General features: G+C 67.4%; 48 protein-coding genes (1 of these 48 running past the window's edge). 21 read left to right on the plus strand and 27 right to left on the minus strand.

Annotated features, from left to right (window positions below):
• Positions 1-182 precede the first annotated feature (182 nt).
• Entirely contained in the window at positions 183-683 is a 501-nt protein-coding gene (locus VGK20_00190) for a hypothetical protein (GenBank protein HEY2772443.1), read from the plus strand.
• A gap of 73 nt (positions 684-756) precedes the next feature.
• On the opposite strand, the gene VGK20_00195 is transcribed toward VGK20_00190, so the two are convergent.
• From VGK20_00195 to VGK20_00210, 4 genes are all read right to left on the minus strand, one after another.
• A complete protein-coding gene (locus VGK20_00195) occupies positions 757-1,482 on the minus strand; it encodes an alpha/beta hydrolase (GenBank protein ID HEY2772444.1) in 726 nt (241 codons plus the stop codon).
• Between the two features lie 591 nt (positions 1,483-2,073).
• On the minus strand, positions 2,074-2,769 hold the full coding sequence (locus tag VGK20_00200) for a nucleotidyltransferase family protein (protein ID HEY2772445.1): 696 nt from the start codon (positions 2,767-2,769) through the stop codon (positions 2,074-2,076).
• An 89-nt stretch (positions 2,770-2,858) separates the two neighbouring features.
• Positions 2,859-3,623, minus strand: a complete 765-nt coding sequence (locus tag VGK20_00205; GenBank protein HEY2772446.1) for a metallophosphoesterase — start codon at positions 3,621-3,623, stop codon at positions 2,859-2,861.
• Positions 3,620-3,871, minus strand: coding sequence for a BON domain-containing protein (locus VGK20_00210; GenBank protein ID HEY2772447.1), 252 nt, complete (start codon positions 3,869-3,871; stop codon positions 3,620-3,622). The genes VGK20_00205 and VGK20_00210 overlap by 4 nt, the downstream gene beginning before the upstream one ends.
• Positions 3,872-4,032: 161 nt before the next feature.
• Between VGK20_00210 and VGK20_00215 the strand changes: the two genes are divergently transcribed.
• The 5 genes from VGK20_00215 to VGK20_00235 all read left to right on the plus strand — a co-directional run bounded on the left by VGK20_00215 (position 4,033) and on the right by VGK20_00235 (position 7,907).
• The gene (locus VGK20_00215; GenBank protein ID HEY2772448.1) at positions 4,033-4,260 is read left to right on the plus strand and encodes a hypothetical protein; all 228 of its coding nucleotides are present in this window, start codon (positions 4,033-4,035) and stop codon (positions 4,258-4,260) included.
• A 149-nt stretch (positions 4,261-4,409) separates the two neighbouring features.
• Positions 4,410-5,657 carry a hypothetical protein gene (locus tag VGK20_00220; GenBank protein HEY2772449.1) on the plus strand — a complete coding sequence of 416 codons (1,248 nt, stop codon included), beginning with the start codon at positions 4,410-4,412 and terminating at the stop codon, positions 5,655-5,657.
• A gap of 91 nt (positions 5,658-5,748) precedes the next feature.
• The gene (locus VGK20_00225; protein ID HEY2772450.1) at positions 5,749-6,867 is read left to right on the plus strand and encodes a hypothetical protein; all 1,119 of its coding nucleotides are present in this window, start codon (positions 5,749-5,751) and stop codon (positions 6,865-6,867) included.
• Between the two features lie 87 nt (positions 6,868-6,954).
• On the plus strand, positions 6,955-7,431 hold the full coding sequence (locus VGK20_00230; protein HEY2772451.1) for a nitroreductase/quinone reductase family protein: 477 nt from the start codon (positions 6,955-6,957) through the stop codon (positions 7,429-7,431).
• Between the two features lie 80 nt (positions 7,432-7,511).
• Complete coding sequence (locus VGK20_00235; protein HEY2772452.1) at positions 7,512-7,907, plus strand: hypothetical protein; 396 nt, start codon at positions 7,512-7,514, stop codon at positions 7,905-7,907.
• 43 nt (positions 7,908-7,950) lie between these two features.
• Here VGK20_00235 and VGK20_00240 read toward each other — a convergent pair whose 3' ends face one another.
• Positions 7,951-9,213, minus strand: a complete 1,263-nt coding sequence (locus VGK20_00240; GenBank protein ID HEY2772453.1) for an MFS transporter — start codon at positions 9,211-9,213, stop codon at positions 7,951-7,953.
• A gap of 91 nt (positions 9,214-9,304) precedes the next feature.
• Here VGK20_00240 and VGK20_00245 point away from each other — a divergent pair, with 91 nt between their 5' ends.
• The gene (locus tag VGK20_00245; protein HEY2772454.1) at positions 9,305-10,816 is read left to right on the plus strand and encodes a PHB depolymerase family esterase; all 1,512 of its coding nucleotides are present in this window, start codon (positions 9,305-9,307) and stop codon (positions 10,814-10,816) included.
• 54 nt (positions 10,817-10,870) lie between these two features.
• Positions 10,871-11,386 carry a cytochrome c biogenesis protein CcdC gene (locus VGK20_00250; protein HEY2772455.1) on the plus strand — a complete coding sequence of 172 codons (516 nt, stop codon included), beginning with the start codon at positions 10,871-10,873 and terminating at the stop codon, positions 11,384-11,386.
• Positions 11,387-11,414: 28 nt separating this feature from the next.
• On the opposite strand, the gene VGK20_00255 is transcribed toward VGK20_00250, so the two are convergent.
• Complete coding sequence (locus tag VGK20_00255) at positions 11,415-12,860, minus strand: ATP-binding protein (protein HEY2772456.1); 1,446 nt, start codon at positions 12,858-12,860, stop codon at positions 11,415-11,417.
• A 179-nt stretch (positions 12,861-13,039) separates the two neighbouring features.
• On the opposite strand from VGK20_00255, the gene VGK20_00260 reads away from it, so the two are divergent.
• Positions 13,040-17,128: a dockerin type I domain-containing protein gene (locus tag VGK20_00260; GenBank protein HEY2772457.1), complete on the plus strand. Its 4,089-nt coding sequence runs from the start codon at positions 13,040-13,042 to the stop codon at positions 17,126-17,128.
• Positions 17,129-17,267: 139 nt separating this feature from the next.
• Here VGK20_00260 and VGK20_00265 read toward each other — a convergent pair whose 3' ends face one another.
• Both VGK20_00265 and VGK20_00270 read right to left on the minus strand, forming a co-directional pair.
• Positions 17,268-18,284, minus strand: coding sequence for a hypothetical protein (locus VGK20_00265; protein HEY2772458.1), 1,017 nt, complete (start codon positions 18,282-18,284; stop codon positions 17,268-17,270).
• A gap of 1,064 nt (positions 18,285-19,348) precedes the next feature.
• Entirely contained in the window at positions 19,349-19,654 is a 306-nt protein-coding gene (locus VGK20_00270; protein ID HEY2772459.1) for a DUF4236 domain-containing protein, read from the minus strand.
• 184 nt (positions 19,655-19,838) lie between these two features.
• Between VGK20_00270 and VGK20_00275 the strand changes: the two genes are divergently transcribed.
• From VGK20_00275 to VGK20_00285, 3 genes are all read left to right on the plus strand, one after another.
• Positions 19,839-20,579, plus strand: coding sequence for a glutathione S-transferase (locus VGK20_00275; protein HEY2772460.1), 741 nt, complete (start codon positions 19,839-19,841; stop codon positions 20,577-20,579).
• Between the two features lie 139 nt (positions 20,580-20,718).
• Positions 20,719-20,997, plus strand: coding sequence for a hypothetical protein (locus tag VGK20_00280; GenBank protein HEY2772461.1), 279 nt, complete (start codon positions 20,719-20,721; stop codon positions 20,995-20,997).
• Positions 20,998-21,277: 280 nt separating this feature from the next.
• A complete protein-coding gene (locus VGK20_00285; GenBank protein HEY2772462.1) occupies positions 21,278-23,005 on the plus strand; it encodes a glutamine--tRNA ligase/YqeY domain fusion protein in 1,728 nt (575 codons plus the stop codon).
• A gap of 4 nt (positions 23,006-23,009) precedes the next feature.
• Here VGK20_00285 and VGK20_00290 read toward each other — a convergent pair whose 3' ends face one another.
• The gene (locus tag VGK20_00290; protein HEY2772463.1) at positions 23,010-26,168 is read right to left on the minus strand and encodes a discoidin domain-containing protein; all 3,159 of its coding nucleotides are present in this window, start codon (positions 26,166-26,168) and stop codon (positions 23,010-23,012) included.
• Between the two features lie 597 nt (positions 26,169-26,765).
• Between VGK20_00290 and VGK20_00295 the strand changes: the two genes are divergently transcribed.
• From VGK20_00295 to VGK20_00305, 3 genes are all read left to right on the plus strand, one after another.
• Positions 26,766-26,963, plus strand: a complete 198-nt coding sequence (locus VGK20_00295; protein ID HEY2772464.1) for a hypothetical protein — start codon at positions 26,766-26,768, stop codon at positions 26,961-26,963.
• Positions 26,964-27,017: 54 nt separating this feature from the next.
• Positions 27,018-28,739 carry an SbmA/BacA-like family transporter gene (locus tag VGK20_00300; GenBank protein HEY2772465.1) on the plus strand — a complete coding sequence of 574 codons (1,722 nt, stop codon included), beginning with the start codon at positions 27,018-27,020 and terminating at the stop codon, positions 28,737-28,739.
• A gap of 101 nt (positions 28,740-28,840) precedes the next feature.
• Positions 28,841-29,827 (plus strand): DUF4105 domain-containing protein, encoded by a 987-nt coding sequence (locus VGK20_00305; GenBank protein HEY2772466.1) that lies wholly within the window; start codon positions 28,841-28,843, stop codon positions 29,825-29,827.
• Positions 29,828-29,890: 63 nt separating this feature from the next.
• On the opposite strand, the gene VGK20_00310 is transcribed toward VGK20_00305, so the two are convergent.
• From VGK20_00310 to VGK20_00320, 3 genes are all read right to left on the minus strand, one after another.
• Positions 29,891-31,123: a hypothetical protein gene (locus VGK20_00310; protein ID HEY2772467.1), complete on the minus strand. Its 1,233-nt coding sequence runs from the start codon at positions 31,121-31,123 to the stop codon at positions 29,891-29,893.
• Complete coding sequence (locus tag VGK20_00315) at positions 31,120-31,953, minus strand: DUF2092 domain-containing protein (protein HEY2772468.1); 834 nt, start codon at positions 31,951-31,953, stop codon at positions 31,120-31,122. Before VGK20_00315 ends, VGK20_00310 begins: the two co-directional genes overlap by 4 nt.
• 90 nt (positions 31,954-32,043) lie before the next feature.
• Complete coding sequence (locus tag VGK20_00320; GenBank protein HEY2772469.1) at positions 32,044-32,367, minus strand: hypothetical protein; 324 nt, start codon at positions 32,365-32,367, stop codon at positions 32,044-32,046.
• 59 nt (positions 32,368-32,426) lie between these two features.
• Between VGK20_00320 and VGK20_00325 the strand changes: the two genes are divergently transcribed.
• Both VGK20_00325 and VGK20_00330 read left to right on the plus strand, forming a co-directional pair.
• Positions 32,427-34,790, plus strand: a complete 2,364-nt coding sequence (locus VGK20_00325; GenBank protein ID HEY2772470.1) for a tetratricopeptide repeat protein — start codon at positions 32,427-32,429, stop codon at positions 34,788-34,790.
• A 104-nt stretch (positions 34,791-34,894) separates the two neighbouring features.
• Positions 34,895-35,791, plus strand: a complete 897-nt coding sequence (locus VGK20_00330; GenBank protein HEY2772471.1) for a hypothetical protein — start codon at positions 34,895-34,897, stop codon at positions 35,789-35,791.
• Between the two features lie 101 nt (positions 35,792-35,892).
• On the opposite strand, the gene VGK20_00335 is transcribed toward VGK20_00330, so the two are convergent.
• From VGK20_00335 to VGK20_00385, 11 genes are all read right to left on the minus strand, one after another.
• Positions 35,893-36,990, minus strand: coding sequence for a glutathione S-transferase family protein (locus tag VGK20_00335; protein HEY2772472.1), 1,098 nt, complete (start codon positions 36,988-36,990; stop codon positions 35,893-35,895).
• Positions 36,991-37,041: 51 nt separating this feature from the next.
• Positions 37,042-38,130, minus strand: a complete 1,089-nt coding sequence (locus tag VGK20_00340) for a hypothetical protein (GenBank protein ID HEY2772473.1) — start codon at positions 38,128-38,130, stop codon at positions 37,042-37,044.
• Between the two features lie 29 nt (positions 38,131-38,159).
• On the minus strand, positions 38,160-39,293 hold the full coding sequence (locus VGK20_00345) for a ferritin-like domain-containing protein (GenBank protein HEY2772474.1): 1,134 nt from the start codon (positions 39,291-39,293) through the stop codon (positions 38,160-38,162).
• Positions 39,294-39,304: 11 nt separating this feature from the next.
• Positions 39,305-39,757: a hypothetical protein gene (locus VGK20_00350; protein HEY2772475.1), complete on the minus strand. Its 453-nt coding sequence runs from the start codon at positions 39,755-39,757 to the stop codon at positions 39,305-39,307.
• Positions 39,758-39,917: 160 nt separating this feature from the next.
• Positions 39,918-40,319 (minus strand): hypothetical protein, encoded by a 402-nt coding sequence (locus VGK20_00355; protein HEY2772476.1) that lies wholly within the window; start codon positions 40,317-40,319, stop codon positions 39,918-39,920.
• A 198-nt stretch (positions 40,320-40,517) separates the two neighbouring features.
• Positions 40,518-41,801 (minus strand): Glu/Leu/Phe/Val dehydrogenase, encoded by a 1,284-nt coding sequence (locus tag VGK20_00360; GenBank protein HEY2772477.1) that lies wholly within the window; start codon positions 41,799-41,801, stop codon positions 40,518-40,520.
• Positions 41,802-41,960: 159 nt separating this feature from the next.
• Positions 41,961-43,823 (minus strand): hypothetical protein, encoded by a 1,863-nt coding sequence (locus VGK20_00365; protein ID HEY2772478.1) that lies wholly within the window; start codon positions 43,821-43,823, stop codon positions 41,961-41,963.
• 190 nt (positions 43,824-44,013) lie between these two features.
• Complete coding sequence (locus VGK20_00370) at positions 44,014-44,469, minus strand: tRNA (cytidine(34)-2'-O)-methyltransferase (GenBank protein ID HEY2772479.1); 456 nt, start codon at positions 44,467-44,469, stop codon at positions 44,014-44,016.
• A gap of 30 nt (positions 44,470-44,499) precedes the next feature.
• The gene (locus VGK20_00375; protein ID HEY2772480.1) at positions 44,500-44,988 is read right to left on the minus strand and encodes a hypothetical protein; all 489 of its coding nucleotides are present in this window, start codon (positions 44,986-44,988) and stop codon (positions 44,500-44,502) included.
• Positions 44,989-45,024: 36 nt separating this feature from the next.
• Positions 45,025-46,044, minus strand: coding sequence for a class 1 fructose-bisphosphatase (fbp, locus tag VGK20_00380; protein ID HEY2772481.1), 1,020 nt, complete (start codon positions 46,042-46,044; stop codon positions 45,025-45,027).
• A gap of 326 nt (positions 46,045-46,370) precedes the next feature.
• On the minus strand, positions 46,371-47,741 hold the full coding sequence (locus VGK20_00385) for a sialidase family protein (GenBank protein ID HEY2772482.1): 1,371 nt from the start codon (positions 47,739-47,741) through the stop codon (positions 46,371-46,373).
• A gap of 342 nt (positions 47,742-48,083) precedes the next feature.
• Here VGK20_00385 and VGK20_00390 point away from each other — a divergent pair, with 342 nt between their 5' ends.
• From VGK20_00390 to VGK20_00400, 3 genes are all read left to right on the plus strand, one after another.
• Positions 48,084-48,737 carry a TetR/AcrR family transcriptional regulator gene (locus VGK20_00390; GenBank protein HEY2772483.1) on the plus strand — a complete coding sequence of 218 codons (654 nt, stop codon included), beginning with the start codon at positions 48,084-48,086 and terminating at the stop codon, positions 48,735-48,737.
• Between the two features lie 195 nt (positions 48,738-48,932).
• Complete coding sequence (locus tag VGK20_00395; GenBank protein ID HEY2772484.1) at positions 48,933-50,264, plus strand: citrate synthase; 1,332 nt, start codon at positions 48,933-48,935, stop codon at positions 50,262-50,264.
• 7 nt (positions 50,265-50,271) lie between these two features.
• Positions 50,272-51,282, plus strand: coding sequence for a ferrochelatase (locus VGK20_00400; GenBank protein HEY2772485.1), 1,011 nt, complete (start codon positions 50,272-50,274; stop codon positions 51,280-51,282).
• Between the two features lie 18 nt (positions 51,283-51,300).
• On the opposite strand, the gene VGK20_00405 is transcribed toward VGK20_00400, so the two are convergent.
• Entirely contained in the window at positions 51,301-52,221 is a 921-nt protein-coding gene (locus VGK20_00405) for a class I fructose-bisphosphate aldolase (GenBank protein HEY2772486.1), read from the minus strand.
• A gap of 269 nt (positions 52,222-52,490) precedes the next feature.
• Between VGK20_00405 and VGK20_00410 the strand changes: the two genes are divergently transcribed.
• Positions 52,491-53,366 carry an alpha/beta fold hydrolase gene (locus VGK20_00410; GenBank protein HEY2772487.1) on the plus strand — a complete coding sequence of 292 codons (876 nt, stop codon included), beginning with the start codon at positions 52,491-52,493 and terminating at the stop codon, positions 53,364-53,366.
• Positions 53,367-53,388: 22 nt separating this feature from the next.
• Here VGK20_00410 and VGK20_00415 read toward each other — a convergent pair whose 3' ends face one another.
• The 3 genes in view from VGK20_00415 to ptsP are tightly spaced (at most 60 nt apart) and all read right to left on the minus strand, a layout consistent with a single transcriptional unit that may run on beyond the window.
• Positions 53,389-54,633 carry a hypothetical protein gene (locus VGK20_00415; protein HEY2772488.1) on the minus strand — a complete coding sequence of 415 codons (1,245 nt, stop codon included), beginning with the start codon at positions 54,631-54,633 and terminating at the stop codon, positions 53,389-53,391.
• Positions 54,634-54,693: 60 nt separating this feature from the next.
• Positions 54,694-55,890 carry a hypothetical protein gene (locus tag VGK20_00420; GenBank protein HEY2772489.1) on the minus strand — a complete coding sequence of 399 codons (1,197 nt, stop codon included), beginning with the start codon at positions 55,888-55,890 and terminating at the stop codon, positions 54,694-54,696.
• Positions 55,891-55,892: 2 nt separating this feature from the next.
• On the minus strand, positions 55,893-57,671 hold the 3' portion of the coding sequence (ptsP, locus tag VGK20_00425; GenBank protein ID HEY2772490.1) for a phosphoenolpyruvate--protein phosphotransferase. The gene runs 567 nt beyond the window's last position; only the last 1,779 of its 2,346 coding nucleotides appear in the window; its start codon lies beyond the right edge, outside the window; it ends in the stop codon at positions 55,893-55,895.

The raw sequence follows: 57,671 nt of genomic DNA on the forward strand, positions 1-57,671 counted from the left end.
AGGTCGCTGCCTGATCTACTTCGACTCGAACGGGAACACCGTGGGGGTCAGGCCGAGCGCCGAGACGTCGATGACGAGGACGAGGGAGCTTCTCGGCTTCGCGTAGAGGAAAATCTCCGGCCCAAAACCGGCTCGTCCAGAGATCAGAGGTTTTTCGTTCGGACAGCTCGGGAGGTTTGTCGATGAGCGATGTCATTCGCAGGACCCTTCTCACTCTCAAGGACGTCGAGGGCACGCGCGGAAGCTTCGTCCTGAACGGCGATGGCGTCCTGCTCGCGATGGAAATGCCGGCCTTCGCCGACCCGACGATGTTCGCCGACCTCGGTCCGCGAATCGAGCGGCTCGCCGAGAGCTTCACGGCGCTCGGCGAGGAGCTCGAGAGTTGCCTGCTCCGCTTCTCGGACCACCTGTTGAGCATCAAGTGGTTCGCGAAGGGCGGAGCGCTGTGCATCCTGACGGAGAGTTCGGTGAACCTGCCGGCGCTACGAATGGCGATGAACCTTGCGCACCGGCGCCTGGCCGGTGAAATCGCCGCCGCGCCGCCGCTGGTTCCCACTCCTGCACCCGCCCCCGCTGCGGCCGCTGCACCTTCGGTGAATGGCACGGCGCCGGGAGCCAAGCCCGCCGCGGAGCAAGCGGAGCAGAAGACCGTCCGGTTCTACCGCGGCCATCCCGTCGATTGACGTTGTCGAATCCTGACGGCGGAGCGCAGAGGCAGGACGGCGCGAAGCAGCTCGTTGGATCGTGATCCGATCCCTACGCGTGCTTCGCCCAGAACGACTCGAGCGCCGCAGCAACCTCCGCCGGCTTCTGCAGCGGCCAGTGGTGGCCGCAACCATCGAGCAAGACCAGCTCGCCGCGCGTCCGGGCTGCCAGGCGCTGGCCGAAGCGAGAGTCGATGAAAGGATCGTCCTTGGCCCACAGGATGAGCGTCGGCATCGTGATCGCCGCAAGACCGTCCTGCCATTCCTCGCTGACGCGAATCGCCGACCGGTAGAGCGCCAGGATGCAGCTCTTCATCGTGTCGTCGAAGTAGGCGGCAGTAACGAGCGCGTCTTCGCGAGGGGTGCCGGCAGCGATCATTCCCTCGACCGACTCGTCGTGTCCTACGGCCGACATGAGAAGCTCGCCGATCTCGGGCGTCTGCCACTGCTTTGCGATTTCGTGCCAGACGTACTCGCGATCGAGACCTCCGTTGCCGCACGCAAGCGTGCGCACGAGGTCCGGCCGCACCGACGCGACGCGGAGCGCGAACAGACATCCCCAGTCGTGCCCGACGAGATCGACGGGCTCTCCGATGCGCTCGATCTCGGCGACGAGCCAGTCGACGTAGCTCTCCTTGACGGGACGAAATCCGGCAGGAAGCGGCGTGGAGAAGCCCGGAAGCGAAAGCGCGATCACGTTGCGCCTTGCAAGATGGCCTCGCACCTTGTCCCAGAGACGGTGGGTGTCGGGAACGCCGTGAACCAGGAAGGCAGGCATGGCCGTTCCTAGCACCGGCGCTTGCCCGTAAGAAGTACCGCCGGATGTTCCGCACTCGCGAACCGGCAGCCTCGACGGGGCTGCCGATCGATTCGAGAAAATGGCGCAGACGCGATACACCCGGCATCTGCGAATCGGCAGTCGATCCTGCGATGCGATCGGCCGCGCGCGACGTGGGCGCAGTCTCCGACTGCAGCAGGAAACGAGACTTGTCCAACGGTCACGAGCTCATTTACCGGCGCTTCCTGCTCGGTTGCCTGCTGGTCTTCGTCTTCGCCGGATGTGCAACGACGGGCGGCACGCGGCCGCGCGGCCCGGAAGAGGCCGGAGCGTCGCTTCCGGAGACGCGAACGCCCGCGCCGCAAGCGAGGGTCCCTCGAGCCGATCAGTGCGGATCGGCCCTCGATCCCGAGCAGTGGAAGATCCAATGCTCCAGCGGAGACCTCGCCATGATGTGCAGGAAGACGGACCCCACCGACAGACGCTGCGCCTTCCGACGATCGAAAACGTACCGGTGGACGTACGGTTCCTTCTGCAAACGGTCGCTGCCCTGCTCGCGCCGGGCGTGTCGCTAGGGGAACCGCGGCGTCGTCAGAGCGGGCTGAACCACGGGCGGCTGTCGATGCTGCGGATGCGATCGTCGTCCCGTTCCACCGCCTCCGATGGCGGCGGGATCGCGAGCTCGTTCCACACCCAACGCGGGATGCTGCGTGCCCGTCCCGGTGCAAGCCAGCTGAACAGCGACATGACCGACGCAAGCAGTCGTTCCTCACCGCGCAGACGCTCGAGCAGCGCTTTCCAGTCGAGCTGCGAGCCGCAGCAGTAGAGGATGTTCACGATATCGGGGAAGTCGCAGCGCTCGCGTTGCACGACGTGGATCTTGCTCCAGATCAGCTCTTCGGGCGGCACCAGGCGCAGAGTATCGCCATGGATGCTCACCACCGGGCCGAGCGTGAGCCAGGCAGCATCGACTTCGCCTTTCCTGTTCGCCAGCTGCCAGATGATGTCGACGATGACGCCCCGCCCGGTCGCCCGGTAGATCCATCCTCGGTCGTAGGGTTTTTCGTCGTAGAGATCGTGGAACCCGGCATCGCTGGTGACCGCGACGATCGCGTCGCGATCCTGCGCGAGCACACACAGGTCCAGGTCCTTCGTGTTGCGCCAGATGGCAGTGTAGAAAGACGTCGCGAAGCCTCCGCTGGCCGCCAGAGGCAAGCCGCGTTCTCCTGCCAGAGTGATCACCCGGCGCATGCCATCCCACTCGGATTCCGCGACGAAGTCCTCCATGTTCGCAGGCGCGTGCACAGCAACGGGCGGCCGCGCGGCTCGCGCACTGCGACACCCGGAAGCGAGCGGCGAGTCGGTCGAAGGCCCGCTCATGGCGCCGTCCACTCCTGCTCTCCGGCAAGATTCCCACGACTGTCGCAACCGTTGCTCAACGTATAGATCGCATACGGCCGCTTGATCAGCGGCATCGCGACGTTGCGCACGGGAACGCCGCCGGGCGTCAGTCCTTTCTCGGCTCCATGGTGCGCGTGGCCGTGCACCACGAGATCGGCGCCGCCGCGATCGATCGCCTCGCCGAGCTGATAGGCCCCGAGGAAGGGATAGATCTCGAGGCGCTCACCCGCCAGCGTGTCCTTCACTGGAGCATAGTGGACGAGCGCAATCCTGTGGTCGGCTTCCAGTTCGCGCAGATTGCACTCCAGCAGCCGCGCGGCGTCCTCGGTGAGCTGCATGAACGCCTTCATTTCGGGCTCGCCGAACCTGTGCCCGCAGGCACCCGGAAATCCGCCGCCGAATCCTTTCGCGCCGGCAATCCCGATCCTTGTCCCGCCGATCTCGAGCGTGACGGCTTCGCCTTCGAGCACGATGACGCCAACGGCCTCGAGTGCACGTCGCACGGTGTCCGGCGCCTCGGCGTGGTAGTCGTGGTTTCCGAGCACGGCAACGACGGGCAGCGGCAGATCCCGCAGCTCGCCGACGAGCACGTCGGCCTGCGCCTGGTTGCCGAGATTCGTCAGATCGCCGGCAAGCAGCAGGACGTCCGCATGGGCCGCGAGCTTCATCCAGTGCGGCCTCAGGCAGCCTCGGGAATCCTCGGCTACGTGGGTATCCCCTACCGCGGCAATCGTGATCATTCGAGCGACTCGGGCTCACCCGGCTCCGCCAGCTCGATCACCGTAATGTCGTTGCGCACGGCAAGGCCAGGCAGCACTTCCTCGGTGATGCGCTGGACGGCCGCGCGCCGCTCCCGGGTCGTCACCTGTCCGCAGAGGTGCACTCGACCGTTGGCGACGGTGATGCGGATATCGAGCACGTTGACGCGCGCATCGACGGCGAGCGCCTCCTCGAGCCTGGCCACGAGGTACTGGTATTCCTGGTTCATCGCCGGCCTCTCGATACGCGATGCCAAGTTGGACTCGCCGTCATCGGCCGGCAAGAGCCGCAGAAGACGGGATGTTCGAAGAGGACTCGCACGGGGCGTCAGGCAAGCGGGTCGCCGCGTTTGCAGCGCGAATGCGTGACACCCGACGGAGGCTTACCGCGATGAGCGCGATATGGCGACGGCTGAGGCAGGCCGGCGTTGCGGCCCCGATCGACGATCGCCTGTTGCATTACGTGCTGGTCGGCGCGGCGTCCCTCGTCTACGTCAACGCGCCCGAAGCAAGGCTGCTGACAGGCGTCGATCCGTTCTCCCGACGTCGTGTCGAGGAGCACGCAGCCGCACTGGTCGCGCTTCTGCTTCCGAACGCAGCCGCGGTACGGACACGTTGAGCTCGAGCCGCCGGGGCAAGCGGCGGTCTCGATGAGACCGAAAGCCATACGCGTTCCCGAGCCTGCTGCAACGCCCGGCAAAATGTCGACGTCCGGGGCGATGGCAGGCGCATCGACTTCGTCGCGATGCTACGCTGCGCCCCAACGCGATGTGGCGATCCCCTGCTTCCGACTCGCGCAGCGGCATCGGCGCTGCGATCGTGGCCAACGTCACGCTCGGCGGCCTGCTGCTCGCGATGTGGATCCTCGAGGCGCGCTGGCCCGCCGTCTACTACCGGGTGATCCCCGAGGACGCGCCGATCGAATGGGCAACGTTCTGGGCCGAATTTCTCGCGGCTGCGGCGAACGCTCTTCTCGCGTGGCGGACCAGGCGTGGAGGCATTGCGGCATGGTGGTATTGCGCCGGCCTCGCGCTTTTCTGCTTTGGGGTCGCCGGCGAGGAAATCTCGTGGGGCCAGCGCCTGCTCGGGTTCCAGTCACCGAGTTACATGCTGGCCCACAATGTCCAGCTCGAGACCAACATCCACAACCTGTTCCGCCCCGAAGTGTGGAGCAGCGGAATCTATCTGCTGATTGCCGGGTTCGGGTTGCTCGCGCCGTTGCTCCTGCTGCTACCGGGACCGGCGCGGCTCGCGCGGCGGTTCTCGATCTACGTTCCGCCGGCGAGCTGGACTCCGGGCTACGCCGCAGTGCTCGCGGCCTACGTGTTTCGCCCTTACCACCTTTGCGAAGAAGTCGTCGAGCTGGCGATCGGTATCGGATTCGTGCTCGCGGCCGTGAACGAGCTGGGCGCCCGAAGCGAAGATTCCTCTTCATGGGGCGCCCCCGCTTCGCGGATGGCCGGCACTGCCGCGCTGATGCTGGCGCTCGGCATCGCGACGACATGGGCTACGCAGAACCCGCCCGTCGACGAAGCCCCGCGCATCGCGAGCGCGAAAGCCGAGCTCGAAGCGCTGCGCGAGGATCTGGTGGCGATGCGCCAGCAGCGCTCCGGACGATTCGTGACGAACTGCAATCTTCAGGCTCGCCTTCATTCCCTCGACCGTGAGCAGGTGCTTCTGCCCCTTCTCGCCGACGGTGCTTTCGCCAGGCTCGTCGCCACCGAGGATCCCAAGCGCGCGAAATACCTGCTCGACCCGTGGAACATGCCGTACTGGATCAGCGACCAGTGCGATTCGGCGGCGCGTTACATCATGCTGTTCTCGTTCGGGCCGAACCGGCGAAGGGAATCCACCGAGTGGGAGGCCGGGGGCGACGATCTTTCGACTTACGCGTTCCATCTCGGCACCCCGCGGCCGGGCGACTGGCACGCCCTGGCCCGCGAAGAGCGCGCAGGCCGCGCCGGTCACGTCGAAAAGCAGGAGCCGGCGGCCGACGGGGAGACGCCAGGCCATTGACCGGACGATGCCCGCCACAATAGAGTGCATGGGCAAGCGCGCCGGCCTGACCGCCTGCGGCGTGAGCAATCATCGACGGGGGTTCGCAGCCATGAAGAGCCTGTTCGGCCGATCGATCGCGATCGCCATCACGTGCATCGCGGCAGTTCCCGCCGCGGCCCAGTACCGCGACGACCACCTGACCTGCTACAAGGTCCATGATCCCGTCACGGTGAAGGGAACTGCCGACATCGATACTGCGGCATTCGGACTGGCTCCGGGATGCACGGTCTCCAAAGCGGCGCTGCTGTGCTCACCATCGGCGACGTCGAAAGTCGTCACCTCGCCAGTGGCTGCCTCGCTCGGCGGACCGCGTTCGGGCGGCGAGCAGATCTGCTACAAGGTCAAGTGCCCGGCACCGACGACGGACTCCCAGCTCCTCGTCGACGAATTCGGATCACGCACGCTCGACAAGCTGAAGACTTCGCTCGTCTGCGGGCCGGCCGCTGCTGGCGCCGGCGAACTGTTCACGTTCCAGCATTACGCGCGGGGGCTCGCGCAGATCGCGCAGACGAGCACCGCCGACGGGCCGACGCTGCACGTGCGCTCGCTCGACGGCTTCGCACCGGATACGCCCGATGCGGCCAAGTCGGCGCCCGGTGAAAACGGCGGCAGTGGAGTCGTCGTCGTCTTGAACAGCGTCGACGGATTCGGCGTTCGCGTCCGCGACGACCGCGATTCGCGTGCATCGCTCGGAAACACGGCGCGCCGTGCCGGCGCCGCGCTCGACGTGCGTGGACACAACGACGAGAGCGACAGCGAAACCGAGTCGATCTCCGTCGCCGTCGGAAGCAGCGGCGTTTCGACCACGGCGTATTTCCCACGACTGCAGCGCCTTGCGGGCGCCGCAGGCCGCACCGGCATCGTGACCTGCAGCGGAGCCGTCTCGGGCCAGGCAGGCGAATCCGTTCCCGGCGATCCGCGATGGTCGTGGACGAGCCCGGTATGGCCCGACAGCTACAAGACGGGCACCACTGCGATGGCCGACTCGGCGGAATTCCAATGGGAGAACGGCTGCGTCGACATCACGTCGCCCGACGGAACGGTGCTCAGCGGAGACCGCCTCGTGATCAGCCTCGCCAACAGCACCGCCACGCATCTCAAGCGCGTGACCATCACCGGGAGCGGCGGTCTTGCAGCCTTTGCGCTGAAGGACGAGACCTCGAACTGACGGCGGTGCGCGCCAGCATCTGAATCCCGGAGTTCCATGCCGGAAGGTCGCGCCTCTTCGTTCAATCTCAGCCGCGTGTTCACGCGCATGAACGGCGTGATCGTGGCGATCCTGCGTTCCCCGCTGCGGGGCTTGCTCGATGCGCAACTGATGCTGGTGACCGTCACCGGTCGCAGGTCGGGTAAGCGCTACACCATTCCGGTCGGCTACCAGCGCGACGGCAACTCCATCACGGTGCTCGTGTCGCGCGCGCAGACGAAGAAATGGTGGCGCAACTACCGCGAGCCGGGTCCCGTCGAAGTCTACACGCGCGGCCGTTCGCACGACGGCACGGCCCGTGTGATCGCGCCGGAGTCCCCCGAGTTCGCGGCTGCGTTCGAGACGACGTTTCGGCAGCTGCCGTGGCTCGGTCCGCAGTTCGGGATCCAGTACGCGCGAGCGAGCGGGCTGACCGGCGCGCAGCGCGACATCCTGGCAAATGAAGGTGCGGTGGTGCGGATCGACCTCGAAGCGCCTGGGGCCCGCACGAAGGACCCGGCAGTCGGCGGCACCGGCAACCGCTGAAGCTCTCCGTGCCTCCCGACTGGCAATCGCTTCTCTTTGTGAACGGCGTCTATCATGCGCCGCGACCGGAGGGGCACTTCATGTACTCGCCGAGAACCGTCACCGCTGCTGCTTTTTTTGCGATCGTTCCCATCGTCGCCGTTTCGCAGCATGCCGCGATCGCCGCATGCAGCCCGTCGTCGCCGCTTGTGAATCCCGACTTCGACGCCGACATCGTGAGCTGGACTTTACCGGCCGACGCGTCGTGGGCCGCGCCGCAGGACGCGGTGGCCGCGCTGGTGGAGCTTCGCGCGACGAAGTCCAGCGGGAGCGCGAGCTCGACGGTGACCGCGAACTTCGACGACGTGGCGTTCACGCCGGCCGGTGCGGCCCACTGCGCCGACCCGGTCTGCCCATTCAATAAGGTGACGGCTGATGACGCGCTTCTCGTGCTGCGCGCGTCGGTCGGTGCCCGACCCCATTCCTCTGGTGCCTGACCCCATTACATCCATTGTATGATCTCGTTGCAACCGTCGCTCGCTATGCATCGATCTGCACGTGCCGGCCCGGATCGATCGACAGCCACGCGACCGCCGCGACCAGGTAGAAGACCGCGACACTGGCAAGCGGAGCGTTCCAGGACCCCAGGCGGTCCAGCGCAACGCCGACGACGAGAGGACTCAGCGTCCCGCCGAGATTTCCGAACGTGTTCATCACTCCGCTGACGACGCCGGCATGCGCTCCGCCGATCTCGAGGCACACTGCCCATGCCGGCGCGACGCCAAGAGCGGCCAGTCCCGCCGCCGATGCGAGAAGCAGCGCCGAGACGAGCGGCACCGGCGTCACGATCGCAAGGACGACTGCCGCGGTGGCCAGCGGAAATCCGACGAGACCCGGCGTCCGCCGCCCTGCGCGAGCTCCCCACCTTTGCGTCAGGACGTCACTGAGCCATCCGCCGGTGAATACTCCGGCAGCGATTGCCAGCAGCGGGAGCGCTGCGAGCCATCCTGTCTGCGACAGGTCGAACCCGCGCGCACGCATGAGGTAGGTCGGCAGCCACGTCAGGTAGAAATACCAGCCGTAGATCGCGGCACCGTACATGATGCTGAGCGCAACGAGCGTGGGATTGCGCAGCACCAGTCGCCACGGCACCGCCTCGTGGCGCGGCAGCTCGCGGCGTCCTGCGAGAATCGTTGCGAGCTCGACGCGACCGACGCCGGGATGCTCGGCAGGATCGTCGCGAAACCAGCGCCACCACGCCAGCGCCCACAGCACGCCGACGCTTGCGAATAGCGGAAACGCATATCGCCAGCTCATGTGCCGAAGCAGCGCGACCACGAGCGGTTGCGTTGCAGCGCCGCCGAGCGCACCGGTCATGATCAGCAATCCGAACGCGCGCCCGCGCTCGGAGACCGGCAGCCATCGTGCGTACGCACGCGCAGTGGCCGGAAACATCCCGGCTTCCCCAATGCCGAACAGCAGGCGCGCCGCGACCAGGGTGCCGAAGCCGCCGGCCGAACCCGTGACCGCCGTCATCACCGACCACCACACGACGATGCGCGAAAGCGTCAGCCGGGAACCGAACCGGTCGGCGAACCATCCGCTCGGCACCTCGAACAGCGCATAGGCGAACGTGAAGGCGCTGAACACGATCCCCATCTGCGAGTCGCTCAGATGCAGGTCGGCGCTGATGGCCGGCGCGGCCGTCGAGATGCAGATGCGGTCGAGGTAGGCGATCGCGGCCAGCACGAGCGTGAAGCCGACGACGACGTGGCGAGTGCGGGTCGGCGACCGGCGGGGCATGGCAGGCGGCTGATAGCCGAATTCCCGCGGGATTCGAACATGCCGGGCGCCGCGGATGCTGCGCGAGCCGGCTTGTGTCATACCGGAGCGCATGACGGCAGGCAGCGGCCGTTCCTTGCGGCTCGGAGTGTTGCGGCTCACGCTCGGCGCGAGCACCGCGCTGCTGTTCGCCGTTTCGGTCCAGGCGGCCGATCCACCCTGCCCTCCGGCCCCGCGTCCGCTGTGTCGCGAGCTCGGCCAAACCGCACTTTCGATCGATGCCGCAGCGGGACGCTTCGACTGGTCCGGCTCGCGCGGTCCGGCCACCTCGCTCGACGAGCTGGGGCAACCCGTCGACGCAACCGGCTACCAGGTTTGCGCATGGGATGACGGTGGCCTCCTGGTGGCAGCGCAGCTGACCGGACGAGAAAGGTGCGACGGCTCTTCGTGCTGGAGGCTGCGTGCCCACCGTGCTGCGCGCTACACCGATCTGGACGGCGCCAACGGCTTCGTCCACGTTCTCGACCTCGGAGCCAGCGGCGGACCGGCGGCGACCGTGCATGCACTGGCCGTCGTCGACAAGCGCATCGCACTTCCGGTCGCGGGTCACCTCACCGTACAGCTCCTGCGAAAAGGAAGTCCGCTCTGCTTCGAGAGCTCGATTCCGGCGCGCGCGTTCACGATCAACAACAAGGACGGTGCGTCGGCGGCGATCCGGCTCGATGTCGCCGACCCGATCCCGCCTCTGCCGAGCCCGGGCTGCACGATCCAGCCGCCCGGCTATCGCTCCGCGACGACGACGACCGATGGTTTCGGGCGCACGTTCCGCGTTCACGTACCCGCCCTGGCGACAGCGGGCAATCCGCTTCCGGTAGTGTTCCTTCTCCACCCCGGGCTCGGCTCGGGAACGCAGATCGAATCCTCGTCGCGAATGGCGCAGCTCGCCGACGCCGAGGGCTTCGTGCTGGTTGCGCCCGACGGCACCGCCAGTGCCGGCGGGGTGCGATCGTGGAACGCCGGATCCTGCTGCAGGAGCGGCGCATCCGATGACGACGACGTCGCGTTCTTCTCGGCGGTGCTCAACCACGTGGAAGTCGGGACCTGCATCGATCAGCGCCGTGTTTACGCAGTCGGCGAAGGGACCGGTGCAATGATGGCGCACCGCCTGGCGTGCGATCTGGCCGATCGTGTCACCGCGATTGCCGACGTCGCCGGCACTGACATGACCGCTTCGTGCAAGCCCGCGCGGCCGGTGCCGGTACTGATGATCCACGGCGCAGCCGACGCCGTGGTGCCGTTCGGCGGCGGCATCGGCTGCGCGATGCCGGACGTTTTCCTCCGTCCCGTTGCCGATGCCGCCGCAGCGTGGGTCGCTCGCGACGGCTGCGATGCGGCAACTGCCGCGGCGTCGGTTGCCGGCGATGCGCAGTGCGTTTCCTGGTCGGGCTGCGCGAGCCGAAGCGCGGTCAGGCTTTGCCGGATTCCCGACGGTGGCCACCAGTGGCCGGGAGGATTTCCCGCCTCGGCCGTCGGACTGCGGGGCTGTCCGGCCGGTTACCAGAGCCGGAGCTTCGAAGCGTCGCAGTCCATCTGGGGCTTCTTCGCGAGCCACCCGGCAAGCTGAGCGCGGCCCCACCGCCGATTGCAGCCGGCCCGTCACGGCAGCATAACTTCCCGGATGCACCCCGAACTCCTGGTAGGAGGCGTTGCGGCCGTCGTCGGGGCGGTCGTCGTCCTGCTGTGGCGCGTGCAGGAGACGCGCCAGCCGGTGACGGAGCGCAAGATCATCATTCCTCCGCTCGGCATGAGCACCGGACTTGCGATGTTCCTGGTTCCCCAGCTTCGCATTCCGATGAGCTGGGCGCTTTGCGCACTGGCGCTCGGTGCGCTCGTGCTGGCCCATCCTCTCATCGTCACTTCGCGCCTGACCCGCAACGGCGACGTCGTGATGCTGCAGCGAAGCCGCGCGTTCCTGTGGATCCTGCTCGGCCTCGTCGTCGTGCGCCTCGCTGCGCGTGCCTACATCGGACAGATCGTCGATCCGCTTCAGACCGCGTCGATCTTCTTCCTGCTGGCGTTCGGGATGATCGTGCGCTGGCGCGTGACGATGTGGTACCAGTACCGGGCGCTGGTGGTACAGCCGATCCTCGAGCCCGCGGTCGAAGCGGTGTCGGGAAGATCGCCGCAGCGTTGACAGGTCGCGGGAAAACCCCGGATCTTCGCTAAGCCGCGTGCTCGGCGCCGTCGTCGATTGCAGCTGCCGGCGGCGCGTCTGCGGGGAGCGTGAACGCGAACTCTGCTCCCGCGCCCGCGCTGCCTTCGGCGCGGATCCTTCCGCCGTGGCGGACGATCACGCGGTGCACGGTCGCAAGACCGATTCCGGTGCCTTCGAAATCGCCCTGCTCGTGCAGGCGTTCGAAAGGACGGAAAAGCTTGCCGGCAAAGCGCATGTCGAAGCCGGCGCCGTTGTCCCGGACGAAGAACTCGCGGCCTTCGTCGATCTCCCGCGCTCCGATTTCGATGCGCGCGTCGGGGCGGCGCCTCGTGAACTTCCACGCATTCGACAACAGGTTCTCCAGCAGGATGCGCAAAAGCGACGGGTCTCCGGAGGCGACCAGCCCCGGCTCGATCGAAAGCAGCACGCGCCGCTCCGGTTCGGCGTCCGCCAGCAAGGATCCGACTTCGCTCGCGAGCTGGCTCAGGTCGACCGGCTCGACGCGAAGCGCGATCCGCGACACGCGCGCCAGCGACAGCAGCGCGTCGACGAGCTGGCCGATGCGGATCGTCCCTTCGCGGATCTGCACCGCCAGGTGGCGCGCCGCTTCGGGCAGGGACGCCGAGTGGTCTTCGAGCAGCATGTGACTCTGGCCGCCGAGCACGCGCAGGGCACCGCGAAGGTCGTGCGAGACCGAGTACGTGAATCCCTGCAGCTCGGCATTGGCTTTGCCCAGCTCGGCGTTGGCGGTGCGAAGATCGGCGTTGGACGCCCCCAACTCCTCGGTGCGCGCGGCAACGCGCGATTCCAGCTCGGCAGTGAGCGCCGCGATGGCCGCTTCGTCCTCGCGCTGGCGCTGGTCGATCGCGCGGCGGACCCTGTCGAGGGCGGCGACCGTGTACGTCGCGCCGCCGAGACAGACCACCAGTGTCAGGATGACGTGAATGTTGAATGCCGCCCTCAGGCTCCCACCGATCGCCGCGGCGTCGACGATGACGCCCGCCAGGAAGATCGTCGCCAGCACCAGGTGCTGCTTCCAGTTCCACGGGATGATCGCCGCCGATCCGACGCTGATGGCGACAGAGATCATCGCGTTCGACATGAAGTCGCCGCGCACGATGCCGAGCGTGGCCGAGGAGGCGGAAACTACGGCTGCCAGGGCCCACAAGGTCCAGGCGACCTGCATCGGTCGCGGCCACAGCCGCACGGCCGCCAGTGCCACGAGGGACGCTACCGTGCGGCCGGCATAGTGAAGAGCGAACACCCGCGGAGCGGGCGAAGTCGGAGAATCGACCGCGAGGAAGACGACCGATGCCACCAGGATCACCATGATCCCGATGCGCGCGGCCTCGGCCATGCTCAGATGCACGGGCGGACGCCCGCTGCGCGTCGCGGACGACGCGGCCGGCGAGGCCGACGAGGCCGACGAGTCGGAAGGCTCCCGCAATGCCATGAGAAGTGCTGCTAGCACGGCGGCAGGAGCTAATTCCACCAGGATTGGCCGGCAGCCCGCGAGGTGACCTGTCGCCGCGTACCGGAGTTCCTCCGGCCCGCCCGGTTCGCGCAGGCTTCGTCCCGCAAGTACTAAGAAGCGTGCGCCGGGGGTTCCATTCCCGCACCGGATGGAGAGCGATGGCGGGCGTTGTCGCGCTCCTTTCTCCGTTGCTCGCCGGCAGCCCTCAAACTGCCGCCGGCGCCGGCTCGACGACCACCACGACGACCAACCCGACTCCGCCGCCGACAACGACCCTCGCCGTCGGCACCGACGTCACTGGCGGTGGCCGTTTCCACGGCGGTTTCATCGCGACCCAGTTCGACCTGTATACCTTCGATCTGGCGGCGCCTGCCGTGCTCGTCGCGACCACCAGCGACGGCAAGGACTTCTGCAACGCGGACACGGTGATGGCGCTGCAGCGAAACGGCACCGTCCTTGCCACCGACGACGACTCCGGTCCCGGACAATGCTCGAAGATCACGTACCGCCTGACCGATCCGGACTCCTACCAGATCATCGTCTCCGGCTACCAGGGCCTGGCCGCCCCCGACTACTACCTCGACGTCGAGTTCGTCCATCCGGTCTGCGGCAACGGTATCGTCGAGCTGCTCGAGGAGTGCGACGACGGCAACATGAGCGACGGCGACTGCTGCTCGTCGGCATGCACGAAAAATCCCGACGGATCGCCGTGCGACGACGGGCTTGCCTGTGACGGCACCGACACTTGCAGCGCCGGCGCGTGCACCGTGCACTCGCTCAACCCCTGCCCCGGCGCCAACGGCGACGCCAACTGCTCGGAGAGTTGCAGCGACGCCGATCTGGACTGCAACCATCCCGATCCCGACGGCAGCGCCTGCGACGACGGCATTTTCTGCAACGGCGTCGACCGCTGCCTCCAGGGCTCCTGCTCCCAGCACGCAGGCAACCCGTGCCATGGCCCCGACGGCGACGGCAACTGCTCTGAGTCGTGCAACGAATTCGGCAAGGCGTGCAATGGCCACGATCCCGACGGCAGCGTCTGCGACGACACGAAGTTCTGCAACGGCAGCGACCACTGTCTCGGCGGTGGCTGCACCGTGCACAGCGGAAATCCGTGCCCGGGAGCGGACGGCGACGGCAACTGCTCGGAGTCGTGCAACGAGTCTGCGGAGAACTGCAAAGGCGCGGACCCGAACGGCAGCAAGTGCGACAACGGCCTGTTCTGCGACGGTAGCGATACTTGCTCCGGTGGAACCTGCAGCGTGCACAGCGGCAGTCCGTGCCCCGGACCCGACGGCGACTCCAACTGTGCCGAATCCTGCAGCGAAGCCGCGAAAAACTGCTCGGCGAAAGACGCCGACGGCAGCCCGTGCAACGACGGAGTTTTCTGCAACGGAGCCGACACCTGCCTGAACGGAACATGCAGCGTCCACGCCGGCAGTCCGTGCCCCGGCCCCGACGGCGATGGTAACTGCGCCGAGTCGTGCAATGAAGCGACCGCATCGTGCAATGCTGCGGATCCCAACGGCTCGGCGTGCAACGACGGCGTGTTCTGCAACGGCGCCGATACCTGCTCGGGCGGAACCTGCAGCGTACACGCGGGAAGTCCGTGTCCGGGCCCCGACGGCGACGGCAACTGCGCAGAGTCCTGCAACGAAGCCGGCAAGGCCTGCAATGCCGCCGATCCCAATGGCTCGGCGTGCAATGACGGCGTGTTCTGCAACGGCAACGATACCTGTTCGAGCGGATCGTGCACGGTGCACTCCGGCAACCCGTGCCCCGGAGTCAACGGGGACGCCAACTGCTCCCAGTCGTGCAACGAGTCCGGCAAGGCCTGCAACGCCGCCGATCCCAACGGCTCACCGTGCAACGACGGACTGTTCTGCAACGGCGCCGATACCTGCCAGAGCGGTGCCTGCAGCGTTCACGCAGGCAATCCGTGTCCGGGGCCCGACGGCGACGGCAACTGCAGTGAATCGTGCGATGAGACCAGCGACTCTTGCACGGCTGCCGATGCGAACGGCTCGCCGTGCAACGACGGTCTGTTCTGCAACGGCACCGACACCTGCCAGGGCGGCGCGTGCACGACCCACAGCGGCAATCCGTGTCCCGGCCCCGACGGCGACGCCAACTGCAGTGAATCGTGCGACGAGACCACCGACTCCTGCACCGCCGCCGATTCCAACGGCTCGCCGTGCAACGACGGAGTGTTCTGCAACGGCAGCGATACCTGCTCGGGCGGCACCTGCAGTGTGCACAGCGGCAATCCGTGCCCCGGCGCGGACGGCGACGGCAACTGCTCGGAATCGTGCAGCGAAGCCGGCGCCGCGTGCAACGCACCGGATCCGAACGGATCGGCGTGCAACGACGGGGTGTTCTGCAACGGCGCCGACACCTGTTCGAATGGCGCCTGCAGCGTGCACGCGGGAAACCCGTGCCCTGGCCCCGACGGCGACGGCAACTGCTCGGAGTCCTGCAACGAAGCCGGCGCCGCATGCAATGCGCCGGATCCGAATGGATCGGCGTGCAGCGACGGACTGTTCTGCAACGGCGCCGACACCTGTTCGGGCGGCAGTTGCAGCGTGCACGCGGGAAACCCGTGCCCGGGCCCGGACGGCGACGGCAACTGCGCGGAGTCGTGCAACGAATCCGGCAAGGCCTGCAACGCTGCCGACCCCGACGGCAGCGCCTGCGACGACTCGCTGGCCTGCGACGGCACCGACACCTGCTCGGGCGGCCATTGCAGCGTGCATTCGGGCAACCCGTGTCCCGGCCCCGACGGCGACAGCAACTGTTCGGAGTCGTGCAGCGATGCCGGCGTCGGCTGCACCGGCGCGGATCCGAACGGCTCACCGTGCGACGACGGGATCTTCTGCAACGGAGCCGATTCGTGCCTCAATGGTGCGTGCAGCGTGCACGCCGGCAGCCCGTGTCCCGGTCCCGACGGCGACGGCAACTGCGCGGAGTCGTGCAATGAGCTCGCCAAGACGTGCGGCGCGCCGGACCCGAACGGATCGGCGTGCAACGACGGCGTATTCTGCAACGGCGCCGACACCTGCTCGGGAGGAGCCTGCAGCATCCACGCAGGAAACCCGTGCGCGGGTCCGGACGGCGACGGCAACTGCTCGGAGTCATGCAACGAAGCGGCCGCCGCGTGCAACGCGCCGGACCCGAACGGCTCGGCCTGCACCGACGGCATCTTCTGCAACGGCAACGATACCTGCTCGAACGGCGCGTGCAGCGTGCACAGTGGTAATCCTTGTCCGGGTCCCGACGGCGACGCGGATTGCTCGGAATCGTGCAGCGAGGCGAACAAGGCTTGCAACGCGCACGATCCGGACGGATCGGCGTGCAACGACGGATTGTTCTGTAACGGCGCCGATACTTGCTCGGGCGGCACCTGCAGCCAGCATGCGGGCAACCCCTGCCCGGGTCCCGACGGCGACGGGAACTGCGCCGAATCGTGCAACGAAGTCGCCAATTCCTGCAACGCCGCCGATGCGGACGGCGCCGCCTGCGACGACGGCCTGTTCTGCAACGGCGACGACACCTGCACCGGCGGTACCTGCAGCCACCACTCCGGCAACCCCTGCCCCGGCCCCGACGGCGACGGCAACTGCGCCGAGTCGTGCGGCGAAGGTGCCAAGGCGTGCAATGCGGCCGATCCGGACGGCTCGGCGTGCAACGATGGCGTGTTCTGCGACGGCACCGACACCTGCATGGCCGGTACCTGCAGCCAGCACTCCGGCAACCCGTGCCCCGGCGGCAATGGCGACGGCAACTGCAGCCAATCGTGCAATGAAGTCTCCGACAACTGCACGGCGGCCGATCCGAACGGCTCCGCGTGCGACGACGGCAACAGCTGCACGGCCGGTGACGCGTGCAACGGCGCGGGTGCCTGTGTCGGTGGAACGGCAGTCGACTGCGACGACGCGGACCCGTGCACGACCGATACGTGCAACCAGAGCGGCCCGCTGTGCACGCACACGAGGATCTCCCACTGCGGCCCGCAGACGACGACCACGACGACGCTCGTCGAGACCGCCTGCGGCGACGTCAACGGCGATGCGACGGTCAGCGCGAGCGACGCGCTGGCGATACTCAAGGCCGCCGTCGGGGGAAGCCAGTGCCAGGCGCAGCCTTGCGTCTGCGATGCCAGCGGCGACGGCAGGATCACTGCAGCCGACGCGCTGGTCGTGCTGCGATTCGCGGTGCACCAGCCGGTGACTCTCTCCTGCCACTGCTGAGCGCCATAGAAAGCGACAAGAGCGACTGCGTCGTAGCCGCTGTCCCTCTCATCCACCGCCGGCGATCACCAGCGACGCAAAAAAAGAGGGAGGCCGCCGTGAGGCGACCTCCCTCGAAAGTCCGCTCGAGAAGCGGAGCTTACGGGATGCAGGACCCCGGATCGGCCCCGCACTCTTCGCAGAAGCCGTTGGCCTCGGCGGTCGGGTAGTCGGCGAGGCAGTCATCGAACGTGGGGTAGAACTGCGCGGCGAACGCGTCGCAGTACTCCGCCCACGATAGCTCGCATCCGCACGGCGAGTGGTCGCCGAAGCCCTCGAACAGGCAATAGTCGAAACATTGGCCTTCGCTATCACAGACATTATTGGGGTCGCAGCCGGGAGTCGCGTCGCAGGCCGCGACGCACGTGTCGAAAGCCGTGCACGTGTTGTAGCAGGCGATGTCGTCGATGGTGCAGCCGTCCTTTCGTGCAACGCGGCATTCCATCGGGCTCGAAGCCGGGCCGTGCTTGGGACAGATCTGCGCGTTGGACTGGAGATCCTGGCTGCAGAACTGGTTGCCCGCGCAGCTGTCGTCGAACTGCACGCAGTCGGCGTTGTTGGCGCAGACGAGCGTATCGTTGCACAGGGTCACGCCGTCGTCGTTGCAGGTGCCGCTGTAGCAGGTGCCCTCGATGTAGCGGCCGCCCTCGTTGAAACACGCCAGGGCGGCGATGCAGGTGTCCTGGGTCAGGCCGTCGACCGTCTCGCCGGAGCACAGCGCATCGCAGTCGCTGTAATTGATGTCGATGAAGCGGCCGGAGATCTCGTCGCAGCTCCCGCCTTCGCTGACCTGGCAGTTGAGGTCGGCGGTAATGAGCTCGCGGTAGAGCTGGCGCTGGTCCACACCCTGGGTGCGCACGCAGAGCCCTTCGAGCGCGGAGTCGAGACCACCGAGGAACGTCGTCTCGGTGATGTGGTGGCCGCACACGTTGATTCCGTCGACGGCGCTCAGGATGTCCTGGACGACGTTCTCGCCGTCCTTCTCGGAGCCGCCATGATTCTGGTAAAAACCCGGCCCGCGGCAGATCGTAACCTGGGCCTGGGCGGCCGGTACGCAGGCGGCCACCAGCGCGGCCGCGGCGGCGGTCGCCCACAACGTCGAACGTAGTCTCAACATGAACTCTCCTTTTTTGACGGTGCCTCGCCGTCCCTTTGAGGCATCCCCACCAATTCAGGGGTTTAGACCCTCGACCAAGGGGCGTCAAGCAACTGCGGGGCGTTGCGTCGTCGACCGGGCACGGCGCGAGCCAGGCTTCGGTCCTGCACCTCGACCCGTCGAAGACGAACCTGCACGGGTTTGATCGCGGGCGACGGGACTGTCGACGGTCGAGCGAGGGAAAACGCTAGGCGTTTCCGACAATTGCGCGTCTCGCGCTCATGCCGACAGACGCTTTTCGCAGCTCGCGCTTCGCGGCAGCCCTTGACGGCGCCTCCCCACCTGGGGTACACGAGCCCCGTTCGGACGTTGCCTCGTCTGCCGTTCGGCGTCGCCACTTCGGTGTCGGCGCCGAAAGGCAATCCAACGAGGAAACGGATGTCGACGTCCTTTACCCGCTTCGGCGGGTCCTCCCGCAAATCGGACCTCCAGCGTTCGGCCGAGGTGCATCGCCGTTTCGAAGGCGGCACGGCCGACTCCCCTGCCGTGGTGTGGAGCCCTTCACTGCCCGATGAAACGCGAGGCGGCGGATCGGGAGCAGCAATCCTTGTGACCATGGTCGCACTGGCGATCGGCGCAGGGCTTCTGGTTTGGCTCTACGGCTGCGCTCCTGCGCAACCGCCGGGGCCGTCCTCGACAGCATCCTTTCCCCAGGTTCCTGGCTCGCGAGCCGCGGCGCGCTCGTCCTTGCCGTCGTTGCAGCCTGGCATTCGCTCCACCGAGGGGGGTGGGCTTGGCGGCCACCGAGCAGCAGGCGATGTCACTGGCGCGATGACGGCGGGAAATGCGTCCGCGGGGGGAGCCGCGAGCAGGCCGGAGAGTTCCGGGACGGAACGAGCCGTGCGAGACCGGAGCGGGCTGGTCGATGCATGGCCGCAGGTGCGCACCTCCTCGCCCACCTCACGGGCCGTTCCGGGCTCTCCACAGGGTTGACTGCGAGAACGCGGGCGGTGCGACGAAAGCGCACCGCCCGCGGTACCTGCGGTCCTCGCTCCAACGCAGTCCGCGATGTTCGCGGCGGCGCGTCAGTGTGATCCGAACATCGCCGCGGCGATCAGCCCGATGACGAGCAGCAGCACCAGTCCACCCAGCGGCGATCGCGTGCTCGTCGCCGTTTGACCGTCGCTCGGCCCCGCTTCGTCGTGATTCGGGCTGACCTGCGTGTACGAGAGTCCCGTTCCGGGAACTCCCACTGTCGTACGCGTGCCGGTTTTGCCGAAGGTCACATGGGCGCCGCGCACACCAACGGAGACGGACGAGCTCTTCTTGCCGATGTTGAGGCGAATGCCCGGCAGCAGCTTGATGGATCTGCGAAAGCGGAAGTACCCCACGACTCGCCTCCTGAGTTCCCGAGGTGTCGGGACTCCCACGATCTGCGGCTGAACCTGCAAAAAGCAGCATACCGAAAAACCCACCCGCAGGTCCACCGCCCCTTTTGGGCCGGCGCCTTGCTGGCGCCGCTGTCGCGCCGCTGCGATGCTGGCACCCTCGCCTTCTCCCCGCTAGCGTTCCGTGATGGCAGCAAACGCTCGCTACGACCTCTACTACTGGCCGTTCATCCAGGGCCGCGGAGAATTCCCCCGCCTCGTTCTGGAGGCCGCGGCCGTCTCGTACAACGACGTTGCCCGTTTGCCGGAAGAGGAAGGCGGCGGCACCGCGCCGCTGCTGTCCTTCCTTCGCGGCGACCGCGCCGATGTGCTGCCGTTCGCCCCGCCGTTTCTCGACGACGCCGGCGTCGTCGTCGCGCAGAGCACGAACATCTGTCGTTATGTCGCCGAGCGGCACGGCCTCGCGCCCGACGGCGAAGCGGGCCGCGCCCACGCCTTGCAGCTTGCGATGACGGTAGCCGATCTCGTCGATGAGGCGCACAACGTCCATCACCCCGTTTCCGGATCGCTGTACTACGAGGATCAGAAGGAAGCCGCGGCGGCGGCCGCCGCCAGGTTCTGCGAGGAGCGGATTCCGAAGTTCCTCGGCTATTTCGAGCGCGTGCTGTCGATGTCAGGCGGCCGGTGGCTGCTCGGCGCGAACCCGAGCTATGCAGACCTCGGCGTCTTCCAGATGGTCGCCGGTCTCCAGTACGCCTTCCCGCGCACGCTCGAGAAGCAATCCGCGCGCGCGCAGGCACTTCTCGCCCTGTGCAAGCGCACGAGCGAGCTGCCGCGCATCGCCGCCTACCTCGCTTCCGACCGGCGCATCCCGTTCAACGAGATGGGGATCTTCCGCCACTATCCGGAGCTGGACCTTCCGGGGTGAGCGGTGCCTTTGATGACGAAGGGCCGATGACGGCGCAGTGATGATTCGCCGCACCCGGCGTCGCACTCGCGCCATGCTGTGCTACACCTGACGCGGTGAATGCCGGGAACGCCACGGCGCCCGGCAATGGAGGAAGACCATGACCGAAACAGATCCGATCGATCCGCAGCAGCAAGAGATTGCCCGCCTGCGCGCCGAGAACGAACGGCTCAAGAAGCCGAAACCACGGCCGGACGGGGTTTCCTTCAAGGTGTCGGACAAGGGCGGCGTCTCGGTTTACGGCATGGGCCGCTTCCCGGTGACGCTGTACGTCGAGCAGTGGGACAAGCTGCTCGCCCGCGCCGACGACCTGAGGGCTTTCATCGAGGAGAACCGCGCATCTTTGAAGAAGAAAGACGCGGAAAAAGACGCAGAATAGGACTCCGAGCCGACACGCGAGCATCGCCTCGAAGCGAGCGGTGCTGGTGCGGCGCACGACGTGCGCGAGCTGGGTCGGAAAGACGCGCCCGCGGTCGGGCGCCAGGCTGGCGTTGCGATCTTCGTCGTCGATCATCGCTCGCACCTTCGAAGAAGACTCCGGCGAAAGGTTCGTGGCGGCGCCCCGCGCTGTCCACGGCCCGCGGATGAACCGCGCCGGCGCGTCCGCATTCGCGGCGCCGGCGGGTTTTCCCTACTATCCGCCGCTTTCAGGAGACCTTGTGCCGAGCGAAACCCCCACACCCGCCGCCGCATCGGGCAGCAGCCGCACGGCAGGCCTCGATTTCGTCCGCCAGCGCGTGGCCGACGACCTCGCCGCCGGAAAGAACCAGGGCCGCGTCGTTACCCGGTTTCCTCCTGAGCCCAACGGCTACCTTCACATCGGTCACGCCAAGGCGATCTGCCTCAACTTCGGCATTGCGCGCGAGTTCGGCGGCCGCTGCCACCTTCGCATGGACGACACCAACCCGACCAAGGAGGACGTCGAGTACGTCGATTCCATCGTCGAGGACGTGCGCTGGCTCGGCTTCGAATGGGGCGAGCACTTCTACCACGCGGCCGACTACTTCGAGCGGCTCTACCAGTACGCCGAGCAGCTCGTGCGTGGCGGCAAGGCTTTCGTCTGCGATCTCAGCGCCGACCAGATGCGCGAATACCGCGGCACCTTCACCGAGCCCGGCCGCAACAGCCCGTGGCGCGAGCGCAGCGTCGAGGAAAATCTCGATCTTTTCCGCCGCATGCGCGCCGGCGAGTTCGGGAGCGGGGCCCGCACGCTGCGCGCCCGCATCGACATGGCTTCCCCGAACATCGTGATGCGCGACCCCGTGCTCTACCGGATCCAGCGCACGGGGCACCATCGCAGCGGAGACAAGTGGTGCATCTACCCGATGTACGACTTCGCGCATTGCCTGTCGGATGCGATCGAAGGCATCACGCATTCGATCTGCACGCTCGAGTTCGTTCCCAACCGCGCACTGTACGACTGGGTGCTGGACGAGCTTCTGCCAGCCGACGTGCCGAGCCGGCCCCGGCAGATCGAGTTCGCGCGACTGAACCTTGCGAACACCGTGATGAGCAAGCGCATCCTTCGCGGCCTCGTCGAGGGAGCACACGTCAGCGGCTGGGACGACCCGCGCATGCCGACAATTTCGGGCATGCGCCGGCGAGGCTATTCGCCGGCCGGCCTTCGCGCGTTCTGCGAAAGCGTCGGGGTGGCCAAATCCGACAACACGGTCGCCTTCGCGCAGCTCGAGCATCACGTGCGCGACGACCTCAACCGCACCTCGCTGCGCGTGATGGGCGTGCTCGATCCGCTGCGCCTCGTCATCGAGAACTGGCCCGAAGGCAAGGTCGACATGGTCGAGGCGGTCAACAATCCCGAGGACGCGGCGGCGGGGACGCGCCAGGTGCCGTTTTCGGGAGAGCTGCTGATCGAGCGCGACGACTTCATGGAAGACCCGCCGAAAAAGTTTTTCCGGCTGGCGCCCGGCCGCGAAGTGCGCCTTCGCTACGCGTACTTCGTCACGTGCACGGGCGTCGAGAAGGACGCCGCGGGGCGCATCACCACGCTGCGCTGCACCTACGATCCGGGCACCCGCGGCGGCGACTCTCCCGACGGCCGCAAGGTCAAGGCCACTCTTCACTGGGTCTCGGCCGCCCACGCGGCGCCCGCCGAAGTGCGCCTGTACGATCCGCTCTTCACGCGCGAGAACCCGATGAAAGTCGAAGACGGCAAGTCGCCGTTCGACAATCTCAATCCCGCTTCCCTCAAGGTGATCCAGGCGCGCGTCGAGCCGTCGCTCGCGTCCGCACGAGCCGGAGAGCGCTTCCAGCTCGAGAGGATCGGCTACTTCTGCGTCGACCGCGATGCGACGCCAGGCAACCTCGTCCTCAACCGCACGGCAACGCTCAAGGACGAATGGGCCAACATCCAGAAGCGCGAGGGATAGCCTTCTACGCCGTCTCGAGCGTCGCGGCGCCGGGAAGCTGCAGCACGAACCCGCCCGGCGGAGACGCGGCGCCGCCGGCTCGCACGCGGTAGCGGCCTCCGGGACCGCGACGGATCGAAAGGTCGAGGTCTCCGAACCACGTCGGCAACGCGCACACTTCGATGCCGTCGCCGGTCAGCCACTCGCTCCTCAGGCCGGCGCCGATGACGAGCGCCGAATCGCCCTCGTGCTCGTAGACGAGCATCGAGCGCAGCGCGATCGAGTATTCCGCGCCGATCCAGCAGTGCGGAAGGTCGCCGAGATGGGCCGGCGCCGTTCGATTGTGCCAGACGATCTCCGACCACTGTTTCCACTGGGGCGGGTAGCGGTCGCCGAGCAGCGCATCGAGCAGCTCGTTGGCGTCGTCGCGGCGGCCCAGGCGCACCAGCGCACCGACGATGCGGACTTCGTACGGCGAATAGTTCGTCCACTGGCTCGAGCCGTCGCGCCGCGCACGCACACCCACCATGTATTGATCGAAGGTGCGCGCGACCGCGCCGGGCGGAAGCACATCGACGGCGCCCGCCAGCGAGATCGCACCGGCAATCGCCGTCGGATCGAAGTCTGCCCATTCGACCGACGCCGGGATCGTGTCCAGGCCCCGCTCTTCCATCACGATGCGCACGGAAAATCCGATGGCGGCAGCCAGGTCGTCGGCCGCCGCGATCCAGCGCACGCGTTCGCGCGCGAACGCTTCGGCATCGGTGCCGCGCCCGGCCGCAGCGGCGCGCGCACCCAGGGACTGGGCGAGATACGCGGCGTCGCGGTACCCGCGCAGCGCCCAGAAATCGTCCCAGTACGAGTGCACCGGATGCGCGAGGTAGCCTTCGTGGCTGACCGATTCGGGAAGCAGCCCGAAACAGGACCGCCGCGGTCCACTGCGGAATTCGTCGGTCTTGCGCAAGGCGCGCTGGCTTTCGAGGTAGACGGCGGCACGGATGCAGCGCGGCCACATCGCCTGCGCGAACTCCTCGTCGTGCATGAAGCGGCAGGCTTCGGACACCGCGTGGATCAGCTGGCCGTGGCTGTCGTGCTCGACGAGGGAATCGACTCCGTTGCGATCGACGCAGCACGGCACGTAGCCGTCTTCGCGCTGGAACCTTCCGTACCACTGGATGTAGGCACGCGCGGCGTCCGCGCGGCGCGCGCGCAGCAGCGCCGCAGCCATGATCGTCCCGTCGCGGATCCACGAGCGCGTGTAACGCCGCGGCCCCGGCTGCAGTGCCACGCCGTCGCGGCACGAAAGAATGTCGCCGATCGACTTGAGATAGGTCTCGAGCGCGTCGCGCGCGACTTCCGGAAACTTCAGCAGCCCGACCGGCAGCGCTTCGTGCCACTGCGCGATCGCACGCTCGAGTCGCCGCGCACCGTCGCCGGCCGGCACGGGATCGCGATGGACCGGCTCGCCGCCGCCGTCGTCGTACAACGTCGCCTGCACCTCCTTCTGGTAGGCAACCGGAGGAGTCGAGCCGCGGCCGACGAGATCGACGCGGTCGGTGGTCGTGTCCGGCAGGCACGCGACGAAGACGTCGCTGTGACCGGACGCGTCCACCACGAGGTCGAAGCGCAGCGCCGCGCCGGAGTACCCGTGTCTGTCGGCCACCGACGTGCGCGTGGGAAGCACGCCGCGCACGAGGAACGGCGTCAGCCCTCCCTCGTCGATCGTCGTCGCGCCGAACCCGCTCCATGCAGGATCGCTCGTGATCTTCGCATCGCGCCCGATGCGCACGACATTGCCCTCGGCCGCCAGCGTCTCGATCTGCATCGGTCCGCCGAGATTGCGAAAGGCCTGGGACGGAGGCGTCACCTGGAAAGGACGCACCGAGACGACGAGAGTGATGCTCCGCGGCTCGGCGGCCAGGTTGCGCACGCGGTAGCGCACCACGACGTGCTCGTCGCCCCCGTTCACTTCCGCGAACGGCGTGACGACCAGCTCGACGCCGTCGCGATGCCAGCCCACCGACGGCAAGGGGAATCCCCCGCCCTCGAGGCTCATCGAGCGCTCGACGTCGGCCCACGTGATCCACTCGGGATTTTTCCCGTCCGTGAGCAGCAGCGACGGCTCGATCGTAAAGCCGCCCTCGCCGATCTCGACCGCGCCGTCCTCGTTGATCAGGCCTACCGGGCCCGAGGTCGGAGTGGCCACCGGCGTCCACAGGATCTGCTCGCGCAGGAGATACCGCGGGAACGTTCCGCGCGGGACCGCTTGTGCGACGTGCGTGAGGAATTCCGACGGCGTGCGCGACCAGGAGGGCGAGCGCACGTCGATGTCGGCCACTCCGACACCGGACTTCGCGTCCTCGGCGACGGCCTCGATGCGGATCGCACAGATCCTGGCAACGACGAACGGCACGAAGGACGCGGCGGCGCCGGCGTGCGTGGCCTCGTATGCGATCGACCACTGGCCGTCGGAGTCGCGGGTGTTGACGCGGAACGACGCTGGAAGTGCGCCGATCGTCCACAGGATCACGAGCCCGCCAACGTCGTGGGTGTCGTCGAAGTCGATCTGCAGCCAGTGCGGCCCGGCATCGCTTGCGCTGAGCCACGAAGTGCCCGCGTGCCGGTCATAGGCCAGTTCGGGCGTGGTCCCCGGCGCCGTGCTGCTCGCTTCGATCTTCGCGAAGTGCGGAATGCCGCGATCGACGAGGCGGATGCTGCTGATATCGATGACGCCGCGGCCGCCGGGGGGCGCGACGACGGCGATCTCGAGGCGGCTGATGGCTTTCGGCTCGCCTCCGCCGGCCGGTCCCCATGCGAACTCGAAAGCGTAGCTGGGGATTCTCAGCCTCATCCAGTCGGTCGGCGGCGAGAACGACTCCTGCTTCCAGCGCCACACGCTCTCGCCCGAGCTGTCCATCACCTTGATCTCGAGGACGTTGGCCGGGGCGTTGCCCCGCACGCGCAGCCGCATCTCCCAGACCTCGGGAAGCTCCACGGCGACTCGGTGCACGGCGACGACGAAGCCGCCGCCCTCGTGGAAATCGTACTCGAGGCGAAGTGCCGGCGTGGTCGAATCGCTGGTCGAAGCGAGCGCAAGCTCGGCCAGTCCCGACGTGACGACACCCCAGCGGGCCGGATCAGGGGGCAGGGTGACGTCCAGCAGGGGAGGGTGCTCGTCGCTCATGGCACCTTTCATGAACGGGATTGCGTTCTGACGCCACGCTGCCCGATGCGGCGACGGCAGGGCCGCACCTCAAAGCCCCCGGCTCCGCCGCCGCACCGGGGAACGTTGTGGGCGCCCGCGACGGGGATGATACGATCCGCAAAGGGGTTTCGTGACGGGGAAAATCCCACCCGACCTTATCGCCGCATGGACCCCGGTCGCGTCATGGAGCTTCGCGGCGTTCGGGCTCGCGCTCCCCTCGTGTTCTTTTTCCCTCCGATGGCTCCGCAGCCCTCGGCGCGACGTTCAGCTCCGGATGATCCATCTCACGCCGGTGCTGCTCATCGGCGTGTCCCTTCTCGTGAGCCGCGCCGATTTTCGCCCGATCCCGCCACGCGAGCCGCGCGCGCGTGCTCTGCCTCGGCGCTGTTCGGTGCTGCCACCGGCGTAGTGATCGCTTTCGACGGATCGACGTCTGCGTTCACGCCGCGGTTCGATCGCACTCGCGCTGTCGCCGTACGACCGCGTCGCGCTCGCGCCGTCCGCTCGCGCTCTCGCACTGGACTTCTTCGGCCCGATCGGCAGCTGCGTGCTCGCGCAGTTCGTGATGCTCGAACGGTGGCTGCGCCGCGACGGAGCGACGCGACGGTCGCGCTGGCCGCGCTTGCATCGATCCGTGCCTGGTTCGTGATCGACAGCGGTTACGGCCTCGTCTACGGCGGCGCATGCAACGTCGAATGGGTCAACGTTCCATCGTTGCTCGTGCTCCTGCCGCCGTGGGCGCTGCTGCGGACTGCCGGCAGGGACCCGGATTGACGGACCCGCGTTATGGGGTCAAAGTCAAGCTCCGTAGCCCCGAACGAGCCCCGCATGAGTGAGCGCCCGATTCTTCTCAACAGCGCGTCGCGACATCGTTTCGTCGCGAGCGTGCGCCAGCTCGCGCGTTCACCGGTAGGGCCGCGCGTCAAGCTCTATTTCTGTTCGCTTCTTCTGCTGCTGCTGACGATCAACGGGCTCAACGTCGCAAGCAGCTTCATCGGCCGCGACTTCATGACCGCGGTAGCCGGCCGCAATTCCACCGAATTCCTCCAGCAGACGTTTCGCTACGTCGGAATCCTGCTCGTGCTGACGCTCGTCGCGACGATCATCCGCTGGGTCGAGGAGAGGCTTGGGCTGCTGTGGCGCGAGTTCCTGACGACGCGCCTGGTGGATCTCTACATCGGCGAGCACCTCTACCACCGGCTGGCGCAGTCCGAGCGCATCGCCAACCCGGACCAGAGGATCACCGACGACGCGAAGGCATTCACGACGACGACCGTCTCGTTCATGCTGCTGGTGCTCAACGCGACGCTGGCCGTGATCTCGTTTTCCGGCGTCCTGTGGAGCATCAGCCCGATGCTGTTCGTCGTCGCGGTCAGCTACGCGACCGTCGGGTCGGCGGTCGCGTTCTGGCTCGGCAGGCCGCTCATCTGGATCAACTACGACCAGTTCGATCGCGAGGCAGAACTGAGGTCCGACCTGGTGCAGGTGCGCGAGCACAGCGAGTTTGTCGCGCTGGCGCACTACGAAGACCATTTCCTCGACCGCCTGCACATGCGCATCCAGCGACTGGTTTTCAACTACCGCAAGCTGATCGCGGTCAACCGCAATTTGAATTTCTTCACGAACGGCTACAACTACCTGATCCAGGTGATTCCCGTGCTCGTGGTCGCGCCGATGTACATCCGCGGCGAGATCGAGTTCGGCGTCATCACCCAGTCGACGATCGCGTTCGCACAACTTCTCGGCGGCTTCTCGCTGATCGTGACGCAGTTCCAGTCCATCTCGTCGTTTACCGCCGTCGTCGCGCGCCTCGACCACTTCAGCGAGGCAAGGGACGAGCTCGAAAACGCGGCCCCGTGTCCCATCGAAGTCAGCGACGGCCAGGACGGTCTCGAGTTCGACGACCTGACGCTCACCTCGCCGGAGGACGGGCGGGTGCTGCTGAAGGACCTGACGCTGACGGTGGAACGCGGCACCCGGCTGCTGGTGACCGGGCCGAACGAGATGGTCAAGATCGCACTGTTCCGGGCCACCGGCATGCTCTGGGAAAGCGGCAGCGGCCGCATCGTGCGCCCCGCCCATCGCTGCATCTGTTTCGTGCCCGAACGCCCGTACCTGCCGCCGGGAACGCTGCGGCAGATCTTCATTCCACCGGAGTGCGCCAAGCCTTCGGACGAGAAACGCATCCACGAGACGCTGGCCTCGCTCGACCTCAGCGAAGCGCTCGAGCGCATCGGCGGCCTCGACGTCGAGCGGGACTGGGACGACATCCTCTCTCTCGGCGAGCTGCAGCGCCTGGCCATCGCCCGGGTGCTGCTCGTCGCTCCCGACTACGCGTTCCTCGATCGCCTCGAGACGACGCTGGAGCCGGAGCGGCTGACGCATGCGATATCGATGCTGGCCGCGGCCGGAATCACGTACGTCACGATCAGTCGCGGCGACGGCGAGCAGGCGAGCAATTACGACCAGGTGCTCGAGCTCTCCGGTGACGGGCCCTGGACTCTGAAGTCTGCGGCTGAAGAAGCCGCCAAGCCGGCGGCGACGGCCTGAAGCGTGCCCTGCTGCGCTCGGCAGCGACCGATCCTGCGCGCGACCGATCCTCCACGCCGTTTGGAATCCGGGCAGGCGAGACATAGTCACCCGACACGCCGTTGATCGTTTTCACACGCATCCTTGCCGCGCTCGTTCTGTTGCCGACTGTCCTGTTCGCCGCCGGCGCCCTGCACTTCTCGACGCTGTCGCGGTCCTTCGCGGAGCCGGCCGCGATGGCGCTGGCCGTGCTCGGCGTTGCCGGCATCGTCGGGGTGTTTGCCAGGCGCCTGAGGCCCGCGCTCTACCTGCTGCTTGCAGCGCTGGCCGTCACGTTCGTCTGGTTTCGCAGCATCGAGCCGTCCAACGACCGCCAGTGGCAGCAGGACGTGTCGTTGCAGCCGTGGGCCGAGGTCAACGATGACGTCGTGACCTTCCACAACGTCCGCAATTTCGACTACCGCAGCGAGACCGATTTCACTCCGGCCTGGTACGACAAGAGCTACAAGTTGAGCGATCTCGATGAGCTCGACGTGGTCGCGTCCTACTGGATGGGCAAGGACATCGCCCACTTGCTGGTGAGCTTCGGCTTCGGCGGCCGCGACTATCTCGCCGTCTCGATCGAGACGCGCAAGGAAGTCGGCGAATCGTACTCGACGCTGGCCGGCTTCTTCCGCCGCTACGAGCTGTTCTACGTGGTCGCCGACGAACGCGACCTCATCGGCGTGCGTACCAACTACCGCAAGGATCCGCCCGAGGACGTCTACGCCTACCGCACGAACGCGCCGCGCGAGAACATCCGGAGCCTGTTCCTCGATTACGTGCGCGCGATCAACGACCTGCGCGAGCATCCGGAGTTCTACAATACGCTGACGACCAACTGTACGACGACGATCTGGCGTCACACGCTGGTCAACAGCAACGCCAATCCGCTGAGCTGGAAAATCCTGGCCAGCGGCCACGTGCCCGAGTACCTGTATGAGCTCGGTCGCATCAACACCAGCATGCCGTTCGACGAGCTCGAGCGGCGCTCCCGCGTCAACGACGCGGCGCAGGCCGCCGGCAAGGCCGCCGATTTTTCGCAGCGGATCCGCGCCGGCCTTCCGTAGCAGGCCGCGGAAAAACCATTCCCGTCCGACCGGGGTTTTCCCGCAGCCTGCCGGCTGTTTTCGCTATTGCGGCGGCGGATCCGAGACCATGTACGTGGGGCTGCCGCCCGCGTACGTCTGCGTGTACCACGTCGCTCCGCACTGGTAGTAGGACAGCCCTCCTGCGACGACGGCGACCGGCGGGCACGGCAGCGTCGCAACGTAAACGACCTGCGGCTGCACGATCGCAGTCGAGACGACCGCCGCGGTGCCGGCAATCAGCGCGCCGGCGAGCATCGCGTCACCCCAGTCATCGTCGTCCCAGTGATCGTGGTGGTAGTCGTCGTCGTAGTGGTTGTCGCCGTGGTAGTCGTCGGAGATGTCGCTTATCGCATCGGACCTGTTCCCCTGGCGATCGGTCCTGTTCTCCTGGCGGGTGTCGGTTCGATCCGTGCGGTTGTCCTGGCGGTTCTCGCTGCGGTCGGTGCGGTTGTCCTGGCGGTCACCGCGACTTTCGGTGCGGTTGTCCTGGCGCCCCGTGCGGTTTTCCTGGCCGGCCTGGCGTGTGTCGGCACGGTTTTGCTGACCGCTCTGGCGTGTACCGGCGCGATTGTCCGCAGTGGAAGGCCGCGACCCCTGCGAGGCGCCGGCGCGCTTGTCTCCGCCTGCGCCCGCGCGTGATCCCTGGGAAGAATTCGCGCGGTTGGATGCCCCACCGCCCGGCTGCTTGCCGGCCGAGCCCGCGGCGGCGCGATCACTCGTGCCTGCGGTCGCTCCACCTCGATTCGCTCCTGAAGTCGCTCCACCTCGATTCGCTCCTGCGGTCGCGCCCCCACGATTCGCTCCTGCAGTCGCTCCGCCTCGATTCGCTGCTCCGGCCGTGGCTCCGCCGCGGTTCGCTGCTCCGGCCGTTGCTCCGCCGCGGTTCATCGCTCCAGCGGTCGCGCCGCCGCGGTTCGTTGCGCCGGCGGTCGCGCCGCCGCGATTGGCGCTGCCTGCGGAGCCGCGCTGCGCTGCCCCGGAAGAGGATCCGGGGCGGCTCGTCGCGCGCCCGGCTCCGGACGAGAAGCCCCCGCCCGATGCCGCTCCGCCGCGGTTGTAGCCGCCGCGAGAGGAGCCGCCGCCACCGCGCGAGTACCCGCCGCCGCCGCCGCCGCCGCGGCCGCCGCCGCCGCCACCGCGAGAAGCGCCGCCGCCGCCGCGGCCGCCGCCGCCGCGACCTCCGCCGCCGCGTGCCTGGCAATCGACGGCTGCGAGCATGGAAATGAACACTGCGGCCGTTGCGACCGCGACTGCGCGCATCAGTTTAGGCTTCATCGCGCTTTTGCCTCCTTCGACGGCTTGGCTGCAGCCGGGGCGACCTGGGGCGCGAACGCGATCCTGGTCGCGCCGGAAGACGGCTGGAATGCGAATGTCGAATCACGAAGAACCGGGGCGAGGTTCCAGTCGTCCAGCATCGCCCTGTACTGCGGCTCCCCATCGGCTTCGGGGTACGTCAGCACCACGCGAAGCAGGAGGGGATTCTTGCCGGCAGCGATCCATAGCTGGTAGTCGGCACCGTCGGTGCGCGCGGCGATGTGGTGAGCCGGCGTCCCGAGGATCGACGTCTCCTCGACGTACTCCACGTCGCGGGAGCGCCTGTCCAGCTGGTCCGGCAGCGTGCTGACCAGCAGCAGCGCGAGCGGAAACGGCATCCGCAATCCCTGGATGAAATAGGCGATCGAACCATCGAGCGTCGGCTTTGCGGCGGCCTGGGCGTAAACGTTGCGACTGAGATCCTGGGCCGTGATCGTGGTGCCATCGAACAGCGCCAAGCTCCTGTCCCCATCGCTCTGCTCGACGTCGACGCGCATCCGCTGCTTGCTCCGATCCACGACAAAGGTGCGGTGCTCCATGAATTCGAGCTTGCGGCCGTCGTCCTGCACGGAGTCATAGCCGCAGGTGACGTGGACACTGAAGTGCGGCTGCGAGGAGAGGAATTGCGCCATCTGCTGCAGGATTGCCGACGGATCCGGGTTTGCCTGCGCCTGCGCCTGCGCAGGCACCGTCGGGTGCTCGTGCGCCGTCGCGGCGCAGCCCGCCAGCGCCAGTGCCGCCAGTACAACGAGGTGCGGTGCCGCCGGCAGTTGCCACTTTGCCTTTTCCATCGTCCGGATTCCCTCCTGCCGTCGGCGACGGCTGTCAAAGCGTTCCCAAATCATGGGAGGTTTTTCGCTGCCACTGCAAGCGGATCGGGTTTACAATCCGCCGCCCCAGCGTCCCGCCGACGCGCAGGTTGGACAGGGCGCGTCATTGCGTACGCCGTCCACGGTCGAGCGTCCCCCGTCGTAATACGTCGTGTCCAGCGCAGCCCAGCTCGCGAACGGAAAGCTGTAGACAAAGTGGCTCTGCACGGCAACGACGGGGTTCGCCTTGCGCGTGTGGCCGCGGAAACATTCGTCGTTGTCGGCGAACGCCGTGACCGCCGTGTCCAGTTCCAGCGTAAGACTGCCGAACGTTTTCGACGCGCCGGGGCGGAGCCCGGCGCAGCAACTTGGATGTTTGTGGAGCTTTGCTGTCAAGCGTCTCGACACCCGGGCGTTGAGCCGCGCACCAGCGCTGCTATCGTCCGCGGCCTTCGATGTCGCCACACCTGTTTCCCGGGCCTGGCGCCGCAGCCACACTCCTGCTGATCGTCGCAGCCGTCGCACCTGTCCCTGCGGCGGCAAGCGCCGCCGCGGCCAATTCGCCCGAGAAGGCCGCTGCCGTCGTTCGAGTCGCGATGCCCGACGGCTTCGTCGGTTCTGCAAAGTGCCGGGGCTGCCACGAGGACGACTGGCAACGCTGGTCATCGTCGCACCACGCCAAGGCGATGCTCGAGCCATCGGACTCGAGCGTGATCGGCGATTTCCACGATGTGCGCTTCGATAGCGCGCGCGGGCCCTCGCTCTTTCATCGAGGCGCCGCCGACAGCGGCGACTGGCTCGTCGAGGCGCGCGGGCCACACGGCGAGCGCCACGACTATCCGGTGCGCTATGTGTTCGGCATCGATCCGCTTCAGCAGCTTCTTCTCGAGTTGCCGGGCGGGCGGCTGCAGGCCTATCCGGTCGCGTGGGATGCCAGGCCGAAAGAGCGTGGCGGCCAGCGCTGGTTCGACCTTGCTCCTGGCGACGCTTCGAAGCCGGGAGACGCCCTGGACTGGACCGGATACATGCGCAACTGGAACCTCCAGTGCGCGTCGTGCCATTCGACGGCGCTGCGCAAGAATCTCGACGTCGCGACGAAAACGTACGCGACGACGTTCGCCGAAATCAACGTGGCGTGCGAGGCATGCCATGGCCCCGGCGCGAAACACGTCGAGTGGGCGGCTTCGGCAAAGCCGCCGTTCGGCGGCGCCGCTTCCGAGGGGCTTGCCGTCGTGCTTCCACGATGGAGCCGCGATGCCTGGCAATTCGCCGCGCCCACGGTTGCCATCGCTTCCCGTACTTCGCCGCCGACCGAGGCGCAGACCACGACGTGCGCTCCGTGCCATTCGCGCCGCTCCCTTCTCAAGGAAGACGCTCCAGCAGATGCGAGCCTTTACGAAAGCGCGCGGCCGCAGTGGATCTCCGAACCGTCGTACTACGGCGACGGACAGCAGCACGACGAGGTTTACGTCTGGGGGTCCTTCCTGCTGTCGAAGATGTCCCAGCGCGGCGTCGTCTGCGCCGACTGCCACGATTCGCACTCGCTTGCGCTGCGTGCCGACGGAAACGCGCTGTGCACCAGATGCCATCGCAGCGAAGTGTTCGACGTCGAGAGCCATCATCATCACGACGCAGCGAGCACGGGCGCCCGCTGCGTCGAGTGCCACATGCCCGAGACGACATACATGGGAGTCGACGCCCGCCGGGATCACCTGATCCAGGTCCCGAGGCCCGACCTCGATGCCGAGGCCAGGGTTCCCGATGCGTGTACCCGCTGCCATGCCGGCAAGACCGCCGCGTGGGCTGTCGATGCGATGGATCGGTTCTACGGGCCGCAGTGGCGACGGCGACCGTCTGCACCGACGACGCTCGCTTCCGCAGCAAAGCGCGGCGCCGTCGGTGCAGCCCAGCTTCTCGCTCTCGCCGAAGACAAGTCGCAGCCCTCGCTGCTTCGCGCCTCGGCGGTGGCCGCTGCGGAAAATGGTGCCATGCCGGCGTCGGTGACGGCTCTCGGCCGCCTGCTTCGCGACGACGATGCAGGCGTGCGCCTGGCGTCGCTGGACCTCCTCGGGGGCGTCGCACCGGCCCAGGCGCCCACGCTCGCATCACCGCTCCTGGACGATCCCGTGCGCACGGTGAGAATCACGGCGGCAGCGCTTCTGGCCGATGCGCCGGACGCTGCCATGACCGCGGCCGCGCGAGCCTCGCGGGATCGTGAGCTGGCCGAGTATGTGGCCTCCCAGCAGCTCAACGCCGACCAGCCCTTCGCCGACGTCAACCTCGGCAACCTGCGTGCGCGCCAGCATCGGCAGGCCGACTCGCGCGCGGCGTTCGAGGCTGCGATCGCGATCGATCCCGCGGACGCGGCCGCTTACGTGAACCTTGCCGACGTCGATCGCGCGTTCGGCGACGAGGCCGGCTGCCGCGACGTTCTCGCGCGAGGCCTGAAAGCATTGCCCGATTCGGCCGCACTGCGGCATGCGCGAGGACTCGCGCTCGTGCGCGACGGCCGTGCAGCCGAGGCGTTGGCCGACCTCGAAGCCGCGGCGCGGCTGGACGCGGGCGCTGCGCGCTACGCTTACGTCTACGGAGTCGCGCTGCATTCGCTCGGTCGCTCCGCCGACGCCGTTTCCGTTCTCGAAAGGGCCGAATCCGCGCATCCTTACGACGTGGAGATCCTCCAGGCGCTCGTCGAGATGCTCGCAACATCCGGGCACGACGACGAGGCGCTCGGTTTCGCGACCAAGCTGGCACAGGCTCTTCCCGGCGACCCGGACGTCGCACGGATGATCGCTGCGCTGCAGGCCGCAGAGCGCTGAGCGACAAATCGCTTCGTCGCCGGCTTGCGATCCCGGCTGCACCAAATCTCCTTGACTGGCCCCGGGCCCGGCGTAGCGTCCACACGTCGGGGGAGGGCTCGAGCATGAAAACAGTCCTGCAACGTATCGGGGTCGGCGCGGCGCTCGCGGCGGCTGCCGCGCTGGCAAGCTGCGGAGGGTCGGCCAGCTGGGACGACAACGTCAGCTTCCAGGCGGTCGCCTTCGGCGATCACACCTTCGTTGCGGCCGGCGAAGATTTTTCGATCTGGAACTCGGCGGATGGCCACACCTTCTATAACCAGGGCCACGACGGCACCGGCTTCCTGCGCACCGTGAATTTCGGCGGAGGACTGTGGGTTGCAGCCGGAGACAACGGCTTCGTCATCACGTCGCACAACAGCGCCGACTGGTTCGCGCAGTACCTTCCGACCGACCGCGACATGTACGCGTCCGCCTTCGGCAACGGCATCTACGTGCTGGCCGGCGACGACGGCACGGTCTTCCGCTCGACCAATGCCGGAGCGTGGTTCCGCATCGACACGGCGCCGGGCGAGCACCTGGACTCGATGGTCTACGCGCAGGGACAGTTCGTCGTCGTCGGCTCCGACGGGACGGTTCTGACGTCCGTCGACGGCCAGGTCTGGATCCCGCGCAACTCCGGTACCATCGAAAACCTGCGCGCGCTCGCGTTCGGGTCCGGTCTCTTCGTCGCGGTGGGAACCAACGGTGTGATCCTGACGTCGCCCGACGCGATCGACTGGAGCGAGAAGGCGTCGCCGACTCTCCAGGACCTCGAGGCGATCACGTACGGCGCCGGCCGCTTCGTTGCCGTCGGTCGCAACGGCGCGCTCGTGACCTCCGACGACGGCGATTCGTTCTTCGAGGGCGATGCGGGGACCGGAGGCGACCTGGCGGGAATCGCCTTCGGCGATGGGCTGTTCGTTGCCGTCGGCAGCAACGGCAAGATCCAGAACTCGACCGACGGGCTGCACTGGTACTGAAGCCCGGCCGGGGAATCAGCCCGCACGATCGGGGCGCCGGCGCACGCGTGAGGTGCGCCGATGCCTGACCCCAAGCGCCTCCCCAGGCTCCTGCGCGACGATCAGCCCGCCGCGCTGGCCGTCGCCTGTCCGTCTCCGATCCGCAGGCGGAAACCGTCCATGACGAGCGGCGCGGCAAAATTCGTCTGAAGATAAGGCAGCACGCCGATCGGCCCGAGCATCTCGTCGGCGACGGCCCTGTCTCCAGGCGACAGCGCCGCGTAGCGATGCGCCGTGCGCTGCTGGCGCCACAGCGGATACGTCGAAGCGATGCGCTGCTCCGGCGTGCCGAACACGTCCTGTTCGAAGAGGCCGAGCACTCTCGGAGATTCCTCGCCGGCCGGCATGTTCGAAAGCGCGTCGGCGACGAAGGGACCGATCGCGAGGAACTGGGAAACGGCGGCGCCGCCGAGCGCGGCCAGCACCGGAAGCAGGGTTTCGCGCACGGCCGGCGGGTGCGCCCACGGGGACGGAGGACCGGCCGCGCTGACTTCGTGAAGCCACGCCATCACCAGCGGTGCGCGGCTTCGCACGATGCGCGCCGGCACCGGATCGCGCGCGAAGTGCGCGAACATCGGCCCGAACAGCGCATAGTCGGCGACCGTGACGACGTCGCCGAGCACGTAGCGGCTTTCGGCAAAATGCGCCTGCAAAAGGTCGAGGAAACCGTGGAACCAGCGCTCGGCGCCGCCGCGCGATCGTTCGGTGATGCCGTAGAACGTCAGCGCGCCGTGCATCTTGGCGGCCAGCTTGTTCGCGATCGAGCCGAAAACCGACTCCCAGTCGTCCTCGACCCACTGGCGCTGCTCGGCAAAGCTCCATCGCCAATGCAGCGCCTGCGGCACGAGTACCTCGTCGCAGAAATCCTGAAAGACTTCCGCGACGATGCGCACGGACGCGTCCTCCGGAAAAATCGGAAGGGACGGCCTCAGGTCTTCGATGCGCTCGAGCATGCGCGGGCTGTCCTGCAGCCATTCGCCGGTGTCGGTCTCGATCACCGGAATGTAGCGCACGCCGGTCTTGTCGATGAGGCGCCTTTGCACGTCGCGGGTGGGCCAGACCTCGCTGAACTCGATCTTCTTGTACTGCAGTGCGGGGCGGATTTTCGCCGAGAAGTACGACATCGGCGCCGCGTAGAAGCTCCAGGATCTTGCCGCCATGGCCGACCTATACTCGAAACGGGGGCTCGCCCCCAATCTTCGGGCTGCCGATCAGCCGACGAAGGCGGGCAGACGGCTTCGGTCCCGGCGATCGAGCCCGCAGGCAGCCAGGCGCTCGAGATACTCGGCAACCACGCCCCGGTGCATTGCCGAGACGACGCTGCGGCCCCGCGTGACCTGTTCCGCCGTCGTCCCGCCGCCGGCGAGAACGATCAGCGGCTCGAACAGCTCGGGAGCGCCGAGGATGCCGGCCAGCGTGTGCTCGGTCTCGTCCAGGTGCTCGTGCAGCAGCACGGCCTTGCCCGGATCGTGCGTGAGGAAATAGCGAAGCTGGCCGGTCGCGTACGCGACCTGCCGCGCCGTGTCCTGCATGCACAGGCGGAATATCTTCGCGTCGACGTCGCTGGCGCGCGACGCCGTGCGGAAGATCCCGAGGACGGCGCTGTTCAGCATCAGGTTCACGACGATGCTGGCGGAGGTGAAGCTCTCGGCGGTGATCATCTCCTTCAGCGCCTGCTCGATGGCGGCGCTGGCACGGCCGAGCCCGCCGATGGTCATTGCCCGCTTGCGCAGCACTTCGACGTGGCGCGCCTGGTCGATCATCTGCGCGCATTCGAGGCTCTTCAGCTCGAGGAACTCCTGGTTGGTCCAGAATACCCAGCGGCCGGGAAACTCGAGGATCGCCAGCGCGATCTCCTGCAGCGCGGTGCAGAGCTGGCGCATCGCCATCGTGCAGGGCGGCGACAGCGGATGGGCGCGCACCGCTTCCCAGTCGATGTCCACGGCCGGCGCCCAGCGCCGCGACTTGGACTCCTCGTACAGCTCGGCGCAGTTGTCCGACCACACCTCCGACTTGCGGTTCAGCGTGTAGCCGAGGTCCGGCAGCCCGGGCACCAGCACGCAGCCGCGCGCCGCCATCGAATAGTTGTTGCGCAGTTTCTCCGGGATCGCGTCCCAGCCGTAACCGCCGACGTTGCAGTCGCCGTAGGTGAGCCCGCGTTCGAAACTCGCGGGGACCACGTGCACCTTTTCGGCGTCGACGTGGAACCAGTCCATGATGAGGTTGCCCTCGACCAGGCGGTTGTTCGCGTCGATCGTGTCCTGGTCCTCGAAGAAATAGCGCTCGGCGTAGTACGACATCTTCCCGTCTCCTGCCGTCTCGTGCGATCTCAGTGGTTCAGCGCGATGCCGGCTTTGGCCATTTCGACCACCTGCCACAGCGTGCTGCGCTCGCGGCGTTCGGGCATGCCGCACTTGTCGAGACGCTCGAAGTACTCCTCGACCTGCTGGATCGAGAAACGGTTGACCACCTCGAGGCCGGCGCGGATGTTCTCTTTCTTCGAGCCCTTGCCGGCCAGGATCACGAACGACTCGAGCACTTCTGGCGCGAAGATGCCGCCGAACACGAAATTCTCGGCCTCGGCCAGGTGGCGATGGATGATCTCGCGCGACTCGGGCGCGTTCTCCAGGTGCCACTTCAGGTGCTGCATGCCGTAGCCGACGTGGCGAGCCTCGTCCTGCATCACGAGGCGGAACAGCTTCTTGTCGCCGTCGGTCGGCGACAGGAACTCGCTGAAGCGGAACATCGTCAGCACGAACCCTTCGGCCTGCAGGTGCAGCGTCGTCGATGCCTCGGCAAAGCTGTCGGCTTCGCGAAGGAACTTGAGGTTGCGCTCGTTCTGGGGGCTCGCCTTCATCAGGCCGTAGCCGGTCGTGAGCGCACGCTTGCGGAAAATCTCGGCGTGGCGCGCCTCGTCCATGCACTGCGTCGCGATGAAGCTCTTGACCTCGAAGTAATCCGAGCTGATCTGCGACAGCCATTTGGACGGCACGTCGGTGGCGATCATCTCGACTTCCGTCAGGAACGTCAGCAGCTGCGAGTACGCCTTGCCGATGTCCTCGGGGAGCTGGTGCTCGCAGAGCTGCTTCCACGGGATGTCGGTCGTGGCGTTCCACTGGCGGCTCATCGCCTCTTCGTAGTAGCCCTCGATGTTGTAGGCCCAGACGTCGGCCTTGCGCACCGTGCCGGCATTCATGTCGGGAAGGCCCGGTGTTTCCTCGGCGCCGCGCGGCGCCAGCGAGCTCGGTCCGCGCGTGATCGCGGGCAGGTTCGTGTAGCCGTAGCTGCCGACGTCGAGGTCGCGGAACGTCAGGCCGCGCCGCTTGTTGGCCGCCTGCACCTCGACGTGCTCGGTCGCCGCGTTCATCCACGACAGGTCGAGGTTGCCGGTGCGCATCGTGTAGCGGTAGCGGTCGACGAAATCCTTGTCGTCGAGAAAATCGGTGTTCGCAAGGTAGGTCATGGCGCGCCCCGTCAGGCAGCCGCGGCCAGGTCGACGTCGACGCGGGCGGCGAGGTTGAAGAACTCCTGGATGCTCTCGGCGAAGCGGAACAGCTTGTCGTGGCCGTCGGGATCGTCGTAGAGGCAGCGCATCGACTCGCCGAAATGCGTCAACGTGTTGATGCCGTGCGCCGCATCGGCGCCGCCGTTCGCCTTGATGTTCGCGAACATCTCGCGCCAGACCGCCGCGTCGGCCTCGAGCACGAAATCGGCAGTCTCCTTCGAAAGGTCGGCCGATTCGCGGGCCTCGACGCATTCGAAAACGTCGAAGCCGAGCAGGTAGCTCTTCGCACCGCCGGCCGCGTCGAGCACGCGCACGCCGAACGTGCAGTCGAAGTAGCCGAGACGGCGGAACGTCTCGGTGTTGTGGTTCACACCGTCGCGCAGGGCCGCGAAGAACTCGGCCGATGGAAACGCAAGACCCATGCTGCCTCCTGGCGCCGCGGGGAAGGCGCACCGTCGCCGGGTCCGCAATGCGATCCGGTCGTCGTGGATAGTAGGAATCGCCACTTTACGTTGCAATGGATTCGTGGCGACAGCTGCGTCCCAGTGTCAGGGCGGGCATAACGCGCCGCGCCAAGGCCTCTCAGCGGGACCGCTTCGTTCCTCCGCTTGCGGCCTCCAGCGACGACGTGATGCGCGAGTACTGAGCCGCGACGCTGTCGGGCGCGTGGGAGAGGACGACGTGGATCGCGACAGCCGTCGCCAGCGCTCCCGAAGCGAACGCGAGCGCGACGACCATGATGCGGACAGGCCGCGGCGCCACGGTCAGCTCCGCGCCGCGCAGCCGGTCGCCGGCCTTGAGCGCAGCGACGCCTCCGACGAGCAGAGGACCCAGCCGACCCGCGATCCACAGGATCTCGGCAAGGAAGCCTGCCCCCGAGAATCGGCCGTTGACGAGATCGAAATAAACGCCGATTCCGATGCAGACGGCGACAAAACTCGCCATCGCTTCGAGAAGCGCAATCGTCGTTCGTCTGGTCTCCATCGCCGGCGTCTTGATCCTCACCCCGATGCCCGACCTCAGCCGCATCCTTCCTGGCGAAGCGCGACGCCACGGAGTCGTTCGCACCGCACGTACACCATCGGGCGTCGTCTTGTTATACCCTTGCTGTTTTCGAGGACGAGCGAATGGAGCGGACAGCAGGAACAACATCCCATCCGGAGCGTCGCGCCGGCGGTCCGCTCAGGGATAGAGCCCTCGCAGCTTGCGTGCCGTCAGCACGCGCTCGCAGGCGACGGAGAATGCGGCGGTGCGCAGATCGACGTTCAGGCGGTCGCCGGTCTCCCAGATCTTGCGCAGCGCGTCGAGCAGGATGCGATCCAGACGCAGGTTCACCTCATCCTCGCTCCAGAAGAAGCTCGAGAAGTCCTGCACCCATTCGAAGTAGCTGACGATGACGCCGCCGGCGTTGCAGATGACGTCGGGCACCACGAGCACGCCGCGCTCGTGCAGCAGCTCCTCGGCGTCCGGATGCATCGGTCCGTTGGCACCTTCGAGCACGAGGCGCGCGTGGATGCGCGAGGCTCGCGCCACGTTCACCTGTCCCTCCAGCGCCGCGGGCACCAGGATGTCGCAGGGCCACGACCAGAAATCCTCGTCGGCGATCAGGTCCGCGCCACCGGTCTCGCCGACGTCGCGCACCGATCCGGTGCGGCGCACCGACTCGATCAGCCTGGCGACGTCGAGACCGCGCTCGTTCGCGATCGTGCACGACTGGTCCTGCACGGCGACGATCCTGGCGCCGGCACCCGCCATCATCTCGGCGGCGGCGGAACCGACGTTGCCGAAACCCTGTACCGCCACGCGCGCGCCGTCGAGGTCGAGCCCGATGCGGCGAGCGGCCTCGCGGCCCGTGACGAAGACGCCGCGGCCGGTGGCCTTGTTGCGCCCGAGCGAACCGCCGAGATCGATCGGCTTGCCGGTGACGACGCCGGTGATCGTCGAGTGCGAGTTCATCGAATAGGTGTCCATGATCCACGCCATCACCTGCGCGTTGGTGTTGACGTCGGGGGCCGGGATGTCCTGCTGGGGGCCGATGATGACACCGATCTCGCTCGTGTAGCGGCGCGTGAGCTTCTCGAGCTCCTTGATCGACAGCGTGCGCGGATCGACGCGAATTCCGCCCTTGGCACCGCCGTACGGCAGATTCACGGCCGCGTTCTTGATCGTCATCCACGCGGCCAGCGCCATGACTTCTTCGAGAGTGACTTCCGGATGAAAGCGCACCCCGCCCTTGCCCGGCCCGCGCGACAGGTTGTGCTGGACACGGTAGCCTTCGAAGTGGCGCACGATGCCGTCGTCCATCTCGATCGGGATGTCGACGATGAGGGCGCGCTTGGGGTGGCGCAGCGTCTCGGCCCATCGCGCGAGCTCGCCGAGATGCGGCACCACGCGATCGACCTGCGCGAGATAGGTGCCCCACGGGCTGTGCGGCGACGGCTGGATGAACGACAGCGGCGGCTGCATCGCGCCCGGGGCCGAGCTGCTGGCGATCTCGGCGGCCGGAACGACGGGGCTGGCGACAGGATTCTTCGGCAGCGGCTCCATCGGACCTGCAACGACTGGTGCCAGCGCCGCGTGGATTCGGCAAATCGCGTGGCTGATCGCCAGCCCCGGACTCCTCGATCAGGTCGCCGGCCGCGTCCTCGTGTGGAACCAGTCGCGCGCCTCGCGCATCAGGCGCAGCTGCTCGGCAGAGGCGTGGCGGTGGCACGGCATCGACTCGACGCTCTCGCCCGGAGCACCCCACCGCGTCTCGACGCAGTCGTTCGGATTGTAGGCCATCTCCAGCGCGTCGGTGCGCGACGCCAGCTCGGACAGCTTCATCCTCCACGGCGTCCCGTCGCTTCGCGTGTACGTGAACGAGCGCCGCTCGAGCTCGTCGGCGAGCATGTCCTCGAGCTCACGGTGGATCGATGCGGCGCTGCGTCCGCGGTCGAGGAGAAACTGCTGGGGACGGCGCATCACCGCGTCGGGAAAGCCTTGGACGACGTCGATCGCGATCAGCATGCGCAGGTCGCGCGACGGAGTGGCGTAGTCTTCCCACGGGCCGACGGTCTGGAAGATCGTCGCGCCCGACGGCATCGGCACCGTCGTCCCCTTTCGCATGTAGTCCTCGCCCGACTGCACCGACTCGACGCGCTGGTTGACCTGCTGCTCGAGCGAGTCCACCAGTTCGAGCAACACCTGCCGCGCCGGGCGGCGCATCGGCGACAGCGCGCCGTCGACGAGATCATAGAACGCGTCGGCGTCGCCGGCGTACTGGTCCAGCGAGAAGTCGCCGTAGGCGGGATGCGAAAGAATCTCGGAGTTGTCGAGAGTCCTCAGCGAGTTGCCTTCGGAGACCACGGGGCGGAACCGCTTGAAACCCGGTGCGCTGCCGTCGTCGGCCACGACGAACAGGAAATTGCCACGCCAGTAGCGCTTGACGGCAACCGTGTTGTCGGGCTGGGCATCGACGGCGAGCAGGATTCCGCTGGCCGTCCGCGTCTGTTCGAAGCGTTTGACGACGACGAGGACGTGTCCGTACGGGTCGATGTAGACGACGCCCGGCCTGAGCGTATCGGCGCCGATGCGGATCGGATAGACGTCGGTGTGATCGTCCATCGCGGCGGTGCGGCCGCTCGCCGACTGCGCGGCATCGGCGAGGTTGCGCGAGAAGAAGCGCTGCACCACCGACAGCGTCTCCTTGCCGGCAGGCGCCGCATCCAGGTTCGAGCGCGACTCTCCGCATACCGGCGGCGTCTTGCCCTGGGCCTGCGAGTAGCACTTCGAATAGATGAACGGCAGGCGCAGCTTCCACGAGAAGTACGCGCGCAGGAAGTACGGAAGATCGGCACAGTCGGGTTGCAGCGTGATGCCGCCTTCGGAATCTTCGCCGAGCCCGAGCGAATCCTGCAGGAAGTTGCGCGAAGGATCGCGCGTGACGGCGTGCAGCGACTTCCAGCTCGGCAGATCGTCCGGCGATGCATCGAACAGGCGCTCGACCCACGCCGAGTAGAGGTTTTCGGTGTCGCGGTCCCAGGCCCTCTCGACGGGCCACAGCGATTGGGACGAGCGGGGCCTGAGCGGCGGGCCTTCCGCGTCGACGTCCGCGGACGCGCACGCCTGGGCGTCTCCCGAGACGGCAAGGCGCGCGTGGTAGCTGCCCGGTCGCGCCAGCGGCACTTCGAGATACCACGAGTACGGCGGCCCGCCTTTTCGCTCCGAGCTTTGTGCGACGCGCTCGCCGTCGGGGCCCTCGATGATCAGCGTCGCGTCGCGGGGATATTCCGAGACGCCGACGAAGCGCACCGGCCCTCCTTCGATCGGATGCTCGGGAAACGCGTAGAGACTGACTCCGCGCGGATCTCCGCAGCGGGTCGACGTGTGCGACAGCGGCGTGCCGAAGCGGGTAGCGGCCGGCCAGGTGTCGTCCCCTGCCAGCGCGGGCCGCGGGGCAAACGCCGCCAGCACGGCTGCAGCAGCGGCAACGAGGCGCAGCGGCACAGCGGCGCGCGGTGCCGGAAGCGGCTGTGGGGAGCGCTCCGCCGGAGACATGGCTGGTCAGTATAGAAGGATCAGGCCGCCGGGTCGCCTCGCGCCCGTCCTGCTGCCCGCGGATATGCACCCTGCCGGGTCGGGGCGCTCCCGATCGGACTGCCGGCCGCCTGCGGGCCTGCGCGAGGATTGCCGGAAATTACTCGAGAAGGCCGAGCTGGCGCCTGGCCTCGTAGACCACGATCGATACCGCATTCGACAGGTTGAGACTTCGCACGTTCGGATTGGTCATCGGGATCGTGAAGACGTCGCTGCCGAGCATCGAGACGACGTCGCTGCCGAGGCCGCTGGTCTCCTTGCCGAACAGCAACCGGTCGTCGTCGCGAAACGCGCAGCGTGTGTACGGCTGGCTCGCGCGGGCCGAAAAGCCGACCAGGCGCCCTGGGCGAGGCGTGGCGAGGTAGCGCTGCCAGCTCTCGTGCACCGTAAGATCGACCCACGGCCAGTAGTCGAGGCCGGCTCGCTTCAGGTAACGGTCTTCGAGTGAAAACCCGAGGGGAGCGACGAGGTCGAGCGCAGTTCCGGTCGCCGCGCCAAGACGCGCGATCGAGCCGGTATTCTGCGGGATCTCGGGCTCGAGCAGGACGATTCGCATGGAGTTCTTCGGGCGGCGACGCGCGCGGGGTCAGCGGATCCGGAACGTCGCAGCGCGCGAGCGAATGCGTGGCGCGGCGCCGTCGAGCTCGATGAACCTGGCGATACGGTAATAGGCAGGCCTGAGGAAGCGGGCGCGCAGGCGGCCGCGCTCGCGACGATCCACCGTGCAGTAGAGCACGTCGTCGCTGCCGATCTCGAGCGTCGAGCAGTCGAGCGGCTCGCTGATGCCGTCGTTGGTGCGGATCACGAAGCCGGAGTCCGGATCCCCGTCGATGCCGGAAACCACCAGCGGCGTATCCTCGACGATGACGCTCTGGCGATCGACCCCGACGTCGAGCAGCCAGCCCGTGTAGCGCGCAAGGCTCTCGGCGTTTTCGCGGTCGTCCCTGCGGATGCTCTGCGAGAAAAGAAGCTGGATTCGCGTGTTGCGGATGCGCTCGTCGTCGGCGTACCAGGCGCCGTCCCTGTGGAACGAGATGGTGTAGCCGCCGACCGGCCAGAATCCTGCTTGCGGCATGGCTTCCTGCGCTGCGGCCGCCAGGATCGGGTGGGATCAGGTGGCGGCGTACCTGCGCCTGTAGCCGAGATACTCGTCGACGTCCACGCGGCTGCCGATCACGAGCGCCACCCGGTGATGGATGCCGGTCGGCACGATCTCGAGCACGTCGTCATCGATCGCAACGGCGTTGCCTCCCGCCCGCGTCTGCAGGAACGCCATCGGGTTGCACTCGTACATGAGGCGCAGCTTGCCGCGCGGCGCCTCGCCGGGACGCGGCGCGTTGGCCGGGTACAGGAACACGCCGCCCTTCAGCAGGTTGCGGTGGAAATCGGCGACGAAGGAGCCGACGTAGCGGGACGTGTAGGGACGGCCCGCGCCGCCGCCGGGATCGCGCAGGGACTGCACGTACTGCCTGGTCGGCTCGTCCCAGCTCGACCAGTTGCCTTCGTTGCAGCTGTAGATCTTGCCGCGCTCGGGCGTGCGGATCTCCGGATGCGAAAGCCGGAACTCGCCGGTGGAGGGCTCCAGTGTGAAACCATTCACACCGTTACCGGCCGCGAAGACGAGCATCGTGCTGGTGCCGTAGAGAAAATAACCTGCCGCGACCTGCTCGCGCCCCGGCTGCAGGAAGTCCTCGAGGGTGGCGGGCCCGCTTTTCGTGCGGCGCCGGTAGATCGCGAAGATCGTCCCGATGCTCACGTTGACGTCGATGTTGGAGGATCCGTCGAGCGGGTCGAAGAAGACGAGGTGTTCGGCTTCTTCTCCGGCAGACGACGGCGCGATGATGTCCTCGGCTTCCTCGGAAGCCATGCCGCAGACCACGCCCGATTTGCGCAGCCCCTCCACCAGCAGGTCGTTGGCGTAGACGTCGAGCTTCTGGACGGCCTCGCCGTGCACGTTTCGCGCATCGGTGCGCCCGAGGATGCCGACGAGCCCGGCACGATTGACCTCGTGCACGATGGCGACCGCGGCCGTCGCCAGCTCCAGCAGCACCGCCGCCACGCCATGCTCGGTTGGAGCATTGCCGCCGACGCCCAGAAGATGGCCTCGCAGCGATTCGCCGATCTGTTCCATGGTCCCGTCCTGGAGCCGCCCTCGCACCCCTGCCCTGCGCCCGCGGCGCCGCACTAAAGCGGACCGGCCAACCGTCCACAAGCGCTCGCGTGCAGCCCGCGCACAAATGGCGTGGGCTGCGCCGTGGACCCGGAGCCTGCCGGCAGGTTGCGGAAAACCGGCTAGCAGGCTGCGGAAAAACCCCTCCCGTCGGCCCGCACGCCGCTTACACGCGACACCGGCGTTGCGAAAACTTGCTGTAGTCCGCAGCTACAGCGGCGTTTTCGCGCCTTGGTGTCGCGCGCAATCGACGCACGGACCTCGGTCCGGAGTTTTTCCGCAACCTGCTAGTGCTTCGAGTTGTTCGAAGGCGGCCCGGCGATCTCGCGCCCGAAGCGGCCGCTGGCGATCAGGATGTCGCGGTTGTGCCCGATGACTTCGCCGAAGGTTTCGGTCGACGACCATGCGGTGATCCACAGTCCGCTGCGGTCGGTCGCGATCGACGGGGCGATATCCTCGCCGCGGTCGGTGTCGGCGTTCGTATTGAGAGGAACGGCGGGGGTCCAGGTCGCGCCGGCATCGCGCGACATCTCGACGAGCAGATCCGCGTCGGCTCCGCGCCCTCCGCGCTTGTCCCACGACACCCACGTCGTGACCCAGTTGCCCGATCCGTCCACCGCGATCTCCGGCGTCTCGTCGTCGCCGGTGTCCACGGCGGCCTGGCTGTTGAGCGGGGCACGTTTCGTCCACGTGCGGCCGCCGTCGCTCGAGCGCACGTAAAGAATGTCGCGGTCGCGGCCGATCGTCTCGCCGAGGCTGTCGGAAGACGCCCACGCGCAGATCCAGTTGCCGCGGCGATCGGTTCCGAGTCGAGGCCCGAAATCGGGCCGGTCGTCCTCGTCCGTGCCGGAGAGCACCTGCGGAGTGTTCCATGTCGCGGCGTCGTCGCTCGAGCGCGCAACCAGCACTCCGCGCTGGATCCTGCCGGTATCGCGCGAAGGACCACCCGACGACCAGCCGACCAGCCATGTGCCGTTGCTGTCGGTCACGATGCGCGGGTGCGTATCGAAAGCCGTGTCGTTCCTGGCCGCAGCGTCGACGACGGCGGGCGCGGTCCACGATTTCAAAGGATCGTTGGAGACCGCGAACAGGATGTCGCGATCGCCGCCCTTCGTGTTGCCGAGAGTGTCGCTCGACTGCCAGACGACAACCCAGCGTCCTTTGCCGTCGGTCGCGATGTCGGCGGCCTCGTCATCGCCCCAGTCGGTCGCGGCGTTGCTGTTGAGATTGCGAGGGGGGCTCCACGTGAGCGCGTTGTCGGTGGACACCGAATAATGGATGTCCCGGTCGCGCCGCGAAGTGCCGGCCAGGTCCTCGGTGGACGACCAGACGACGACCCAGGTTCCCTTGCCGTCGGTTGCCAGCGCCGGTTGCCGATCCTCGGCGGAATCGGTCACGAAGGTCTCGCTCACCGGACGCGGCGCACTCCAGTGGGCGCCGTCGTCCGAGCTGCGCGAATAGACGATGTCGGTGTCGTGGCCGAGGCCCATGTCGACGGCCCCGTCGACCTGCCAGACGATGACCCAGACGGCGCCGACGCCGGAGGCGATGCGGGGAAGCTCATCGTTGTGGGTATCGTCCTTGGCCGCGAGGTCGAGGACCCGCGGCGGCTCGAAGCTCGGAACCTGGGCGAGGCAGACTGCAGCGGGGACGAGCACGCACAGAAGGGCCAGGAGCCCAAAGCGGAAGCGCTTTTGCTCATATGGGGGCGAAAATCTACGCAGGGGAACGAAAGCCAGTAGGGCGGACGGCACCATCCGAGCGACACTAGCCCATCAATGCGGGGCAACCAATAAGCTTCCTGAGGCAATGCCTTTGCTTGCGCCCCCCAAAAGGGCATTTGCCTTATGGCGTCCTTTGTAATTAATCTTGCCTCATCCGGAGGATCACCGGCTCGGCCGGAGGGGAGCCGCCGGAACCAAGCGCGCCAGTCTGCGCCGCCCATTCATGCAGGCGCAGCGGCAAAGGAGGGCCCGAACCTCGGTTCGGGAATGGACGCAATGACAGGCGAAACCCCAGCCCGCCGCCGCGGGCGCACTTCGAAGATCTCGCGGGAACGGATCCTCGACGCCTCGCTGGTCGAGTTCGCCAAGCACGGTTACGAGGGAGCCACGACCGCCTCGGTTGCGCGCCGCATCGGTGTGACGCAGCCGCTGATCCACTACCATTTCGGATCCAAGGAAGCGCTGTGGCGGGCCGCCGTCGAGCTCGGCTTCAGCCAGATGGCGCAACTCCTCGACGGAGTCGCCACCGACGGCGCGGAGCTCGATCCGCGCGAGCGGCTGCGCCGGGTCGCCGGCCGCTTCGTCCACTTCAGCGCCAAGCACCCGGAAGTCAGTCGCCTGATCATCGCCGAGTCGGCAGTGCCGGGGCCGCGCCTGGAATGGATGACCGACAAGCACCTGAGGCCGCTGATCCGCCGTGTCGAGGAGACGTTCCGCGCCGCGCGCGACGCCGGCATCGTCAAGAACCTCTCTCTCGAATCGCTGATCTTCGTTTTCCTTGGTGCTCTTCCTCACTTCTTCGACGGAGCGCCGCTGATCGGGCTGCTGTGGGGAATCGATCCGGCTTCGTCCGAGCACGTGACGGAGTATGCCGACACCCTGGTCGAGGTTCTGACGGCCGGCCTTCTGGTGCCGAGCGCCACAAGCTGAGACGGCGCACAGCGCCGTCGCCGTCTTCGCGCTGCCCGTTCGTCGTCGTCGCGAGCGCTGCCGCGCACTTTTCCCAGCATTTTCCAGCCATTCGCGCGCTCCGCGGCGATTGAACGGTTGCCCTGCCCTGCTAAGGTCGCGCCAAACGCGACGAGCAAGAGGGACCAGCAACGAGGACCAGAGGGAGCAGCCGAAATGGCGAACGACAGCCTGACGATCACCGACAACCGTACCGGCAAGACCTACGAGCTGCCGATCGAAGAGGGCACCATCCGCGCCCTCGACCTGCGCCAGATCAAGGCCGGAGCCGACGATTTCGGCCTGATGACTTACGATCCGGCGCTCACCAACACCGCAAGCTGCCGCAGCGCGATCACGTTCATCGACGGCGATCAGGGCATCCTGCGCTACCGCGGCTACCCGATCGACGAGCTCGCCGAGAAGAGCTCGTTCCTCGAGACTGCCTACCTCATCGTCAAGGGCGACCTTCCCAACCAGGAGCACTTCGATGCGTGGACCTACAACATCAAGATGCACACGATGCTCCACGAGAACTGCAAGAGCTTCGTGGAGGGCTTCCGCTACGACGCCCATCCGATGGGCATCCTGGTAGGAACGGTCGCCGCGCTGTCGACGTTCTATCCCGACGCAAAGGAAGTCGACGACATCGAGTCGCGGCGCCTGCAGGTGCGCCGCCTGATCGGCAAGATGCCGACGATCGCCGCCTACGCGTACCGTTATTCGATGGGCCTGCCGTACGTGCAGCCCGACAACGAGCTGAGCTACGCCGGCAACCTGTTGTCGATGCTCTTCAAGATGACCGAGCCGCGCTACCGCGCCAACAGGGTGCTCGAAAAGGCGCTCGACGTCCTGTTCATCCTGCACGCCGACCACGAGCAGAACTGCTCGGCCAACGCGATGCGCGCCGTCGGCAGCTCCCGCGTCGATCCGTATTGCGCGACCGCGGCAGCTGCAGCGGCCCTTTACGGACCGCTGCACGGCGGGGCCAACGAAGAGGCGGTCAGCATGCTCGAGGAGATCGGGTCGGTCGACAACATTCCGGCCTTCATCAAGAGCGTCAAGGCCGGCGAGCGCCGCCTGATGGGCTTCGGCCACCGCATTTACAAGAACTACGACCCGCGCGCGAAAGTCATCAAGAGGATCGCGTACGAGGTATTCGAGGTCACCGGGCGCAACCCGCTGATCGACATCGCGCTCGAGCTCGAGCGCATCGCGCTGCAGGACGACTACTTCCACACGCGCAAGCTGTATCCGAACGTCGATTTCTATTCGGGCATCATCTACCAGGCGATGGGCTTCCCGACGTCGATGTTCCCCGTGCTGTTCGCGATCGGCCGCACGCCGGGCTGGCTCGCGCAGTGGGCCGAGAACGTGCGCGACAACGAGCAGAAGATCGTGCGGCCACGGCAGATCTACGTCGGCGAGAAGCTCCGGGGCTACACGCCGATCGCCGAGCGGCCGGTGCCGCAGAGCCTCGAGCGCAAGTTGTCGCGCGGGCGGCTCTGAAGCCGGCGTGACCGAGTCGCTGCCACCGGTCGACGCGGTACTGCTGCTGTCGTTCGGCGGCCCGGAGCGCCCGCAAGACGTGATGCCGTTCCTCGAGAACGTCGCGCGCGGGCGAAATATCCCGCGCGCACGCCTCGAAGTCGTCGCGCAGCACTATCTCGGCTTCGGCGGCCGCAGCCCGATCAACGACGAATGCCGGCGCATCCTTTCGGCGCTCGAAGCCGAGCTGGCCGCGCGCGGCCCGCACCTGCCGCTGTACTGGGGCAACCGCAACTGGCACCCGCTGCTCGCCGACACCGTCGCAGCGATGGCCCGCGACGGGGTGCGCCGCGCGGTCGCGATCGCGACGTCCGCGTTCAGCTCGTACTCGTCGTGCAGGCAGTATCTCGAGGACATCGAGAAGGCCCGCGCCGCCGTCGGCGCTTCGGCTCCGCGGATCGAAAAGCTGCCCCCGTTCTGGAACCACGCGTTCTTCCTCGAGACGATGGTCGAGCATGCGCGTGCCGCGCTCGGCAGCGCCGCACTCGAGCCGTCGGCGACGCGACTGGTATTCACTGCGCATTCGATCCCGTCGGCGATGGCCGCGCGCTGCGACTACGAAGCCGAGCTGCGCGAAGCATCACGCATGGTCGCTCTTGCGGCCGCGCCGTCGCTCGCGTGGGACCTTGCGTGGCAGAGCCGCAGCGGTCCGCCGCAAGTGCCGTGGCTGGAGCCGGACGTCTGCGATCACCTGCGCACGATTGCGGCAAGCGGCATCTCGCGCGTGGTGCTGGTGCCGATCGGCTTCGTCGTCGATCACATGGAAGTCGTCTACGACCTGGATACGGCGGCGGCCGAAGTCGCGCGCGAGTGCGGCATCGCGCTGTCACGCGCAGCGTGCGCCGGAGCGGATCCGCGCTTCATCGCGGGACTGAGGGACCTCGTCGCGGCGCATCAAGGCGGCGACGCCGTTGCCGTGCTCGGCTCGTCGGCGCGGCGGCCGTTTCCGTGCGCGCAGGACTGTTGCCTGCCGCACTGACCGGGCCGCCGCAAAGGCCTACGGCTGGTAGATTTTCATCACTTCGGCCAGGAACTTGAGCGAATCTGCCTTCGGTCTCTGGAAGCTGTTGCGGCCGATGATGGAGCCGAAGCCGCCGCCGTCGCGAATGCCCTTGCACTCCTCGAAGACTTTCTCGTCGCTGCCCTTGGCGCCGCCCGAGAAGATCACGATGCGCCTGCCGCCGAACGACGAGTCGACGACGTGGCGCACTCTTTCGGCGAGAGTCGCGACGGGGATCTTTTCCTTCTCGTAGACCTTCTTCGCTTCGGCCTGCTCGATGTGCGCCGTCGGCGGTTTTACCTTGAGGATGTTGGCGCCGAGCTGCGCGGCGATCTGCGCGGCGTACGCGGTGACGTCGATCGCCGTCTCTCCTTCCTTGGAGATGCCCGAGCCGCGCGGATACGACCAGACGACGACGGCGAGGCCGTTGGCCTTGGCCTCGCGACTGAGCTCGGCGAGCACTTCGTACATGCCCTGGAACTGTGCCGAGCCCGGATAGATCGTGTAACCGATTGCCGAGCAGCCAAGGCGCAGCGCGTCCTGCACCGACCCGGTCACCGACGGCGTCGGATCGGATCCGTCGGGTGCCAGCGAGTCGTGGTTGTTGAGCTTGAGGATCAGCGGGATGTCGCCGGCAAACTCGGCAGCGCCGCCTTCGATGAACCCGAGCGGTGCTGCGTAGGCGTTGCAGCCGGCGTCGATCGCGAGCTGGAAATGATAGCGGGGATCGTAGCCCGGCGGATTCGGAGCGAAGCTGCGCGCCGGCCCGTGCTCGAAACCCTGGTCCACCGGAAGGATCACGAAGCGCCCCGTGCCCGCGAGCTTTCCGGTGTTCATGATGCGCGCCAGGTTGGCGAGCACGCCCGGATTTTCTCCCGCGTACCAGCCGAGGATTTCCTTTACTCTTGCGGTCGCCATTGCTCGTGTTGCCTCTCCCGGTTGAAACTTCTGCGCCGCGATCGGTCGCGGCAGCAACCGCGGCCTCTTAGCCACACTGGCGGGGCGGAGCAAGCGCGGTCCGGCGGAGTCTCGCCGCGACGCAAGCTCCAGAGCGGAAGTGGCGCGGCCGCCGCAGCGAGTTGGCAGCAAGCGCCTGACGCGCCGGGCGAGCTTCGCAGGATGGCGGGCAGCTTGACAACGCCGCGTCCGCAGTGAGACTTCCTGTGCGCGCCGCGCCGCGCCAACGGATGCGAACCAGCTGCGAAAACCCGTCCGTCCAGCACCCGTCGACCGATGCGCGCGTCCGCGTCGCGTCGCTGGTCGCAGCCGCCTTCTTGCTGATGGTGCCGTCGCTCGCGCTCGCACTCGCCGACGCACCGGCCTCGGTCGCTCCGGGGCCCGAGAAAGTCGAGACCACGTTCAAGAGCGTCGATGCGACGGTTTCCGCGCAATGGGAATTTCCCGCGCACACGCCGGCGCCCCTGGTCGTGCTGATTCCCGCGTCCGAAGCGGTCGATCGTGACGGGTTGCCCCCGGGGTACGGCGGGGATCCCGCCACCGGCATCTACGCCCAGCTTGCGCGCAAGCTGCTGGACGCCGGCTTCGCGGTGTTCCGCTACGATTCGCCCGGCACCGGCCGCAGCAGCTCCGGACAGTTCTGCACCGTGCGCTCGACTGCGCTCGAGGCTTACACGCGCGCCGTCGACAATCCGAAAGTCGATCCTGCGCACGTCTTCCTGCTCGGGCACAGCGCGAGCACCGATGCGGTGGTCGGCATCTACCCGCGCTACGCCGCGGTGCGGCCGCCGGCCGGCGTCGTGCTGCTGGCGAGCATCGTCGGCGAAACCGACATCGTTCGCGTCGACGCGCCGACGCTGATCGTCGTCAGCGACAAGACTCCCGACGAGATCTACCAGCACGGCCAGTTCCCCACCGACGCGCGCAACCGCTTCAGCGAAAAGAAGCTGGAAACTTCGCTCGTGACGGTGCCGGGCGCCGAAGTGACGCTGCTGTCGCCGGTCGACAAGAACGGCGGCGGCAAGCAGTACTCGATCGATCCGCGTGCCGTCAGCGCAACGCTCGACTGGCTGCGCGGCAAGCTCGGCCTGCCGATTCGAAGCTGATCGCCGGGCTTTCCGCGTTGCGTTACGGCCCGGCCTTGCCCGAGTTCGGATCCGTCATCAGCGAGTGGACGTCGACCACTTCGAAGTCGCTGCCGTGCAGCGTCGTCAGCTGGTGCAGGTCGTCGTCGTCCCAGCGCCGGTCGGGTGCCCCGGAGATGAACCAGTTGGCACCGTTGTCGGCGAGCATCATCCCGTACTTCTTCAGCGCCGTCAGGATCACCTGGTTGGCGGCAGAGAATCCGGAGATGTCGACCGTGTTTTTCAGTCGCACGCGGATGCCCATCGGCGGAACGTTCGGATCCGTGTTGCTGCTGGCGTCGTGGCGCGCCGGCCAGACGTGGGCCTTCTGCGTCACCTCGGCCGTGAAGCGGATGGCGTGCTTGATCTCGCCGGCGGCGACCTCGTCGTAGCGCACCAGGCCCGGCAGGATCGGCAGGCCGGCGGCATCGGCGGAAGTGAACGTGTCGGTGCGCAGCGCGTCGGAGCCGAGATCGAAAATCGCGCCGCTGCCTCCGTGCCAGGAGCCGTCGCTGCCACGCTTGGCCGCGTAGACTTCCGACAGGCTGCAGGTTCCTTCCTGCACGATCAGCACGTGCGCATCGCCGCGCCCTTTGCTCGGATGGCTGCCGCCGCCCTCGACCGCAACGTTGAACGGAATGGGATAGCTGCCCATGTCGCTTTCGTCCGAGTAGAGGAAGCTGGTGCCGACCGGCGGCTGCGCGCTCGAGACGACCGTGTAGGGAATGCCGATGCTCTGGTTGTGGTAAGGGCCCTTGCCGAAATCAGGGTGAAGCGGCGCCGTGTTGCCGATGCTCGCAACCCAGGTGCCCGACATGGTGTCCGGCGGCAGCGCCGAGACGTCGGTGTTCCAGATGTCGTCGGTCGGCAGCACCTGGCACGGGATCGGGTCGGACGAAGGATAACAGCGCTTGATCCACGCGCTGCACGCCTGGCTGCCGCCGTCGGCGACATAGACGACGCACGTTGCCGGCTCGTCGGTGCGCGCGGGCATGCCGACGGCCGCGAGCGTGCAGCCCGACGCCGAAGCTGCGCCGATGCAGGTAGCCTCGTTGTCGAACGCCGTGACTTCGTTGCCGTACCGCGTTCCCCACGTCGGCGTGCCGACGACGTCGCGGGCACTTACGACGATGGTTCCGTCGTCGAGCGTCTTGGCCTTGCAGTGGGTAACGGCAACGGCGCTCGTTGCGGGAAACAGCAGCGCCGCAGCGACGGCGGCGAGCGGAAGGCGGCCTCGGGTCCTGCTCATGCGAAAGACCCTGCGGGGCGAGCCGGCGGCTGTCAACCCCACCGGGGGCTGTACGGGCATTCAGCGGGCGGCAGGAAGCGCGGCAACGCGCCCGCCGCCGCGGCGCGAGAGCACTTGGCGGCGGAACTGGCGGATCACCGGAATGCGGTCGAGCCACGCAGAAGCGTCGGCGCGCGAAAGGTCGTGAGGGCCGACGGTGCCCGCGTAACCCTCCGGAATCTGGCTGTAGAACACCGGCGGATCGACCGAGTCGTCGAGGAAGTGGTACTCGTATCCGGGACAGCAAAGGTCGTCGTCGACGACCACGTCGACTGTCCTTACGCCGAAGGTCGACAGCACCGACGTCGTGGCCTGGGGCGGAATGATCCACACCTGCTTCGGCCCCGCAAAAAACAGGTACTGGATGCGCCGGTTCACCGAGAGGATGCGGTAGCGCACCAGCTCTCCGCCGTAGAGCACGCTGGTCGAGCGCGCCGTCTCGACAATCCCGCCGCCAAAGTCGGGTTCGTAGCCGCGCACGATGCGCAGGCTTTGCGGGTCTTTCTTGCCGCCGCGGCGCCGGAAGTACGCGATGCTGCGGCCGCCGTGGACGAGGTTGCGCGGGTTGGCAGCGGCCTCGTCGCGCGGGCCGGTGAAATCGCGGTAGGCGCGCACGCGGCCGGGCGGAGCGTTGCGCAGCACGAGGTCGAGGGCAGCGGCTTCGTTGCGGATCTTGATCGTGCGCCGCGCCGCCGTCTCCAGCGCCGTCTGCATCTCGAACGGAAGGTCGGTCGTCGATTCGATCGACTCGAAGTATTCGTCGTCGCCGACGTACCAGGTGCGAATGTCGCCCTTGCCGATCCAGAAGTCGTCGTCGCTGGAGACCATGTGCGAGGCGCTGCGCCAGACGAGCGAGCCGTCCTTGTAGAGGATGCGCGGCCAGATCGAGCGTACCTCGCCCGCCGCGTCCGTCTGCACGAGATAGGCCACGAAGAAGCGAAGCTGCGGGGTCTGGAAGTAGTTCGACAGGTAAAAGCGCGTGCCGAACAGCTCGATCAGCGTCGTCGGCACGTAACGGCCGCGACCGAGCCGCGACGGATCGCGGCGCGCAAGGCCGGCCGGCCTCAAGCGGGCACCCTCGCGAAGCAGGGCCTGGAACTCCCGGCCAACCTGCACCGCCGCAAGCGGCGACAGGTCGACGCTCGCAATGACCGCCGTCGGCAGAAGCGGAGCTCGCGTCGCCGCGCGAGGAGATGTTTTCCTTTGTGCGACCGCCACGCTCAGCTCACCGAGTCGACCAGCTCCATCAGCCCGCGATCGCGCAGCGCCCCGATCACGCAGCCCTTGACCTCCTCGATCGTGTCACAGCGAAGAGCCTCGTTGGCCACCGTGACCGCATCGTCGTAGCGCGCGCTGCGCACGAGCTGCTTGATCACCGGGATCGACGGAGCGCCCATGCTGAGCTCGTCCAGGCCCATGCCGATGAGCACGAGGGTGCAAAGAGGATTGCCGGCCATCTCGCCGCACATGCCGACGCGGCGACCGGCATCGCGCGCCGCATCGACGATCATGCGGATCGACTGCAGCACCGCCGGGTGCAGCGGCTCGTACATCGAGGCGACGTGGACGTTGTCGCGGTCCACGGCCAGTGTGTACTGGATCAGGTCGTTGGTACCGATCGAGACGAAGTCGACTTCGCGCATCAGCTGCGGCGCGCGCAGCACCGCAGCGGGAACTTCGATCATCGCACCGAGCTCGACGTTGGGCTGCTCGCCGAGACCCGCGGCCTCGAGGTCCGACAGGCACTCGGCGTAAATCTCGCGCACGCGCCGCATTTCCTCGACGTTGGTGATCATCGGGAACAGCAGGCGCAGCGGATCGCTGCCGGCCGCGCGCAGCACCGCGCGGATCTGCTCGCGGAAGAAATCCTCCGACTCGAGCGACAGCCGGATCGAGCGCAGGCCGAGAAACGGGTTGCGCTCGCGAAGCTGGGTGCCGAACAGCGGGTGCTTGTCGGCGCCGAGGTCCAGGGTGCGAAGCGTCACCGGGCGTCCGTGCATCTTCGTGAACACGCGCTTGTAGAGGCTGCGCTGCTCGTCTTCGTTCGGGAAGTCGCGCCACGAAAGAAAAGGGAACTCCGTGCGGTAGAGACCGATGCCTTCGGCGCCGTAGCGGTCGATCAGCGCGAGCTCGCCGACCAGGCCGACGTTGGCGAGCAGGCTGATGCGATGGCCGTCGAGGGTTTCGGCGGGAAGCTCGCGCAGGTGCTCGAGGCCGCGCTGGAACTCGCGGTACTCGCCGGCCATGCGCCGGTATTCGGCGAGCACGTCGGGCTCGGGCCGGAGGTAGACGGTGCCGGAGTTGCCGTCGACGATCGCGTCGGTCCCCTCGCGCACCGACTCGAAGACGCCGTCGGCGCCGACGACGGTGGGAATGCCGAGCGATTTGGCGAGGATCACCGCGTGGGACGTCACGCCGCCGCTGGAAGCGACGATGCCGCAGAGCTTGTCGTGGTCGAGAGCCGCAAGGTCGGTCACCGACAGCTCGAACGCGACCAGCACCGCGTCTTCGGTGACCTCGGGAACGTCGGTCTGGGCACCGAGGAGGTGTCCGAGAATGCGCTGCCCGGCCTCGCGCACGTCGGCGGCGCGCTCGCGAATGTAATGGTCGGTCATGGCCTCGAAGCGCTGCACGTAATCGCCGACGACGGTCTTGAGGGCTCCTTCGGCGGCGACTCCCTTGTCGATTTCCTCGAAGATGCGCGTGGCGAACGAGCGATCCTCGATCATCATCCGCAGCGCCTCGAAGATCGCTCCGCTGACTTCCGGCACCAGCTCGCGCATGCGTACCCGCGCCTGCTCGACCTCGGCGACGGCCTTGATGAGCGCCGTCTCGAACCGGGCGCGCTCGGCGACGCCGCCTGCGCCGGCAACCACCTGCACGTCGGCAAGATTGGCCGGCGGCGCGATGCGATGGGCACGACCGATGCCGATGCCCGAGGAGGCACCGAGGCCCGAGAACATCACGGTGCCGGTTTCGGTCTTCTTCTTTTCGGTGCG

Source organism: Candidatus Binatia bacterium, assembly GCA_036493895.1.
Lineage (GTDB): Bacteria > Desulfobacterota > Binatia > UBA1149 > CAITLU01 > DATNBU01.

What these genes read in the sequence shown, in the direction of transcription:
- VGK20_00260 (HEY2772457.1), top strand. Translation starts at nt 13,040, where the DNA reads ATGGCGGGCGTTGTCGCGCTCCTTTCTCCGTTGCTCGCCGGCAGCCCT.
- VGK20_00235 (HEY2772452.1), top strand. Translation starts at nt 7,512, where the DNA reads ATGTACTCGCCGAGAACCGTCACCGCTGCTGCTTTTTTTGCGATCGTT.
- VGK20_00325 (HEY2772470.1), top strand. Translation starts at nt 32,427, where the DNA reads ATGTCGCCACACCTGTTTCCCGGGCCTGGCGCCGCAGCCACACTCCTG.
- VGK20_00210 (HEY2772447.1), bottom strand. Translation starts at nt 3,871, where the DNA reads ATGAACCAGGAATACCAGTACCTCGTGGCCAGGCTCGAGGAGGCGCTC.
- VGK20_00390 (HEY2772483.1), top strand. Translation starts at nt 48,084, where the DNA reads ATGACAGGCGAAACCCCAGCCCGCCGCCGCGGGCGCACTTCGAAGATC.
- VGK20_00310 (HEY2772467.1), bottom strand. Translation starts at nt 31,123, where the DNA reads ATGAAGCCTAAACTGATGCGCGCAGTCGCGGTCGCAACGGCCGCAGTG.
- VGK20_00205 (HEY2772446.1), bottom strand. Translation starts at nt 3,623, where the DNA reads ATGATCACGATTGCCGCGGTAGGGGATACCCACGTAGCCGAGGATTCC.
- VGK20_00255 (HEY2772456.1), bottom strand. Translation starts at nt 12,860, where the DNA reads ATGGCATTGCGGGAGCCTTCCGACTCGTCGGCCTCGTCGGCCTCGCCG.
- VGK20_00230 (HEY2772451.1), top strand. Translation starts at nt 6,955, where the DNA reads ATGAACGGCGTGATCGTGGCGATCCTGCGTTCCCCGCTGCGGGGCTTG.
- VGK20_00220 (HEY2772449.1), top strand. Translation starts at nt 4,410, where the DNA reads ATGTGGCGATCCCCTGCTTCCGACTCGCGCAGCGGCATCGGCGCTGCG.
- VGK20_00190 (HEY2772443.1), top strand. Translation starts at nt 183, where the DNA reads ATGAGCGATGTCATTCGCAGGACCCTTCTCACTCTCAAGGACGTCGAG.
- VGK20_00405 (HEY2772486.1), bottom strand. Translation starts at nt 52,221, where the DNA reads ATGGCGACCGCAAGAGTAAAGGAAATCCTCGGCTGGTACGCGGGAGAA.
- VGK20_00340 (HEY2772473.1), bottom strand. Translation starts at nt 38,130, where the DNA reads ATGTCGTACTACGCCGAGCGCTATTTCTTCGAGGACCAGGACACGATC.
- VGK20_00375 (HEY2772480.1), bottom strand. Translation starts at nt 44,988, where the DNA reads ATGCCGCAAGCAGGATTCTGGCCGGTCGGCGGCTACACCATCTCGTTC.
- VGK20_00415 (HEY2772488.1), bottom strand. Translation starts at nt 54,633, where the DNA reads ATGAGCAGGACCCGAGGCCGCCTTCCGCTCGCCGCCGTCGCTGCGGCG.
- VGK20_00410 (HEY2772487.1), top strand. Translation starts at nt 52,491, where the DNA reads ATGCGAACCAGCTGCGAAAACCCGTCCGTCCAGCACCCGTCGACCGAT.
- VGK20_00395 (HEY2772484.1), top strand. Translation starts at nt 48,933, where the DNA reads ATGGCGAACGACAGCCTGACGATCACCGACAACCGTACCGGCAAGACC.
- VGK20_00225 (HEY2772450.1), top strand. Translation starts at nt 5,749, where the DNA reads ATGAAGAGCCTGTTCGGCCGATCGATCGCGATCGCCATCACGTGCATC.
- VGK20_00335 (HEY2772472.1), bottom strand. Translation starts at nt 36,990, where the DNA reads ATGGCGGCAAGATCCTGGAGCTTCTACGCGGCGCCGATGTCGTACTTC.
- VGK20_00290 (HEY2772463.1), bottom strand. Translation starts at nt 26,168, where the DNA reads ATGAGCGACGAGCACCCTCCCCTGCTGGACGTCACCCTGCCCCCTGAT.
- VGK20_00360 (HEY2772477.1), bottom strand. Translation starts at nt 41,801, where the DNA reads ATGCAGCCGCCGCTGTCGTTCATCCAGCCGTCGCCGCACAGCCCGTGG.
- VGK20_00355 (HEY2772476.1), bottom strand. Translation starts at nt 40,319, where the DNA reads ATGGAGACCAGACGAACGACGATTGCGCTTCTCGAAGCGATGGCGAGT.
- VGK20_00215 (HEY2772448.1), top strand. Translation starts at nt 4,033, where the DNA reads ATGAGCGCGATATGGCGACGGCTGAGGCAGGCCGGCGTTGCGGCCCCG.
- VGK20_00265 (HEY2772458.1), bottom strand. Translation starts at nt 18,284, where the DNA reads ATGTTGAGACTACGTTCGACGTTGTGGGCGACCGCCGCCGCGGCCGCG.
- VGK20_00240 (HEY2772453.1), bottom strand. Translation starts at nt 9,213, where the DNA reads ATGCCCCGCCGGTCGCCGACCCGCACTCGCCACGTCGTCGTCGGCTTC.
- VGK20_00200 (HEY2772445.1), bottom strand. Translation starts at nt 2,769, where the DNA reads ATGGAGGACTTCGTCGCGGAATCCGAGTGGGATGGCATGCGCCGGGTG.
- VGK20_00250 (HEY2772455.1), top strand. Translation starts at nt 10,871, where the DNA reads ATGCACCCCGAACTCCTGGTAGGAGGCGTTGCGGCCGTCGTCGGGGCG.
- VGK20_00315 (HEY2772468.1), bottom strand. Translation starts at nt 31,953, where the DNA reads ATGGAAAAGGCAAAGTGGCAACTGCCGGCGGCACCGCACCTCGTTGTA.
- fbp (HEY2772481.1), bottom strand. Translation starts at nt 46,044, where the DNA reads ATGGAACAGATCGGCGAATCGCTGCGAGGCCATCTTCTGGGCGTCGGC.
- VGK20_00350 (HEY2772475.1), bottom strand. Translation starts at nt 39,757, where the DNA reads ATGGGTCTTGCGTTTCCATCGGCCGAGTTCTTCGCGGCCCTGCGCGAC.
- VGK20_00245 (HEY2772454.1), top strand. Translation starts at nt 9,305, where the DNA reads ATGACGGCAGGCAGCGGCCGTTCCTTGCGGCTCGGAGTGTTGCGGCTC.
- VGK20_00280 (HEY2772461.1), top strand. Translation starts at nt 20,719, where the DNA reads ATGACCGAAACAGATCCGATCGATCCGCAGCAGCAAGAGATTGCCCGC.
- VGK20_00195 (HEY2772444.1), bottom strand. Translation starts at nt 1,482, where the DNA reads ATGCCTGCCTTCCTGGTTCACGGCGTTCCCGACACCCACCGTCTCTGG.
- VGK20_00345 (HEY2772474.1), bottom strand. Translation starts at nt 39,293, where the DNA reads ATGACCTACCTTGCGAACACCGATTTTCTCGACGACAAGGATTTCGTC.
- VGK20_00300 (HEY2772465.1), top strand. Translation starts at nt 27,018, where the DNA reads ATGAGTGAGCGCCCGATTCTTCTCAACAGCGCGTCGCGACATCGTTTC.
- VGK20_00370 (HEY2772479.1), bottom strand. Translation starts at nt 44,469, where the DNA reads ATGCGAATCGTCCTGCTCGAGCCCGAGATCCCGCAGAATACCGGCTCG.
- VGK20_00275 (HEY2772460.1), top strand. Translation starts at nt 19,839, where the DNA reads ATGGCAGCAAACGCTCGCTACGACCTCTACTACTGGCCGTTCATCCAG.
- VGK20_00330 (HEY2772471.1), top strand. Translation starts at nt 34,895, where the DNA reads ATGAAAACAGTCCTGCAACGTATCGGGGTCGGCGCGGCGCTCGCGGCG.